This window comes from Streptomyces sp. NPDC058662 (assembly GCF_042716255.1).
Classification (GTDB): Bacteria; Actinomycetota; Actinomycetes; order Streptomycetales; family Streptomycetaceae; genus Streptomyces.
The window spans coordinates 1-47,498 of sequence record NZ_JBHXRU010000047.1; the positions used below are offsets into that span (position 1 = coordinate 1).

The 47,498-nt window shown below is 73.1% G+C and carries 45 protein-coding genes; 15 read left to right on the top strand and 30 right to left on the bottom strand.

All coding sequences use genetic code 11. The features are described 5' to 3' along the window. On the top strand, positions 1-448 hold a 448-nt coding region (locus ACFWUQ_RS18140), incomplete at its 5' end, for a hypothetical protein (RefSeq protein ID WP_384538860.1). 17 nt (positions 449-465) lie between these two features. On the opposite strand, the gene ACFWUQ_RS18145 is transcribed toward ACFWUQ_RS18140, so the two are convergent. Further along, complete coding sequence (locus tag ACFWUQ_RS18145) at positions 466-1,014, bottom strand: hypothetical protein (protein ID WP_384538862.1); 549 nt, start codon at positions 1,012-1,014, stop codon at positions 466-468. 502 nt (positions 1,015-1,516) lie between these two features. Between ACFWUQ_RS18145 and ACFWUQ_RS18150 the strand changes: the two genes are divergently transcribed. The 3 genes from ACFWUQ_RS18150 (at position 1,517) to ACFWUQ_RS18160 (ending at position 5,196) form a co-directional block, all read left to right on the top strand. Then, positions 1,517-2,902 (top strand): MFS transporter, encoded by a 1,386-nt coding sequence (locus tag ACFWUQ_RS18150; protein ID WP_384538938.1) that lies wholly within the window; start codon positions 1,517-1,519, stop codon positions 2,900-2,902. Between the two features lie 150 nt (positions 2,903-3,052). After that, the gene (locus tag ACFWUQ_RS18155; RefSeq protein WP_384538863.1) at positions 3,053-3,796 is read left to right on the top strand and encodes a response regulator transcription factor; all 744 of its coding nucleotides are present in this window, start codon (positions 3,053-3,055) and stop codon (positions 3,794-3,796) included. Next, positions 3,793-5,196: an ATP-binding protein gene (locus ACFWUQ_RS18160; RefSeq protein ID WP_384538865.1), complete on the top strand. Its 1,404-nt coding sequence runs from the start codon at positions 3,793-3,795 to the stop codon at positions 5,194-5,196. Before ACFWUQ_RS18155 ends, ACFWUQ_RS18160 begins: the two co-directional genes overlap by 4 nt. 80 nt (positions 5,197-5,276) lie before the next feature. Here ACFWUQ_RS18160 and ACFWUQ_RS18165 read toward each other — a convergent pair whose 3' ends face one another. Both ACFWUQ_RS18165 and ACFWUQ_RS18170 read right to left on the bottom strand, forming a co-directional pair. Further along, complete coding sequence (locus tag ACFWUQ_RS18165; protein ID WP_384538867.1) at positions 5,277-6,245, bottom strand: TAXI family TRAP transporter solute-binding subunit; 969 nt, start codon at positions 6,243-6,245, stop codon at positions 5,277-5,279. Positions 6,246-6,548: 303 nt separating this feature from the next. Beyond that, complete coding sequence (locus ACFWUQ_RS18170; protein ID WP_384538869.1) at positions 6,549-7,646, bottom strand: alpha/beta hydrolase; 1,098 nt, start codon at positions 7,644-7,646, stop codon at positions 6,549-6,551. A 212-nt stretch (positions 7,647-7,858) separates the two neighbouring features. On the opposite strand from ACFWUQ_RS18170, the gene ACFWUQ_RS18175 reads away from it, so the two are divergent. From ACFWUQ_RS18175 to ACFWUQ_RS18205, 7 genes are all read left to right on the top strand, one after another. Then, positions 7,859-8,479, top strand: coding sequence for a hypothetical protein (locus ACFWUQ_RS18175; RefSeq protein WP_384538871.1), 621 nt, complete (start codon positions 7,859-7,861; stop codon positions 8,477-8,479). A 178-nt stretch (positions 8,480-8,657) separates the two neighbouring features. After that, on the top strand, positions 8,658-9,791 hold the full coding sequence (locus tag ACFWUQ_RS18180; RefSeq protein ID WP_384538873.1) for a glycoside hydrolase family 5 protein: 1,134 nt from the start codon (positions 8,658-8,660) through the stop codon (positions 9,789-9,791). A gap of 217 nt (positions 9,792-10,008) precedes the next feature. Beyond that, a complete protein-coding gene (locus ACFWUQ_RS18185) occupies positions 10,009-11,493 on the top strand; it encodes an aldehyde dehydrogenase family protein (RefSeq protein WP_384538875.1) in 1,485 nt (494 codons plus the stop codon). Positions 11,494-11,508: 15 nt separating this feature from the next. Further along, positions 11,509-13,092: a GMC family oxidoreductase gene (locus ACFWUQ_RS18190; RefSeq protein ID WP_384538877.1), complete on the top strand. Its 1,584-nt coding sequence runs from the start codon at positions 11,509-11,511 to the stop codon at positions 13,090-13,092. Further along, positions 13,089-14,165: a glycine betaine/L-proline ABC transporter ATP-binding protein gene (locus ACFWUQ_RS18195; protein ID WP_384538879.1), complete on the top strand. Its 1,077-nt coding sequence runs from the start codon at positions 13,089-13,091 to the stop codon at positions 14,163-14,165. Before ACFWUQ_RS18190 ends, ACFWUQ_RS18195 begins: the two co-directional genes overlap by 4 nt. Positions 14,166-14,400: 235 nt before the next feature. Beyond that, a complete protein-coding gene (locus ACFWUQ_RS18200; RefSeq protein WP_384538940.1) occupies positions 14,401-16,335 on the top strand; it encodes an ABC transporter permease subunit in 1,935 nt (644 codons plus the stop codon). Position 16,336: 1 nt separating this feature from the next. Next, positions 16,337-17,320 (top strand): ABC transporter substrate-binding protein, encoded by a 984-nt coding sequence (locus ACFWUQ_RS18205; RefSeq protein WP_384538881.1) that lies wholly within the window; start codon positions 16,337-16,339, stop codon positions 17,318-17,320. Positions 17,321-17,400: 80 nt separating this feature from the next. On the opposite strand, the gene ACFWUQ_RS18210 is transcribed toward ACFWUQ_RS18205, so the two are convergent. From ACFWUQ_RS18210 to ACFWUQ_RS18305, 20 genes are all read right to left on the bottom strand, one after another. Further along, the gene (locus tag ACFWUQ_RS18210; protein ID WP_384538883.1) at positions 17,401-18,615 is read right to left on the bottom strand and encodes a S8 family peptidase; all 1,215 of its coding nucleotides are present in this window, start codon (positions 18,613-18,615) and stop codon (positions 17,401-17,403) included. A 353-nt stretch (positions 18,616-18,968) separates the two neighbouring features. Further along, entirely contained in the window at positions 18,969-20,030 is a 1,062-nt protein-coding gene (hypE, locus tag ACFWUQ_RS18215; protein WP_384538885.1) for a hydrogenase expression/formation protein HypE, read from the bottom strand. Continuing rightward, complete coding sequence (gene hypD / locus ACFWUQ_RS18220) at positions 20,023-21,195, bottom strand: hydrogenase formation protein HypD (RefSeq protein ID WP_384538887.1); 1,173 nt, start codon at positions 21,193-21,195, stop codon at positions 20,023-20,025. Before hypD ends, hypE begins: the two co-directional genes overlap by 8 nt. Next, on the bottom strand, positions 21,192-21,530 hold the full coding sequence (locus ACFWUQ_RS18225) for a HypC/HybG/HupF family hydrogenase formation chaperone (RefSeq protein ID WP_384538889.1): 339 nt from the start codon (positions 21,528-21,530) through the stop codon (positions 21,192-21,194). The genes hypD and ACFWUQ_RS18225 overlap by 4 nt, the downstream gene beginning before the upstream one ends. Beyond that, positions 21,499-23,886 carry a carbamoyltransferase HypF gene (hypF, locus tag ACFWUQ_RS18230; protein ID WP_384538890.1) on the bottom strand — a complete coding sequence of 796 codons (2,388 nt, stop codon included), beginning with the start codon at positions 23,884-23,886 and terminating at the stop codon, positions 21,499-21,501. The genes ACFWUQ_RS18225 and hypF overlap by 32 nt, the downstream gene beginning before the upstream one ends. 8 nt (positions 23,887-23,894) lie before the next feature. After that, positions 23,895-24,776, bottom strand: a complete 882-nt coding sequence (gene hypB / locus ACFWUQ_RS18235; protein ID WP_384538892.1) for a hydrogenase nickel incorporation protein HypB — start codon at positions 24,774-24,776, stop codon at positions 23,895-23,897. A 5-nt stretch (positions 24,777-24,781) separates the two neighbouring features. After that, positions 24,782-25,177: a hydrogenase maturation nickel metallochaperone HypA gene (locus tag ACFWUQ_RS18240; protein WP_384538894.1), complete on the bottom strand. Its 396-nt coding sequence runs from the start codon at positions 25,175-25,177 to the stop codon at positions 24,782-24,784. A gap of 116 nt (positions 25,178-25,293) precedes the next feature. Then, positions 25,294-25,398: a DUF6893 family small protein gene (locus tag ACFWUQ_RS18245; protein ID WP_384538896.1), complete on the bottom strand. Its 105-nt coding sequence runs from the start codon at positions 25,396-25,398 to the stop codon at positions 25,294-25,296. Next, positions 25,395-25,907, bottom strand: coding sequence for a hydrogenase maturation protease (locus ACFWUQ_RS18250; RefSeq protein ID WP_384538897.1), 513 nt, complete (start codon positions 25,905-25,907; stop codon positions 25,395-25,397). The genes ACFWUQ_RS18245 and ACFWUQ_RS18250 overlap by 4 nt, the downstream gene beginning before the upstream one ends. After that, positions 25,904-27,367 (bottom strand): hypothetical protein, encoded by a 1,464-nt coding sequence (locus ACFWUQ_RS18255; RefSeq protein ID WP_384538899.1) that lies wholly within the window; start codon positions 27,365-27,367, stop codon positions 25,904-25,906. The genes ACFWUQ_RS18250 and ACFWUQ_RS18255 overlap by 4 nt, the downstream gene beginning before the upstream one ends. Beyond that, positions 27,364-28,071 (bottom strand): DUF6084 family protein, encoded by a 708-nt coding sequence (locus ACFWUQ_RS18260; protein ID WP_384538901.1) that lies wholly within the window; start codon positions 28,069-28,071, stop codon positions 27,364-27,366. Before ACFWUQ_RS18260 ends, ACFWUQ_RS18255 begins: the two co-directional genes overlap by 4 nt. Then, entirely contained in the window at positions 28,068-28,757 is a 690-nt protein-coding gene (locus ACFWUQ_RS18265) for a DUF5947 family protein (protein ID WP_384538942.1), read from the bottom strand. The genes ACFWUQ_RS18260 and ACFWUQ_RS18265 overlap by 4 nt, the downstream gene beginning before the upstream one ends. 8 nt (positions 28,758-28,765) lie before the next feature. Beyond that, positions 28,766-29,302, bottom strand: coding sequence for a hypothetical protein (locus ACFWUQ_RS18270; RefSeq protein WP_384538903.1), 537 nt, complete (start codon positions 29,300-29,302; stop codon positions 28,766-28,768). After that, positions 29,299-31,083, bottom strand: coding sequence for a nickel-dependent hydrogenase large subunit (locus ACFWUQ_RS18275; protein ID WP_384538904.1), 1,785 nt, complete (start codon positions 31,081-31,083; stop codon positions 29,299-29,301). The genes ACFWUQ_RS18270 and ACFWUQ_RS18275 overlap by 4 nt, the downstream gene beginning before the upstream one ends. Positions 31,084-31,146: 63 nt before the next feature. Continuing rightward, a complete protein-coding gene (locus ACFWUQ_RS18280; protein WP_384538906.1) occupies positions 31,147-32,202 on the bottom strand; it encodes a hydrogenase expression protein HypE in 1,056 nt (351 codons plus the stop codon). Between the two features lie 86 nt (positions 32,203-32,288). Then, positions 32,289-34,073, bottom strand: coding sequence for a hydrogenase maturation protein (locus ACFWUQ_RS18285; protein WP_384538907.1), 1,785 nt, complete (start codon positions 34,071-34,073; stop codon positions 32,289-32,291). A 246-nt stretch (positions 34,074-34,319) separates the two neighbouring features. After that, positions 34,320-35,144 carry an amino acid ABC transporter ATP-binding protein gene (locus tag ACFWUQ_RS18290; protein ID WP_384538909.1) on the bottom strand — a complete coding sequence of 275 codons (825 nt, stop codon included), beginning with the start codon at positions 35,142-35,144 and terminating at the stop codon, positions 34,320-34,322. Positions 35,145-35,151: 7 nt separating this feature from the next. Next, positions 35,152-35,982, bottom strand: a complete 831-nt coding sequence (locus ACFWUQ_RS18295; RefSeq protein WP_384538911.1) for an amino acid ABC transporter permease — start codon at positions 35,980-35,982, stop codon at positions 35,152-35,154. Next, positions 35,949-36,788 carry an ABC transporter substrate-binding protein gene (locus ACFWUQ_RS18300; protein ID WP_384538913.1) on the bottom strand — a complete coding sequence of 280 codons (840 nt, stop codon included), beginning with the start codon at positions 36,786-36,788 and terminating at the stop codon, positions 35,949-35,951. The genes ACFWUQ_RS18295 and ACFWUQ_RS18300 overlap by 34 nt, the downstream gene beginning before the upstream one ends. Positions 36,789-37,148: 360 nt before the next feature. Beyond that, complete coding sequence (locus ACFWUQ_RS18305; RefSeq protein WP_384538915.1) at positions 37,149-38,459, bottom strand: phytase; 1,311 nt, start codon at positions 38,457-38,459, stop codon at positions 37,149-37,151. Positions 38,460-38,676: 217 nt separating this feature from the next. Here ACFWUQ_RS18305 and ACFWUQ_RS18310 point away from each other — a divergent pair, with 217 nt between their 5' ends. Continuing rightward, positions 38,677-39,939 carry a hypothetical protein gene (locus ACFWUQ_RS18310; RefSeq protein ID WP_384538916.1) on the top strand — a complete coding sequence of 421 codons (1,263 nt, stop codon included), beginning with the start codon at positions 38,677-38,679 and terminating at the stop codon, positions 39,937-39,939. A gap of 64 nt (positions 39,940-40,003) precedes the next feature. After that, positions 40,004-40,507, top strand: a complete 504-nt coding sequence (locus tag ACFWUQ_RS18315) for a hypothetical protein (RefSeq protein WP_384538918.1) — start codon at positions 40,004-40,006, stop codon at positions 40,505-40,507. Between the two features lie 132 nt (positions 40,508-40,639). Here ACFWUQ_RS18315 and ACFWUQ_RS18320 read toward each other — a convergent pair whose 3' ends face one another. The 5 genes from ACFWUQ_RS18320 to ACFWUQ_RS18340 form a co-directional block, all read right to left on the bottom strand. Next, the gene (locus ACFWUQ_RS18320; RefSeq protein WP_384538920.1) at positions 40,640-41,740 is read right to left on the bottom strand and encodes a M20/M25/M40 family metallo-hydrolase; all 1,101 of its coding nucleotides are present in this window, start codon (positions 41,738-41,740) and stop codon (positions 40,640-40,642) included. 127 nt (positions 41,741-41,867) lie between these two features. Further along, on the bottom strand, positions 41,868-42,689 hold the full coding sequence (locus ACFWUQ_RS18325; protein WP_384538922.1) for a hypothetical protein: 822 nt from the start codon (positions 42,687-42,689) through the stop codon (positions 41,868-41,870). Positions 42,690-42,868: 179 nt separating this feature from the next. Beyond that, positions 42,869-43,357: a hypothetical protein gene (locus tag ACFWUQ_RS18330; protein WP_384538924.1), complete on the bottom strand. Its 489-nt coding sequence runs from the start codon at positions 43,355-43,357 to the stop codon at positions 42,869-42,871. Between the two features lie 174 nt (positions 43,358-43,531). Next, complete coding sequence (locus ACFWUQ_RS18335) at positions 43,532-43,963, bottom strand: VOC family protein (RefSeq protein ID WP_384538926.1); 432 nt, start codon at positions 43,961-43,963, stop codon at positions 43,532-43,534. Between the two features lie 140 nt (positions 43,964-44,103). After that, positions 44,104-45,081 carry a DUF5937 family protein gene (locus tag ACFWUQ_RS18340; protein WP_384538928.1) on the bottom strand — a complete coding sequence of 326 codons (978 nt, stop codon included), beginning with the start codon at positions 45,079-45,081 and terminating at the stop codon, positions 44,104-44,106. Positions 45,082-45,191: 110 nt separating this feature from the next. Between ACFWUQ_RS18340 and ACFWUQ_RS18345 the strand changes: the two genes are divergently transcribed. Then, on the top strand, positions 45,192-45,605 hold the full coding sequence (locus tag ACFWUQ_RS18345; protein WP_384538930.1) for a hypothetical protein: 414 nt from the start codon (positions 45,192-45,194) through the stop codon (positions 45,603-45,605). Between the two features lie 168 nt (positions 45,606-45,773). Here the strand turns inward: ACFWUQ_RS18345 and ACFWUQ_RS18350 are convergent, their stop codons facing one another. After that, positions 45,774-45,977: a cold-shock protein gene (locus ACFWUQ_RS18350; RefSeq protein ID WP_384538932.1), complete on the bottom strand. Its 204-nt coding sequence runs from the start codon at positions 45,975-45,977 to the stop codon at positions 45,774-45,776. Between the two features lie 242 nt (positions 45,978-46,219). Here ACFWUQ_RS18350 and ACFWUQ_RS18355 point away from each other — a divergent pair, with 242 nt between their 5' ends. Beyond that, positions 46,220-46,762 carry an FABP family protein gene (locus tag ACFWUQ_RS18355; RefSeq protein ID WP_384538934.1) on the top strand — a complete coding sequence of 181 codons (543 nt, stop codon included), beginning with the start codon at positions 46,220-46,222 and terminating at the stop codon, positions 46,760-46,762. Between the two features lie 41 nt (positions 46,763-46,803). Here ACFWUQ_RS18355 and ACFWUQ_RS18360 read toward each other — a convergent pair. After that, the coding region (locus ACFWUQ_RS18360) for an intradiol ring-cleavage dioxygenase (RefSeq protein ID WP_384538936.1) at positions 46,804-47,498 on the bottom strand (695 nt) is incomplete at its 5' end.

Sequence of the window (47,498 nt, forward strand, 5' to 3'; positions counted from 1 at the left end):
GGGTGCGCGGGGCGGGACGGCGGTGGCGCGCCGGCCCGCGAAGACGGCGGCGCGCAAGACCGCGGCGCACGCGGCGGGGCGCACGCGTCCCGCGGCCGCGAGCACGCCGGCGGAGCCCGTGGCGGAGAAGGCCGCCGGGGCCGCACCGGCCCGGGCGGGGGAACCGCCGCTGCGCGAGCTCGTACTCGCCCTGCTGGTCGGCGCCGCCGAGCCCCGCATGGTCAGCGAGGTCGCCGCCGAGCTGACGGCCGCGCGCGCCGGACGCGCGACGTCCGCCCCGGTGGTGCGCAACACCCTGGAGGGCCTCGCCAAGAAGGGCGTCATCGAGAAGGAGCACCGGCAGGGGTCGGTGATGTACACGGCTCCGCGACCCCCCGCGCAGGAGGGGCCGGCGGTCGCGGCGCCGACGGCCGATGCCGAGGGCGTGAAGTCCGAGGTGCGGGTCTGATCCGTCGCCGCGCCCGCTCAGCGGGTACGCCGGGGACCGCCGCGGTGGGGGCGGCGGCGGGCCACGGCCTCCGGCGCCGCCTCGGGTGAGGAGAAGCCCCCCGCCACGGCCACCCGGGCGACCGGTTCCGGTCCACCGGAGACGGCGGGCCCGGGTGCGGCCGCGGCGGCGGTCCCCGGGCGCTCGGCGCGGCCGAGCACCGTTATGTGGGGGATCAGCCGCGCGCACTCCTGGCAGACCTCGGCGAGCGTCCACACCTGTCCCACGGCCGGGTTGTGGACGAGGACGAGCATCGGGGTACCCGAGCAGCCCGACCGGGCGCTGTCGTGGAAGGCGCACTCGGCGGCCCGGCAGGCGCACGCGGCGTTCGGGCGGACGGTGGCGAGCCGGGCGTGCGCGCGGGCGTGCTCGGCGGCGAAGCGCCGCATGCCCGCCGTGTCCTTGGACCGCGCCGGCATGCGGCACGCCTCGACGCTGCAGGTGACGGAGACGGTGTGGTCGCCGTGGCCGGTGAGGCGGACCGTCCAGGTCCGTCCGGCTGCACGGGATCCGGGAATCAGAGTCAAGGGAGAGCCGTCCGTTCACGTATGCGGTGGTGTACCAACTGTTCGACAGTCTCGCGTGCGGGGACAGGAGGTCTCACGCGGCCCCCGGGCCGGCGCCCGTTTCACCGCCCTGGGCGGCGGGGTCGCGAGGTGGACGTCGCATCGAGGAGAGGACACACGGCCGAACGCGGCCTCCTTGTCTTTTTCGCACGTGAGCGGGCGGCTGTCAACGACTCGCGTCCCCCCGTCGCGGGCGGGTGGACGGCCCGCGCGGTTCGGCGGGGACAGCACACCGGGCCGTCCCGACCACGCGGGCCGCGTCCGATCCGGCGGGCATCCTTAGCCGCGGCCGATCGGGGCGGGCATCCTTAGCGGGACGTTAGATCTGCGCGGCGGACCTTGTCCGGGCGTCGCGGCCGGCCCCATGCTCTGGATTCCTCCCCACCGCCGGGCGCGCTGGGGGCACCCTCCCGTCCCCGATCAGGGACTTCCCTCTGGAGCCGCCATGTCCTCGTCCGCCGTCATGCCCGCGTCGCCGCCGCAGGACGAGCGCAGGAAGCGCCGTCTCGCCCTGATCGGCGGATCGCTCGGCAATCTCGTCGAATGGTACGACTGGTTCGTCTACGCCAGCTTCGCGATCTACTTCGCCGACTCCTTCTTCCCCAACGACAATCCGACCACTCAGCTGATGAACACGGCCGGTATCTTCGCGGTCGGCTTCCTGATGCGCCCCGTCGGCGGCTGGGTGCTGGGACGCGCCGCCGACCGGCACGGCCGCAAGAGCGCGCTCACGCTCACCGTCACCATGATGTCGGTGGCCGCCCTGCTGATCGCCGTCGCCCCGACGTACGGCCAGGCCGGTTACTTCGGCGCCCTGGTACTGCTCCTCGCCCGGCTGCTCCAGGGGATGAGCATCGGCGGCGAGTACGCGGCGAGCGCCACCTACCTCACCGAGGCCTCGGCCCGGAACCGGCGCGGCCTGGGCTCCTCGTTCCAGTACGTGTCGATGACCTGCGGCCAGCTGCTCGGCCTGGGCATCCTCATCACGATGCAGCACACGCTCACCACGGCCCAGTTGGAGAGCTGGGGCTGGCGCATTCCCTTCGCCCTCGGCGCCCTGTTCGCGGTCGTCGTGTTCTGGCTGCGGCGGCGGCTCCAGGAGACGGACGCCTTCAAGGAGGAGTCGGAGGGCGCGGACGCGCACGACGACAGCGCGCGCGGCACCCTGAAGGTCCTGTGGGAGCACCGGCGGCAGGCGGGCCTGGTCATGGCGCTCACCCTGGGCGGCACGGTGGCCTACTACACGTACACCACCTACCTCACCAAGTACCTCGTCGGCAGCGCGGGGATGGCGAAGACGACCGCCACCCTGGTCAGTTTCACCGCGCTGACGATCTTCGCCGTGCTGCAGCCCTTCGCGGGCATGCTCTCCGACCGGATCGGCCGGCGTCCCCTGCTGATCACCTTCGCGGTGGGCTGCACCGTCGGCACGTACCCGATCATGACCGCCCTGGGGTCGGCGACCTCGTACTGGTCCGCGCTCGGGCTGTCCCTCCTCGCGCTGGTCGTCGTCACCGGCTACACCTCGATCAACGCGGCTGTGAAGGCGGAGCTCTTCCCCACCCGGGTGCGGGCCCTGGGCGTGGCCCTGCCGTACGCCATCGCCAACGCGCTCTTCGGCGGCACGGCCGAGTACGTCGCGCTGTGGTTCAAGAGCAGCGGCCGCGAGACGATGTTCTTCTGGTACGTCTCCGCGTGCGCACTCGTCTCCCTGGTGACGTACGTCCTGATGCCCGACACCCGCGATGTCGCGCTCAGCCGCGCGGAGGCCGACGCCGACGCCGCGCGGGCCCGGGAGGAGGACGGCGGGAAGCGGGTCGCCGCGGCCTCCGCCGAGTCCGCCCGCTGATCGGGGCCGGTGACCCCGGGCGTCCGCTCCCGTAAGCTGCTGCCCGGTTCGGCGGACCGGGCACGGGGCAGGACCACGGGGTCACGGAGCAGGGTCACGGGGTCACGGGTCAGGGCACAGGTCGGGGTCAGGGGTCACGGGGAACTGTCGATGCATGCGCTTCTCGTCGAGGACGACGACCGGATGGCCCAGGCCCTCGGTACCGCACTGGCCCAGCGCGGTCACACCGTCCGCCGGGTGGGTCGGGCCCTGGACGCCCTGCGCCACGTCCACGAGGCCGATTTCGTGCTGCTCGACATGGGCCTGCCCGACCTGGACGGCCTCGAACTGCTGCGGCGGCTGCGGACCGTCTGCGACGCCCCGCTGATCGTGGTCACCGCGCGCTGCGAGGAGCGGGACATCGTGCAGGGGCTGCGGGCGGGCGCCGACGACTACGTCGTCAAGCCGTTCCGGATGGCCGAGCTGATGGCACGCATCGACACCGTGCGCCGCCGTACCGGCACGCCCTCCGGCCGCCCGGGCTCCGACGCGGCGCCGGCCCGGCTGGGCGGGCCCGTGCGCGCCGGGGACGTGGAGGTGCACCTGGCGGGCCGCACGGTCACCGTGGCCGGGACCGAGGTCCGGCTGACCCGCCGCGAGTTCGACGTGCTGGCCTTCCTGGCCGCGCGGCCGGAGGAGGTGCACTCCCGCGAGGCGATCCTGGACCGCATCTGGGGGGACGCCTTCCTCGCCGCGTCCAGGTCCCTGGACGTCCATGTGGCGGGTATCCGCTCGAAGACCGGCCGTTCGGGCCTGGTGCGCACCGTGCGCGGATTCGGCTACCAGCTCGGCCCGCCGACCGCCCGCTGTGAGCGGGGCGGGCCGCGGGACACCGGGCGGGGACCGCAGTCGTGAGGCGCAGGCTCCTCGCCGTACTGATGGTGCTCATGGGAGTCGCGGCGCTCCTGCTCTGCGTCCCGCTGGCCGATGCCTACGCACGGGGCCGGACCGAGCACCTGCTCCTGCAACGCCGTTCGGAGGCCGTGCGGTTCGCCGACCTCGCCGATCGGGTGCGCACCGTACCCGACCGACAGGAGCTGTCCGCCGAGATCGGCCGGTACGCCCAGCTGTACGGCGCCGGGGTGGTCGTCGTCGACACCGCGGGCGCCACGGTCGCGCGGGCCGGTACGGGCCGTGCCGCCGCGGTCGCCGCCGATGCCGCCGGAGCGGCGACGGACGCCGGGGCGGACACCCGTCGCGCCCTCACCGGCCGCTCCACGGACCGGCTGCCCACCCTGCGCCCCTGGGGCCCGCGGATCGTGCTGCTCGCCGAACCCGTCGGCCGGGACGAGCGGGTCAGCGGAGCGGTCCTGATGGCCGTACCGACAGGGGCCGCCCGCCGGGATGTGGCGGTCCGCTGGGCGCTGATCTGCACGGGCGCGGTCGCCGCCTTCGCCGCGGCGGCGCTGGTCGCGGCGGGGATCGCGCGCTGGCTGATGCGCCCCGTCCTCGATCTGGACCGGGCGGTGGAGCGGCTGGCGGCGGGCAGCCTCCAGGCGCGTGCCGCGTCGGACACCGGTCCGCCGGAACTGAGGCGGCTGCGACGGCACTTCAACGCCATGGCCGAGGCCGTGGCCCACTCCATCGGCCGTCAGCGCGACTTCGTCGCCGACGCCTCGCACCAGCTGCGCAATCCGCTGGCGACCCTCGTGCTGCGGCTGGAGAACGTGGAACCGCACCTGGCCCCGGGCCCCGGTCGGGCCGAGCACGCCGGGGCGCTGGACGAGGCGGAGCGGCTGGAGGAACTGCTCGACGGCCTGCTGGCGCTGGCCCGCGTGGAGTCCGGGACGGCCGGGTTGGAGGACCAGGACGCGTCGCGGGCGGTACGGGAACGGGTCGCGGCCTGGAGGCCGGTCTTCGCGCACGCCGGGCTGGAACTGAGCGCCGCCGTCCCGCCGCAGGAACTGCGGGTCCGGGCCCTTCCCGACGCGGCGGGCCGGATCCTGGACGCGCTCCTCGACAACGCCGTGAAGTTCGTACCGCGCGGCGGCCGCGTGGAGGTGTACGCGGCATGCGGGGCGGACGGGAGCGCCGTGGTCCGGGTGGCCGATGACGGGCCGGGCGTTCCCGAGGACCAACGGGAGCTGCTGCTGCGCCGTTTCGCGCGCTCCCCCGACCACCAGAACGTGCCCGGCAGCGGGCTGGGGCTGGCCATCGCCGACGAGATCGCCCGGGTCAGCGGCGGCCGGCTCGATGTCGGCGGCCGTACGCCCCGGGGGCTGGTGGTCGAGCTCCGGCTTCCGGCCGCGCCGTGACCGTGACCGTGACGGTGACGGTGCCCGCACAGCCGCGGCCGGACGCGCGGGCGCCGGTCCGGCTGTAGGGGCAGCCCCGGTCAGCCGTAGACGGACCGGTAGTGGGTGACGGCGCCCGGGTGCAGCGGTACGTCTCCGGTCGAGATCGCGAAGCGGGGCTCCAGCCGCGCGCCCGCGGTCACTTCGCGGAGCAGGTCGCGCCACCGGTCGAAAAGCACCTGGAGCACGTCGCGCACGGCGTCGTGCGGTACGCCGGCACGGGCCAGGAGGTAGTTGCCGACGCCGATGGTCCCCACCGGTCCGGCCAGGCCGTAGACCCCTTCGGGGAGCGTGACGGCCGTGTACACGGGGCCGTGGCGCTCCCGCAGCGCGCCCACGTGGCCGTCCAGTGCGAGGAACCGCAGGGGCAGGTCCCCCGCCAGGGCCGCCAGGGCCGGGGTGGGCACGCCACCGGACCAGAACAGCGCGTCGACCTCTCCGTCTCGGAGCGCCCGGACGGACGGGGCGAGGCCCAGCTGCCGTTCGCGGGCGGCCGTCGGGCCGTCGCTGAGGCCCGCCGCCCGCAGTACCCGGCCGGCCACCACCTGCACCCCCGAGCCCGCCGCGCCCGCCGCTACGGTGCGGCCGGCGAGATCGCGTACCGCCTGTACCGGCCCGTCCGCCGGGACGACCAGGTGCGTGTAGTTGACGTAGATCCGCCCGAGGGCCGTCACGGCCGCCGGCCGGGAGAACGGTTCGCGGCCCAGCACCGCGTCCGCGGCCACGTCGGCCATGGACAGCGCGAGCTCCACCGAACCGGCGTCGAGCTCGCGGAGGTTGTCCACGCTCGCCGCGGTGCTCACCGGGACGATCTCCAGCCGCCGGCCGCTCGCGGCGATGGCCCGGGCCAGGGCCTTGCCGAACGCGTTGTACGGACCGCCCTCCGGTCCCGTCGCGAGCCGCAGCCGCGGCGCCGGACCGGAGTCGCCCGAGCAGCCGGTCAGCGCCGCGCCGGCCGCCGCCACTCCCGCACCGATCACCCGTCGTCGGCTCCACCGCGCGCTGTCCACCCCGGCAGCCTACGGGCCCGCCGGAGTGCCGGGACCGGGACCGGTCCCGGACGGCGTCGGTGTCCGGGCGCGGTTCCACGCCGGCGCGACTCCATGCCGGCGCGACTCCACGCCGGCGCGGTTCCATGCGGTCGGGGCCAGGTGGGGCGTGACGGCGGCGGGCGCCGGTCGTTGAACCGGGCGGTCGAGCGAAGTGGGCACACCGGCCCCGGGACGTCGTGGTCCCGGGGTCCCGCCCGCGCCCGGCCCGGGCCCCTGGCCGCCCACTCCCCCGCCACGCCGAACTCCGGGCCCGTACGCGTGCTACTCGGCGGAGAGCCGTCCGCTCATCCACTCCAGTGCCGGCGGTATCTCGCGGTTCCACGTCTTGAAGTTGTGGCCTCCGTGGTCCAGCGTGATCGAGGAGACGCGCCCCGGGTCCTTCACCTTGCTGATGAACTGCTGGGTCGGGCCGTAGTTCTCCTCACCCTGCAACGAGGAGGTCACCAGGTACGAGACCTTCCCCTGCGGCTGGTTGTCCAGATGCCACAGCAGGTCGGATCGTTTCTCCTCGTCCTTGTCGCCGTGGAAGAGGTCGCCCGAGTCCGCGTCGATCTCCGGCTTGTACTCAGCCGACAGGCCCACCCCGGCGGAGTACGTCTCCGGATGCTGCACCGTCATCTTCAAGGCGCAGTAGCCGCCGGTCGAGTTGCCGATGATCCCCCAGTTGCGCGCCTCGCCGCCGACCCGGTACACGGCCGAGACGGCCCTGGGCACGTCCGTACCGAAGAACGTCTCACTCTGCGGGCCGCCCCGGGGGACGTTGACGCACTGGGTGTTGTTCGGTGCGATGGTGGGCCGCATCATCACCAGGATCATGGGCTGCGCCTTCTTCTGCTTGACCTGGGTCCAGGCCGTCTTCGGGTAGCGCAGCCCGGCGAGCAGGTTCTCCGCCGTGCCGGGGAAGCCGGTCAGGACGACGGAGGCGGGGAACTTCCGCTGCTCGGCGCCCTTCTGGAAGTACTCGGGCGGCAGGTACACATAGGCCTCAGCGGCGATCCCGGAGCTCTCACCGTGCACCATCACCTTCTCGATCACTCCGCTCACCTGCGGGTTTCCGCCGCCCGGTACGTTCGGTGCCTGCCTCCCCAGGACCTCCACGGCCGCGCCGCCGGGCGCCGCGGCGCGCTGTTCCTGTCCGGCCAGGTCGGCCCAGGAGCCGTAGATGAGGTGGCTCCGGTTGGCGGCGAGCGCCACGGAGGCGAAGACGAACAGCTGCACCGCGACGAGCAGCCCCGTCCGGCCGAGCACACGTCTCCAGCTCCCGGGCGCGAGCCGCGGCCACCACCACACGGTGCCGGCGAACAGGAGCACCGTGCCCAGCACGACGCACACCAGGAGCGCGCTACTTGTCAGACCCATGGATCAGTGGAACCTCTGCGACGTCGTCGTCCGGACCTGCCGGCCGGAGTGCCACCGGACGGTGCACATGTGGCTAGAGCGACGCGTGCCCTTATCCGTTCCGTTCGTACGGGAGTTGGCCGGAACGTCCCCGTCACGTAGGGGGCGGGCTCGGGGTCGCCTCCTGGTGATCACCCATGGCGGGGCCCCCGGGCGGCCGACAGGCTGGGTGCATGACAAGACGAGCAGCACTCACCCGGTTCTCCTTCATCGCGGCCCCCGTCCTCCTGATCGCCTACGGGTGCATACGGCTGTTCGCGGTGGGGTCCAGGGCTCCCGGATGGGCGTGGACCACCGGCCACGCGGCCTTCCTGCTGGGCGTGGTGCTCTTCGGGGTCGCGTGCACGGGACTGCACCGCATCGCGGCCGCCGACGGCGGCCCGGCCAGGCGCCGGTTCGCCCGGGGCGGGCTGGTGGCCGGGCTGGTGGGGACCGGCGCCGCCTTCACCCAGGCCGCTGTCGACCTGTACGTCGGCCTGCGCGCCGCCGACAAGCCGGAGATGCGCGAGCTCTTCGCCCAAGTGCAGGACATACCGGGTGTGATGCCGCTGGTGTACACGGTCGGGCCCCTCTTCCTGTACGTGGGGCTGATCACCCTGCTCGCCTCCCTCACCGGCCGGGACGCCCTCCGTTCGCTGCTCCTCGTCGTGGTGGGCACGGTCGCGATCGGGTCCGACCTGGACTTCCTCCCGGTCGGCGGGCTGTGCTACTTGCTGGCGTTCGCTCCCCTGACCCGCCGGGTCACAGCCGTTCTGGATCCCGGCCCCGCGTCGACGCGTCCCCAGGCCGCCTGACGCCGCCCGGAGTCCTCACCCCGCGCGGCACCGGGCCCAACTCGGCGCCGGGCGGGCCGCGATGACGGCCTGGGGTCTTGTGGCGGGTGCCCGGAAGCTGCTATTCCCTTGTCGTTAGGAAAGTTTCCTTACGGTCCTCGCACCCCAACGAGACGGAGACACCTTGCGACCCCCACACATGCGGCCCCGTACCCTCGCCGCAGCCGCGAGCCTCATCGGCGCACTGCTCGTCAGCCTCACCACGGCGCCCTCGTCCGCGACGGGCGCGCCCGTCACCCACGAAGCGCGGACGGCGTCCGTATCGCGGGCCGCGGGCGGGCCCAACGACCCCCTCACCGCCGACACCGCCGCCGTCCCGCCCCAGCTCGGCGCCACCCCGGTCGGCGTCAACGGCCAGCTCGCCGTCTGCGGCACCAAGCTCTGCAACCGGTACGGCAAGCCCGTCCAGCTGCGCGGCATGAGCACCCACGGAACCCAGTGGTACGCGCAGCGCCTGACCGGCGGTTCGCTCGACGCCCTCGCCACGGACTGGAAGGCGGACGTCCTGCGCGTGTCCACGTACGTCCAGGAGGGCGGCTACGAGACCGATCCGCGGAGGTTCACCGACCTCGCGCACTCGCTCATCGAGCAGGCGACGGCCCGCGGCATGTACGTGATCGTCGACTGGCACATGCTCGACCCGGGCGACCCCCACGTCAACCTCGCGAAGGCGAAGACGTTCTTCTCCGCCATAGCCAACCGCCACCAGGGCAAGAACAACGTCCTCTACGAGGTGGCCAACGAGCCGAGCGGGGTGAGCTGGGGCCGGATCAAGAGCTACGCGGAGCAGATCATCCCGGTCATCCGCGGCATCGACCCCGACGCACCGGTCCTCGTCGGCACGCGCGCCTGGTCCTCCTTCGGCGTCTCCGAGGGCGGGAACGAGAACGAGGTCGTCGCGAACCAGGTGAGGGCCTCCAACATCATGTACACCTTCCACTTCTACGCGGACTCGCACCGCGAGGAGTACCTGGAGACGCTGTCCCGCGCCGCGGACCGGATCCCGGTGTTCGTCACCGAGTTCGGCACGCAGAACTACGCGGGCGAGGGCGGAAACGACTTCGCGATGTCGCAGAAGTACCTAGACCTGATGGCGGCCAAGAAGATCAGCTGGGTCAACTGGAACTTCTCCGACGACGGCCGTACGGGCGCGGTCTTCACCCCCGGCACCTGCGCCGCCAACGGGCCGTGGGCCGGGACGAGCCGGCTCAAGCCGGCCGGCGTCTGGATCCGCGAGCGCGTCCGCGGCGCGGACGACTTCCCGACCGGCTGAGGGACGGGGACCGGACACGTTCTGCCCGCTCGCACCGGCCGCGAGCGGGCAGATCCCGTCCCCTTGTGACCCATGTGACCTGCGGGACTCGCGAGTGTCGAGTGACTCCCGTCACTCTTGCGCCTATGGGGACATGGCCTCCGGGACAGCGGGCATGCGCGGGGATTCCAGACGCCGCGGGTCCGCCGCGGTGTCGGAACCGGAGGTACAGCGCGTCGTGTCGGAGCAGAAGACCATATACGCAGGCGGGACGTGGCGGGCCGCCGCGTCGGGAGCCACCAGGGAGGTCCTGGACCCGGCGGACGCCACCGTCCTCGCGGTCGTGGCCGAGGGGGGCGCCGCCGACGCCGACGCCGCCGTGGCCGCGGCGCGGGCGGCTTTCGACGACGGAGCGTGGCCGCGCACCCCGGTCGCGGAGCGCGCCGCCCTGCTGCGGCGGACCGCCGACCTGCTCCAGCGCGACCGCGAGCGCATCGGCCTCCTGGAGAGCCGGGACGCGGGCAAGACCCTGGAGGAGGGCCGCGTGGACGTGGACTGCGTCAGCGACGCCTTCCGCTACTTCGCCGACCTCGTCGCGGGTGAGGGTGCGGGCCGCGTCGTCGACACGGGGTCCCCCGAGATCCACAGCGTCGTCGTGCACGAGCCGGTCGGGGTGTGCGCCCTGATCACCCCGTGGAACTACCCGCTGCTCCAGGCCAGCTGGAAGATCGCCCCGGCCCTCGCGGCGGGCAACACCTTCGTCGTCAAGCCGAGCGAGCTGACCCCGCTGACCACGGTGGTCCTGCTGGAACTGCTGGCGGAGGCCGGCCTGCCGGCCGGAGTCGCCAACCTGGTCACCGGGGCGGGCGACCCGGTCGGCGCCCGGCTCGCCACCCATCCCGACGTCGACCTGGTCTCCTTCACCGGCGGATTCACGAGCGGTACGAAGGTGATGCGCGCGGCCGCCGACACGGTCAAGAAGGTCGCCCTCGAACTCGGCGGGAAGAACCCCAACGTCGTCTTCGCCGACGCCTGCGCCACCGAGGAGGGCTTCGACACCGCGGTGGACCAGGCGCTCAACGCGGCCTTCATCCACAGCGGCCAGGTGTGCTCGGCCGGCTCGCGCCTGATCGTCGAGGAGTCCGTCCGGTCCCGCTTCGTCGCGGAACTCGCCCGTCGCGCCGAGAAGATCCGTATCGGCCGCGGCACCGACGCGGGCGTCGAGTGCGGCCCGCTCGTCTCCGCCGCGCAGCGGGAGCGCACCGAGTCGTACGTGGCCGCTGCGCTCGCCGACGGGGCCGTTCTGCGCGCCGGGGGTGAACGGCCGCCGGGCCCGGGGTACTTCTACCGGCCGACGGTCCTGGACCGCTGCCACCGCCGGATGCGCGTCGTGCGCGAGGAAGTCTTCGGTCCGGTCCTGACCGTCGAGGGCTTCCGTACCGAGGCCGAGGCCGTCGCGCTCGCCAACGACACCGAGTACGGGCTGGCCGGCGCGGTCTGGAGCGCCGACGCGGACCGGGCCCGCCGGGTGGCGGGCCTGCTCCGGCACGGCACCGTCTGGATCAACGACTTCCACCCCTACCTGCCGCAGGCCGAGTGGGGCGGCTTCGGGAAATCCGGCATCGGGCGCGAGCTCGGCCCGTCCGGGCTCGCCGAGTACCGGGAGACCAAGCACGTGTACACGAACCTCGCGCCGCGCCCCGTGCGCTGGTTCGCGGGCTGACGGGGCAGGAACGACATGACCACGCACACCGCACGCACACCGCAGACCGCACACACCTCGCAGGCAGCGCAGACCGCGCCGCAGGAGTACGACTACGTCGTCGTCGGAGGCGGCACCGCCGGGTCGGTGATCGCCTCCCGGCTGACGGAGGACCCCGACGTCACGGTCGCCGTCATCGAGGGCGGGCCCAGCGATGTCGACCGCCCCGACGTGCTCACGCTGCGCCGCTGGATGGGCCTGCTCGGCGGCGACCTCGACTACGACTACCCCACCGTCGAGCAGCCGCGCGGCAACTCGTTCATCCGGCACAGCCGGGCCCGCGTCCTCGGCGGGTGTTCCTCGCACAACACCCTGATCGCGTTCAAGCCGCTGCCGTCCGACTGGGACGAGTGGTCGGACGCGGGCGCCGAGGGCTGGCACGCGGCGGCGATGGACCCGTACTTCGACCGGCTGCTGAACAACATCGTGCCGGTGGCGGAGGCGGACCGGAACGCCATCGCACGCGACTTCGTCGACGCGGCGCGCACCGCGCTCGGGGTGCCCGTCGTCGAGGGCTTCAACCAGAAACCCTTCCACGAGGGCGCCGGGTTCTTCGACCTCGCCTACCACCCCGAGGACAACAAGCGTTCGTCGGCCTCGGTCGCGTACCTCCACCCGGTCATGGACGACCGCCCCAACCTGCGCATCCTGCTGGAGACCTGGGCCTACCGCCTGGAGCTGGACGGCACCCGGGCCCGCGGCGTCCACGTCCGCGCGGCGGACGGCACCACGACGCTGGTCACCGCTCGGCGCGAGGTCCTGGTCTGCGCCGGCGCGGTCGACACGCCGCGGCTGCTGCTGCACTCGGGCATAGGCCCCCGCGGGCAGCTGGAAGCGCTCGGCATCCCGGTGGTGCACGACCTGCCCGGCGTCGGGGAGAACCTCCTCGACCACCCGGAGTCCGTCATCGTGTGGGAGACGGACGGGCCCATCCCCGAGAACTCGGCGATGGACAGTGACGCGGGCCTCTTCGTGCGGCGCGATCCGGACTCGCCCGGGCCCGACCTGATGTTCCACTTCTACCAGGTGCCGTTCACCGACAACCCGGAGCGGCTCGGTTACGAACGCCCCGCGCACGGCGTCTCGTTGACCCCCAACATCCCCAAGCCGCGCAGTCGCGGCCGGCTCTACCTCACCAGCCCGGACCCCGAGGTCAAGCCCGCCCTCGACTTCCGCTACTTCACGGACGAGGAGGACTACGACGCCCGTACGCTCGTGGACGGCATCAAGCTGGCCCGTGAGATCGCCGCGTCGGAGCCGCTCGCCGGATGGCTGCGGCGCGAGGTCTGCCCGGGCCCCGAGATCACCGACGACCGGGCGCTGAGCGCATACGCCCGCTCGGTGGCGCACACCGTGTACCACCCGGCGGGCACCTGCCGGATGGGCGCCGCCGACGACGAGATGGCCGTCGTACGACCGGACCTGCGGATCCGAGGCCTCGACGGCATCCGCATCGCGGACGCCTCCGTCTTCCCGACGATGCCCGCGGTCAATCCGATGATCGGAGTGCTCATGGTCGGTGAGAAAGCCGCCGAGCTGCTGGGTGGTGAGGGCCGGTGACCGCGGTGCACAGCGACTCCACCGGCACGCCCGTCTTCTCCGTCCGGGGCCTGTGGAAGGTCTTCGGGCCGCCGCGGGCGGCGGCCCGGGTGCCGGGATCCGAGGACGCGGCGCTGCCCGCCGCCGAACTGCGCGAGCGCACCGGCTGCACGGCCGCCGTCCGCGACGTCGGCTTCGACGTCCGCAAGGGCGAGGTCTTCGTGGTGATGGGCCTGTCCGGCTCGGGCAAGTCCACCCTCGTGCGGTGCCTGACCCGGCTGATCGAGCCCACCGCGGGATCCCTCGCCATCGACGGCGAGGACGTCCTGGCCATGAACCCGGCCCGGCTGCGCGAACTGCGCCGTCACCGCGCCGCCATGGTCTTCCAGCACTTCGGTCTGCTGCCGCACCGCAGCGTCCTCGACAACGTTGCCTACGGTCTGGAGATCCAGGGCGCCAGTCGTACCGACCGCCGCGCCAAGGCGGCCGAGATGGTGGCCAAGGTCGGCCTCGACGGTCTGGAGGGGCGACGGCCCGGGCAGCTGTCCGGTGGCCAGCAGCAGCGCGTCGGACTCGCCCGCGCACTCGCCGCCGACCCGGAAGTCCTCCTGTTCGACGAGCCGTTCAGCGCCCTCGACCCGCTGATCCGGCGCGAGATGCAGGAGGAGGTGGCGCGGCTCCACCACGACGAGCACCGCACGATGGTCTTCATCACCCACGACCTGTCGGAGGCATTGCGCCTGGGCGACCGGATCGCGCTGATGCGCGACGGCCGCGTCGTGCAGCTGGGCACTCCCGAGGAGATCGTGGGCTCCCCCGCCGACGACTACGTACGGGACTTCGTCCGCGACGTACCGCGCGAGCAGGTGCTCACCGTGCGCAGCGCGATGCGCCCGGCAGCTCCCGGCGAGGCCGACCGCGGGCCCGCGCTGGCTCCCGCCGCCACGGTGGTGGAAGCCATCGAGGCGGTCGCCCGCAGCGGTGGCCCCGCGCGGGTCGTCGACCAGGGGCGCTGCCTCGGTGTCGTCGACGACGCCGGCCTGCTCGCCGTGGTGGCCGGCCTGCCCGCCGCCGGCCGGGAGGTTGCCGCATGAAGCACCGTACGCACAGCACGCACCGTGCGGGTGGGGTTCGGACCCCGGCGCCCGCCCCCGGCACCGGAAGGTGGCTCGGATGACCACGACGACGAGACGGGCGACCCCGCCCGCGCCGACCGCCCCCGTACGCGAGTCCGCGAAGCGCGGGCTCCCGGCGCAGCCCGACCGGCCGGTCCGGGGCGCACGGCCCGCGCGGCCCCCGGCCGCTGCCGGATCCCCGCGCCTCGGCCGCATGCGGGCCCTGGCGCTCCCCCACCGCGCCGGCCGCAGGGTCCTGCCCCTGGCCGTCGCCGCGGTGGTGCTGCTCCCGCTCGCGCTGCTGTTCCCCGGTGCGGGCAGCTGGCCCGGCGCGCTCGCCGTCGACCTCTCGGGCCCGCTCGGCCGGGCCGGTGACTGGATCGTCGACCACAGGGACGGCCACCCGCTCTTCCTCTACTTCTTCGGCCACGTCAGCAATGTCGTGGTGGTGTCCGTCCGCGCGGTGTACACCGTCCTGCTCGCCGCGGGCTGGGTCGGTGTCACCGCGCTGGCCGGGCTGGTCGCGCTGCGCCTGGCCGGGATCCGGCTCGCCGCGACCTGCGTCGCCGCCTTCGCCGCCTGCGGGCTGCTCGGCATGTGGGTGCCGACGATGCAGACCCTCGCCCTGATGGCCGTGGCCGTCGTGGCCGCCGTCCTGGTCGGCGCCCTCCTCGGCCTCGCCGCCGGACTGTCCCCGCGCACCGGTCGCGCCCTGCGCCCGGTCCTCGACACGATGCAGGTACTGCCCGCCTTCGCGTACCTGCTGCCGATGGTGCTGGTCTTCGGCATCGGCGTGCCCGCCGCCGTCCTCGCCACCGTGGTGTACGCGGCCCCGCCGATGGCCCGCCTGACCGCGCTCGGCCTGCGCGAGGCCGACGCCGGCGTCCTGGAGGCCTCGGCCTCGCTCGGTGCGACCGGGCGGCAGCGGTTGCTCACGGCGCGGCTGCCGCTGGCGCGCCGACAGCTGCTGCTCGGCGTCAACCAGGCCATCATGATGGCGCTGTCCATGGCCGTCATCGCCTCCGTGATCGGGGCGGGCGGGCTGGGCGACCGGGTGTACCAGGCCCTCGCCGCGGTCGACGTCGGCGCCGCGCTCGCCGCCGGCGTCCCCATCGTGCTGCTCGCGGTGGTCCTCGACCGCACCGCCGACGCGGCGGGTGCCCGGCTGGGCTCCGACCCGATGCCGGAAGCGCGGCAGTGCCTGCTCCGCCGGGTCTTCGCGGGCTGGTACGGCCGTCTGCTCACCGTCCTCGCCGCCGTCGCCGCCGCCGCGGCGGGGCGTATGGCCGGCACCTCGCTGTGGCCCGCGTCCTGGACGGTGCCCGTCGCGGAGCCCGTCAACCGGGCGGTCGCGTGGATGACCGACCACCTCTACTCCGGAGTGCCCGTGGTGGGCGGCACGGCCGACTGGGCGGCCGGCTTCACCGGCTGGGTCCTGGACCCGATGCGCGCAGGCCTGCAGGCCGCGCCCTGGTGGCTGCTCCTGCTGCTGGTCGCCGCGCTCGGCCTGCTCGTCGGCACCTGGCGCACCGCGCTGACGGCCGTCCTCGCCCTGGCCGGCGTCGGGGTCCTCGGCGTGTGGGAGTCCTCCCTCGACACCCTGTCGCAGGTCCTGGCCGCGGTCGCGGTCACCCTGGTGCTCGGTTTCGCGATCGCCGTCGCCGCGGCCCGCAGCCCCCGGGCGCACCGTCTGCTGCGGCCGGTGCTGGACGTGTGCCAGACCATGCCGCAGTTCGTGTACCTGATCCCGGTGGTCGCCCTGTTCGGCGTCGGCCGCGCGCCGGCCGCGGCCGCCGCCGTCGTCTACGCCCTGCCCGCCGTCGTCCGCATCACCGCGGACGGGCTGAGCGGGGTGAGCCCGGCAGCCGTGGAATCGGCCCGTTCGCTGGGCGCCACCCGGTCCCAGCTGCTGCGCCAGGTACAGCTGCCGCTGGCCCGTCCGGCGCTGCTGCTGGCCGTGAACCAGGCGGTCGTGCTGGTGCTCGCGGTCGTCGTCATCGGCGGTCTGGTCGGCGGTGGCGCGCTCGGCTACGACGTCGTACTCGGCCTCGCGCAGGGCGACCTGGCCACCGGGCTGGTGGCCGGAGCCGCGATCGTCTGCCTCGGCCTGCTGCTCGACCGCGTCACCCAGCCCGTGAAGGAGGCCTGACATGCCGATCCGCCACCACGCACCGGGCCGCGGCCGACGGCTTGTCGCCGCGCTGACCGCGACGGCGGCGCTCGCCGCGCTGAGCGGCTGCGGCGCGGCCGACATGACCCGCCAGTCCTCCCCGTACGCCGCCGCGCGCGGCGCGAAGACCGTCACCCTCTCTGTGCAGTCCTGGGTCGGCGCCCAGGCGAACACCGCCGTCGCCGCCTACCTGCTGGAGCACGAACTGGGCTACCGCGTCGACACCGTCCAGGTGGACGAGGTTCCGGCGTGGGACGCGCTCAGCCAGGGCCGCGTCGACGCGATCCTGGAGGACTGGGGGCACCCGGAGCAGGAGAAGCGGTACGTCGAGGACAAGAAGACGGTCGTCCCGGGCGGCGAGCTGGGGGTGACCGGCCACATCGGCTGGTTCGTGCCGACGTACTTCGCCGAGGCGCATCCGGACGTCACCGACTGGAGGAACCTCGACAAGTACGCCGGGGAGCTGCGCACGGCGGAGAGCCGCGGCAAGGGCCAGTTGCTGGACGGCTCCCCCTCCTACGTCACGAACGACAAGGCGCTGGTGAAGAACCTGGACCTCGACTTCGAGGTCGTCTTCGCGGGGTCCGAGGCGGCGCAGATCACGCAGATCAAGCAGTTCACCAAGGAGCGCAAGCCCTTCCTCACCTACTGGTACCAGCCGCAGTGGCTGTTCGAGCGGGTCCCTCTGACGGAGGTGAAGCTGCCCGCGTACGAGGAGGGGTGCGACGCGGAGCCGAGCGAGGTGGCCTGCGGCTACCCGCACACGCCGCTCAGGAAGTTCCTCAACACGCGCTTCGCGCGGGAGGGCGGGGAGGCCGCCGCCTTCCTGAAGGAGTTCCGCTGGACGGTCGAGGAGCAGAACGAGGTGGCTCTGATGATCGCCGAGGAGAAGCTGCCCCCGCAGGAGGCCGCGAAGGCCTGGGTGGAGCGCAACGAGCAGGTGTGGAAGCCGTGGGTCGCCTGATCGGTGCCCGGTCCTGACGGTGCCGAGGCCGCCGCATCCCCCCTCGGGTGCGGCGGCCTCGGCGTCTGTGGGGGTGTCGCCTACTGCCCGGACACCTTCAGCAGCTTGTTCGGGGTGGCCCCGGTCGGGTTGGTGATCTTCCCTGCCGTCGCGGCGGCGGTCAGGGCCTGGGCGACCTGTGCGGGCGTGGCGCTCGTGTTGCCCGCCAGGTAGAGGGCGGCGGCGCCGGCCACGTGCGGAGCGGCCATCGAGGTGCCGGAGATGGTCTTCGTGCCCGTGTCCGCGTCGTTCCAGGCCGAGGTGATCTCCGAGCCGGGGGCGTAGAGGTCCACGACGGCGCCGAAGTTGGAGAAGGAGGACTGGGCGTCGGCGGCCGTGCTGGAGGCGACGGTGAGCGCCTCGCCCACGCGGGAGGGCGATCCCTGTCCCGCGTCGCTGGACTCGTTGCCCGCCGCGACCGAGAAGGTGACACCGGCGGCTATCGCCCGGCGCACGGCCTCGTCGAGCGCCTCGTCGGCCCCGCCGCCGAGGCTCATGTTCGCGACCGAGGGCCCGGAGTGGTGCTGCGTCACCCAGTCGATGCCGGCCACGACCTGCTCGGTGCTGCCCGATCCGTTGTCGTCGAGGACGCGGACGGCGACGACCTTCGCCTTCTTCGCGACGCCGTGCGCCGTACCGGCGATCGTGCCGGCGACGTGCGTACCGTGGCCGTTCCCGTCGTCGGCGCTGTCGTCGTTGTCCACCGCGTCGAAGCCGTGCTCGGCGCGGCCCCCGAAGTCCTTGTGGGTGACGCGCACACCGGTGTCGATGACGTACGCCGTGACGCCCTCGCCGCCCGCGTCGGGGTAGGTGTACTTGTCGTCCGCGGCCGTCTCCTTCTGGTCGATGCGGTCGAGGCCCCACGACGGGGGGTTGTCCTGGGTGGTGTTGATGGAGAACTTCTTGTTCTGGACCACCTTGCCGACGGCCGGGTGGGCGGCGAGGCGCTTGGCGTCGGACTCCGACATCCCGGCCGCGGAGAAGCCGTTGATCGCGGAGGTGTAGCTGCGCTTGAGTTCCCCGCCGTACTTCTTGGCGAGGGCCTGCTTGTCGGCGTCCTCGTCGAGGATGACGATGTAGCTGCCGCTGAGCGCTCCGGGGGCGCCGAGGCCGTACACCGTTCCCTCGGCCGGAGGGGTGGCGCCCGCGAGGGGGGACAGCAGCACGCAGAGACCGGTTGCGGTGGTGACTCCCGTCGCGACTGCAAGGAGTCGGAAGCCGCGTGAACGGGTGCGCGCATGCTTGTGCGTTGACATGAAGGACGTTCTCCTCGTGTTGACGTGTGGGGCGTCAAAGCGTTGTCGTGCGACCCCTGTTGGAACCGAAAGATCTCCAGAGGCCGCTTCGAAACCCTGACCGATTCACGGGGGTGATTCAAGGCCGCCCCGGCCGTCAGCGTTGTTCAACAAGGTTTCTCAATAAGATCCCCTCGGCAGCACCGCAGGATGATCACACTCTTCGAACCACCCACACATTCACTGCACTTCCGCGGTGCATTCGCGAAGGCGCACACGCGGAAGCCGCGGCGACCGTCAGGTGTCGCCGCGGCTGTCGGTCCGCAGGGGACCGGTCCGAGGGGTCGGATCGCGGGAGGCCGGCTCCCGGGTTCTCAGCAGATACGGGGCAGTTGCTCCCCGATCGGCAGGTCGACCACCCGCGTGCCGCCGAGGCCGGTGCGGGCCACGACCAGGCCGGGGTGGGCTTCCACCGCCTCGCCGATGACCGCCGCGCTGCGGCCCAGCGGGTGGGCGCGCATGGCGTCGAGGACGGCGTCCGCGTGCTCGCGCGGCACGAAGGCGACCAGCTTGCCCTCGTTGGCCACGTACAGGGGGTCGAGGCCGAGGATCGCGCAGGCGTTGCCCACGGCCGCGGGGACCGGCACCTTCCCCTCGTGCAGGACGACTCCGGTGCCGGAGGCGGCCGCGATCTCGTTGAGCGAGGCGGCCACCCCGCCGCGCGTGGGGTCGCGCAGTACGTGGATGTCCGGGGTGACGGCGAGCATGGCCTGGACGAGGCCGCCGAGGGCGGCGCAGTCGCTCACCACGTCGACGCCGAATTCGAGCCCCTCGCGCACGCTCATGATCGCCACACCGTGCAGGCCGATCTCCCCGCTGACGATCACGACGTCGCCGGGCACCACGCGCTGCGGACGCAGGTCCACCCCGTCGGGGATGAGCCCGATGCCCGCCGTGTTGAGGTAGATGCCGTCGCCGTGGCCCGCTTCGACGACCTTCGTGTCGCCGGTCGCCACCTCGACGCCCGCCGCGCGCGCGGCCGCTCCGAGAGCCTCCGCCACGCGCGCCACGACGGAGATCTCGACGCCCTCTTCGAGGATGAACCCGCAGGACAGGTAGGCCGCCCGGGCCCCGCTCATGGCCAGGTCGTTGACCGTGCCGTTGACCGCCAGGTCGCCGATGCTCCCGCCGGGGAAGAAGAGCGGGCGCACGACGTAGGAGTCGGTGGAGAAGGCCAGGCGCACCCCGCCCAGGCTGAGCGCGGCGGAGTCCCCGAGCTGGGCGAGTACCTCGCCGCCGAAGGCGGGGGCGAAGAGGTGCTCGACGAGTTCGGCGGAGAGCGCTCCGCCGCCGCCGTGGCCCATCACCACGCGGGGGCGGTCCCGCAGCGGCACCGGGCAGGTCCATCCGGTGATGTCGAGCGTGGTGTCAGGCAACGGGGCTCGCCTCCAGTGGTGCGGCGTTCTCGCCGGTCGCGGGCTTCGCGCCCGCCGGGGCCTTCGCGGCCGGTGTGAGCTCCAGCCGCCGGTAGAGGTAGTAGGCGGCGCACGCGCCCTCGCTGGAGACCATGGTGGCTCCGAGCGGACTGCGCGGGGTGCACAGACCGCCGAAGGCCTCGCACTCGTGCGGTTTCAGCAGCCCCTGGAGCACTTCGCCGCTGCGGCACTCGGCCGGCTCGCGGGTCTGGATCCCGGTCACCGAGAAGCGGTGCTCGGCGTCGAATTCCCGGTAGCGCTCGGAGAGCCGCCAGCCGCTGTCGGGGATGACGCCGATGCCGCGCCAGGCCCGGTCGGTGACCTCGAAGACGTCCCGCAGCATGGCGAGGGCGGCCGGGTTTCCCTCCGGGCGGACCGCGCGGGCGTAGGCGTTGTCGACGGTGTGCTCACCGCGCTCCAGCTGCCGCACGGCGCGGCGCACGCCTTCGAGGATGTCCAGCGGCTCGAAGCCCGTCACCACGATGGGGACCTTGTGGCGCGCGGCCAGATCGGGGTACTCCCCCGTGCCCATGACGCTGCACACGTGCCCGGCGGCCAGGAACCCCTGGACCCGGCAGCTCGGCGAGCGCATGATCGCCTCGATGGCCGGGGGGACCCGGACGTGGCTGACCAGCAGGCTGAAGTTGGCGATGCCCAGCCGTTTCGCCTGGTACACCGTCATCGCGTTGGGCGGGGCGGTCGTCTCGAAGCCGATACCGAAGAACACCACCTGGCGCTCCGGGTGCTGCTGCGCGATCCGCAGGGCGTCGAGAGGTGAGTAGACGACCCGTACGTCGCCGCCCTCGCTGCGGACCTGGAACAGGTCGCGTCCGGTACCGGGGACGCGGAGCATGTCGCCGAAGGAGCAGAAGATCACGTCGGGCCGGGAGGCGATCTCCAGCGCCTTGTCGATGACCTCCAGCGGGGTGACACACACCGGGCACCCCGGACCGTGAATCAACTCCACTTGCTCGGGCAGTAGTTGGTCGATGCCATGGCGGATGATGGTGTGCGTCTGACCGCCGCAGACCTCCATCAGCGCCCAGGGGCGGGTGACGGTGGCGTGGATGTCGTCGAGGAGCCGGCGGGCGAGGTCCGGGTCCTGGAACTCGTCGATGTACTTCACTGCCGGGGCTCCTTCTGCCGTGCGCCTTCGGTGGGCTCGTCGTCCGAGAACGGCCAGGGAGTACCGCCGGCCTCCGCCGCCGTCTGCCACGGGTCGCCGAACTCCTCCTGGAGCATGCCGAGTTCCGCGAAGAGCGCCAGGGTCTGCTTGGCGGACTCCTCGTCGAGCCGCTGCAGCGCGAATCCGACGTGGACGATGGCGTACTCGCCTACCTGGAGGTCCGGGAGGTATTCGAGGCAGACCTCCTTCTGCACGCCGCCGAAATCGACGGTAGCCATGCGGGTGCCGTCCCTCTCCCCGATGTCAAGCACTCTGCCGGGTACCGCCAGGCACATGGGCTTCTCCTTGCTGTGGATGGGTTCGCGCGACGGGGGCGTGGGCCGCCGCCACCATGAGTTGTCCGAGGGACAGCCCGCCGTCGTTCGGCGGGACGAGGTGGTGGCGCAGGACCGTGAAGCGGCGCCCGCGCAGCATGCGGGCGCAGGCGCCGGAGAGCAGGGTGTTGGCGAAGACCCCGCCGGTCAGGGCGACCGTGTCGAGGCCGTGCCGCTCACGCGCGCTCTCGCAGAGCGCGGTGACGAGGTCGGCCACGCCGGCGTGGAAGCGGGCCGCGATCACGGCGGGCCGCACGCCCGCGCGTACGTCGGCCACCACCGCGGCGAGCACCGGGGACGGGTCGGCGGTGACCGGGAGCCCGGCGTCCACGGGAGGGAAGCGGAGCCCGAAGGCGTAGTTCCCGCCGGGGCCGGGAGCGGTTCCCGCCTCGGACAGGGCGGCGTTCTCCAGCTCGACGGCGGCCTGGGCCTCGTACCCGGCGGTGTGGCAGATCCCCGCGAGCGAGGACACGGCGTCGAAGAGGCGCCCCATGCTGGAAGTGGGCACACAGGTGAGGTTCCGCTCCAGCAGGGTCGCCAGCAGCGGCAGTTCGTCCGGCGGGCAGGCCGCGACGCAGGGCAGCTCCGGCAGCCAGTCGATCCCCGCGGCCCGCAGGTGGGACAGGGCCATGCGGTACGGGAACCGCACCGCCGCGTCGCCGCCCGGCAGCGGCACGTACCCGAGGTGGGCGAACCGGGTGAAACCGGCATAGTCGGCGAGCAGCACCTCGCCGCCCCAGACCGCGCCGTCCTCGCCGTAGCCGGTACCGTCGAAGGCGACGCCGATCACACGCCGTCCGCCGTCCAGCCCGTGTTCGGCCATCGCCGAGGCGATGTGCGCGTGGTGGTGCTGCACCCCGACCACGGGGCGGGCGCCGGCGGCGCGCCGGGCCCACCGGCCGGACCGGTAGGCGGGGTGGCGGTCCGCCGCGAGCAGGGCGGGGGTGACGCCGGTGAGCGACTCCAGTTGCAGCTCGGCGCGTTCGAAGGCGTACTGCGTGGCGAGGTCGTCCATGTCGCCGATGTGGGCGGACAGCCAGGCCCTGCGCCCCTCGCCGAGGCAGAAGGTGTTCTTGAGATCCCCGCCGGTGGCGAGGATCGCGGGGACCGCGACGGGCAGCGCGAGCGGCAGCGGGGCGTAGCCGCGGGAGCGCCGTAGGGTGAGCTGCTCGCCGTCGCAGACACGCACCACGGAGTCGTCGCAGGGCACATGGATCGGCCGGTCGTGCGTGAGCCAGGCGTCGGCGAGGCGCCCCAGCCGCTCCAGTGCCTCGTCGTCGTCGGTGACGATGGGCTCCCCGGCGAGGTTGCCGCTGGTCATGACGAGCAGGCGGGGGCCCGGGGGGTCGCCGGGCAGGCCGAGCAGCAGGTGGTGCAGCGGGGTGTACGGGAGCATCACCCCGAGGTCCGGGCAGCGCGGGGCGACGGCCTCGGCGGTTCCCCCGGCGGCGCCGGCGCGGCGGCGCAGCAGCACGATGGGCCGTACCCCGCCGGTGAGCAGGCCGCGCTCCTCGGTGCCGAGGTGCACGAGGTGCTCCACGTCGGCGGGGTCGCGGGCCATCAGGGCGAACGGCTTGTCCCCCCGGCCCTTGCGGCGGCGCAGTTCGGCCACCGCTTCGGGCCGGGCGGCGTCGCAGGCGAGGTGGTAGCCGCCGAGCCCCTTGACGGCGAGGATCGCCCCGGCGGCCAGCAGCCGGCGGGCGCCGGCGACCGGGTCGGCGTCGGGCGCCTCGCGGACCGGCCGCCCCGTGAGCAGCCTGAGCCGGGGGCCGCAGGCCGGGCAGGCGACCGGCTGGGCGTGGAAGCGCCGGTCGGCGGGGTCGGTGTACTCCCGGGCGCAGTCGGGGCACATGGGGAAGCCGGCCATGGTGGTGTGGGCGCGGTCGTAGGGCAGGCCGGTGACGATGGTGAAGCGCGGGCCGCAGTGAGTGCAGGTGATGAAGGGGTGCCGGTGGCGGCGGTCGGCCGGGTCGGCCAGCTCGGCGAGGCAGTCGGCGCAGGTGGCCATGTCCGGGGAGACCAGCGTACGGGCGGGGCCGCCGGTGCGGGAGGCCACGATGGTGAAGCCGGCGCCGCCCGCGACGGGTACTTCGCAGTGGTCGACGGCGTCCACCACGGCGAGCGGGGGCGCGTCCGCGGCCAGCCGTTCGCAGAACCGCAGCACGGCGGCCGACGCGCCCTCGACCTCGGCGACGACGCCCTCCGGGGTGTTGGTGACATGCCCGGCGAGGCCGAGGCCCACGGCGCGCGTGTACACGTAGGGGCGGAAGCCGACGCCCTGCACCACGCCGCGGACGGTGACGCGCCGCCGCTGCACGGACTCCCTCAACGGGTGCGGGCCACGGGGTGCGGACCCTCGTGGTGGTGGTCGCCGTGGTGGTCGTCGTGGTCGCCGTCGCCGTGGTGGTGGTCGCCGTGGTGGTCGTCGTGGTCGCCGTCGCCGTGGTGGTGGTCGCCGTGGTCGTGCTCGCCGTGCCGGTGGTCGGGACCGTGGTGGTGGCCGTGTCCCGGGCCGTCCTGCCGGCGCGCCATGACGGGTACGTGCACGGCGCTCCCCGCACCGGCGGCCAGCGCCCGGTCGAGCAGCACCCCGAGCCCCTCGCCCGCGCGGGCGGAGGTCAGCGCCACCTCGACCCCGGGATTGACCCGCTGGACGTTCGCCCGGAAGGCGGCCTCGTCGAACTGCACGGCCTCGGCGATGTCCGTCTTGGTGACCACCACCAGCTGGGCCAGGCCGAAGGCCGTCGGGTACTTGAGCGGCTTGTCCTCCCCCTCGGTGACCGACGCGAGCACCACGCGCAGGGACTCGCCCAGGTCGTACGAGGCCGGGCAGACGAGGTTGCCGACGTTCTCGACGAACAGGAGCCGGGTGTCCTCGGGCAGCCACCCGTCGAGGTGCCGGCTCAGCATGGCGGCCTCCAGGTGGCAGAGCCCGTCGGTGAGCACCTGCTTGACGGGGGCGCCGGAGCGGGCGAGGCGTACCGCGTCGTTCTCGGTCGCCAGGTCGGCCGTGAGCGCGGCGACGGCGACTCCCCGCTCGCGGGCGAGGAGCAGTTCACGCTCCAGCAGCGCCGTCTTGCCGCTGCCCGGGCTGGAGAGGAGATTGACGGTCACGGTGCCCCGCGCGGTGAGTTCGGAGCGCAGCGCGTGCGCCGCCTCCTCGTTCCTGGCGAGTACCGCCTGCCGCAGATCAACCACTCGGCACATGGTTTTCAGGCCTCCTCGGAGATCGGTTCACGGCTGTCCGCTCGGGCGGGGCCGTCCTCCCAGTCCACGCTGACGATCTGCAGCTCGCGGCCCGAGAGCAGCTCGACGTCCGTGGCCCGCCCGCAGCCGGGGCAGCACAGTTCGGGGGGCATGCCCACCAGCCATGCGCCGGTGCAGGAGCCGCAGCGGGCGCGGGCCGCCACCGGTTCCGCGGTGAGTACCGCGCCCTGGAGCACCGTGTCGGCGCAGGCCAGTTCGAAGCAGAAGGCCAGCGCGTCGGGGACCACGCCCGCCAGCTCCCCGACCTGGAGCCGGACAGCGGTGACGCGGCTCGCGCCTCCGGCCCGGGCCGCTTCCTCCACCTGGCCCACGACGGCCAGGGCGATCGACATCTCGTGCATCGGGACTCCGTCCTGCCGGGGCTCATTACATCGGCGGGCCGGGCACGGCGCGGGCGGCCACGCCGTCGCACCGTGCCTCCCGTAAGCCATTCGGGCGCCCCGGCCGGGGCTCGGTGTCACATCCGGCGCAGGCGCAGGTAGCGCCTGAGGTCGGGCAGGACCTGGGTCAGTACGGCGAGGACGGCGGCGGCCGCCACGGCGCCGATGAGGGACTTCTTCACGGTGTTCTCCTCAGTTCTCGGCGGGACGCTTCGCTCCGGAGCAGGTCCAGGAGCATGTGTACGGCGTGGGGTACGGCGGCTGCCACCCGCTCGCTCAGCCCGATGCCCTCCTCGGTCGAGGAGGGTTCGCAACCCAGGACGAGCGTCCTGCGGGGCGGGGTGGAGCCGGTGCCGGCGCACAGGGTGTCCAGCAGCGCGAGGACGGCGTCGGGGGACATGTGGTGGCCGTCGAGGACGGCGCCGCCCCCGGTGGCCGCGCCGGGCTCGTCCGCCTCGATGAGGTAGAGCGTGCCGGGGTCGCCGCCCCGGGCGGTGGCGTCGAGAAGGACGAGCGTGTCGTAGCCGTCCAGGAGCTGGTAGGCGAGGTGGACTCCGCGCACTCCGAAGTCCACCACCTCGACGTCCGGGGGCAGTTCGGTGCGGGACAGGGCGCGCACGACTTCGACGCCGAAGCCGTCGTCGCCGAGGAAGACGTTGCCGATGCCCGCGACCAGGGTGGCGCCGCTCACGGTTCCTCCAGGGGTGTGACCTCGTCGGGCTGGAAGTAGAGGAACCGGCCCTGCTCCCGCCGGATGTCCGCGCCCGGGTCCCCCTCGACGACGACGGCGAGGTGCACTCCCCCGTCGACGTCGTGCAGGACGGCCTCGACCCCGGCGGTCCGCCCGTGGAGGAAGAGGTCCTGGGCGTCGGTACGCCGCGCCCCGGGGCGCAGCAGTACGCGGCTGCCCGCGCCCACCGGGACCCCGTCGACCAGGACCCGGTCGCGGGCCGGGTCCGCGGTGTCCACGTGCGCCGGGTCCCACCAGGGGGTCTCGGGCCGGAACACGTCGCGGTCGGGCGGGAGTTCCGTCAGTACCCCCGGCATGCCCGGGATGCCCGGCGGTCCGACGGGGTCCGGCGGGGGCGCGGACCCGTCCGGGCCGGTGATCTCGCGCAGGGCGCGGACCGCGCCGTGGAGCCGCTCCAGGACCTCGGGCGGCATGGACTCGGCCAGGTCGATGACGGCCGCGGCGCGGGGGTCCGTACCGCGCGCCTCGCGCTTCTCCCGGTCGGTGAGGGCGGCCGTGCGCAGGGCGAGGATCTCGTCGATCTCGGTGGCGTCGTACATGGCTCCGGCGCTCTCGGGTGCGATGGCCGGGTGGTCCTCCAGGATGATCGGCGAGGACAGCACCACGTCCGCGCGGCCGGGCTCGCCGGCCAGGACGGGCCAGGTGTGCTCATTGACGCAGGCGGCGACGGCGCTTTTGGCCCACTCGGGCGGGTCCGTCATCGACAGGAAGGAGCCCGTGTCCAGGCCCAGCAGGAGGTGGGCGGCGACCAGGGAGTGCGGCAGCGCGGCCTCGCGGTCGGCCGTGTCGCCCGGAGGGGTCCACGGGCTGGTGTTTTCCACCACCGCGGTGAGGCGGACCACCCGGTAGGGGCCGTCGAGTTCCGTCGCGGTCAGCCGCACGACCCCGCTGATCGCCTGCGTGCGGCGGACGAGGCGGCCGACGGTCCGGCCGTCCGCGTCCCGCACGGCCTCGGCCTCCTCCCCGGCCGGGCGGGAGAAGGGCAGGCTGACGCCGTCGCCCGCCAGGTCGGCCACGCCGACGGACAGTTCGACGCGTTCCTCGGTCCCCTCGTCCCAGGGGACCAGAACGCGGTCGGCCAGGTGCAGTTCACCGACGTCGGTGAACGCGCCGTCGTTCAGGGCCCGCTGCACCGTGCGGCGCTGGGCGCGCAGGAAACGCAGCTCAACGGCGAGTGAGGCGGCGCCCTTCGGTTCCATCAGGATCTCGGTCCGCGAGCGGGCGTGCTCGCCGTGGAGGGGGGCCCAGGCGGGCGGCACGAGCACGCCGAACTGCCAGCGCAGCCGGTTCTTGGCCGCTGAGGCCCGGTACGGGTACAGCACGTAGCCCTCGAAGAGGACGGTGTCGGCCACCTGCCGGGCGGTGGCGAAGCGGGACTCCTGGGCGGTGGTCGCGGTCACGGCGCCGCCCTCTCGCCGGCGCGCGGCAGTACGGCTCCGGCCCACACGGGGTCGGGCGGTTCCGGTTCGGTACCGGCCGCCGTGTCGAGGAGGGCCCGTACGGTCGTCTCCCAGGAGGCGAGCGCGTGCCGTGACCGGTAGGCGAGCAGCTCGTCCATGAGGTCGCGGGGCAGCCGGAGCCATCCGCAGCCCGGGAAGTGCTGCTCGACCATCTCGCGCCACGCGGTGACCGGCATCCGGTACGAGGCCTCGCGGTCCCAGGGCACGGGCTCGACGCGGAAGCCGCCGTCGCCGGTGAAAGCGGTCCCGGAGAAGAGCATGAGCAGCGGCACCTCACCGTCCTGCACTGCGTTGAGGTAGCGGGTCGCGGCGATGTCCATGTCGTAGGTGCAGGGGACGACCAGGTCGGTCTCGATCTCGCCGGTGAAGCTGGGCACCATGACCGAGACCTGGGCGAACTGCACCGGCTGGAGGGAGCTCCCCCAGCGGGCCCGGTCGCCGAACAGGTCGGCGAGGCCCTCGGCCTCGGCGTCCGTGTAGCCGCGCCGGGCCGGTTCGATGCGCAGTTGGCAGCGGAGCGCCAGGGCGTGCACCCGGGTGCCGGCGTCCGCGGTGATGCGCAGGCGGAAGACGAGGGTGGGGCCGGCGGCGTAGGCGTCGGCCCGCACACCGGTGCAGGTGAAGGTGAATCCGGTGGCGGTCATGTCCGGGGCGCCTCCGTCCGCCGGGCGGCGGCCGTGCCGGCTGTGGGAGCGGTGTCCGGCACCGCCTTGGCCCGCCGCTCGACCTGTTCGAAGAACTCCCGCAGCGCGGCGCGCGCCTCGGATCCCCCGTCGAAGCCCTGCCACAGCATCCGCATCCGCCCCACCAGCTCGTAGCAGATGTCGATCGGCACCAGGTAGCACTCGGTGCGCCCTTCCGTGCGGCGCAGGAGCAGGGCTTCGACGTCGGGCTCCAGCAGGGCCGACAGGCGGCCGCCGCCGAGCACCGTCTGCCAGGTCTCCGGGTCCAGTTCGCTCTCGGTGGCTCCGGCCGGGCTCGGGTACAGGGCGACCAGGCGGTCGAGTGCGGCGTTGCGGAAGAAGAACGCGACGCCGACGGGAATCTGGAGGTGTTCCCAGGCGCCGTCGTCCAGCGGATGGGCCGGGTCGGCCAGGTACCGGGCGGGGACAGTGCGGAACCGGCCCGTCGCGGTGCCCGGCCGGTCGAACAGCATGGCGCAGGCGGTGCAGGCGCAGACCAGGGCCCGCCGCTCGGTCTCGACCAGGTGGCGGTGGCCCTCGTCGGCCACCACCACCCCGCACAGTTCGCAGGTCTCGGGGCGGGGTGGGCGCGGACCCGTGAACCGCCGCAGCCCGCCGCGGGCGCCCGTACGCGGCGGCGCCGCCAGGTGCCCGTTCACGGGACCTGCGCGGGGGCGGGCGGGCGGGCGGTGATCTGGAGCAGCGGCTGGGGCGGCGCCGGCGCCGCCTCCGTCTCCACCCGGGTCACCTCGGGCGCGAAGCAGGCCAGGGCGTCCTCGACGGTCCGGCGCGAGGCCGCCTCGGACTCGGAGGAGCAGCCGCAGCCGCCCCCCGCCGCCGCGGGGCGCAGGCGCAGGACGCCGCTGTCCTCGTCGAAGCCGAGCAGTTCCACCGGTTCGCCCGCCCGCTCCAGAGCGTGGGCGATCCGGGTCCGCACGTCCTGCGGGTGGAGGTCGTGCAGGGAGAGCAGGCTCGCGACGAGCTCGTCGTCGAGCAGCGGGCCGAGCGGTCCGCCGGGCGCGGCACCGAGCCTTTCCACGATTCGGGCCAGGCCGGCCCCGTAGAAGTCCATGAGGACACGCACCAGTTCCTCGGCGGCCGCACACGCCTGCCGGTCCCCGGTCTCGGCGAGCCGGTCGAGAACCTCCTCCACCCGCCGCCCCGCCTGCCGGGCGTCCGTCGCGGCGCTCATCCGCCCAGTCCGCTCAGGCCGGTGGGCACGTGCATCGTCTTGACCGTCTTGCCGCCGCCCACGTACATGTGGACCCCGCACGGCAGGCAGGGGTCGAAGCTGCGCACGGCGCGCATGATGTCGATGCCCTTGAAGTTCTCCGGGGAGTTCTCCTCGAAGATCGGGGTGTTCTGCACGGCGTCCTCGTACGGTCCGGGTGTGCCGAAGGTGTCGCGGGTGCTGGCGTTCCACGGCGTGGGCGGGTAGGGGTGGTAGTTGGCGATCTTGCCGTCGCGGATCACCATGTGGTGCGACAGGACGCCACGAACGGCCTCGGTGAAGCCGACGCCGATGGACTGGTCCGGCACTTCGAACTTCTCCCAGGTCTGGGTGCGCCCGGCCCGGACCTCGGCCAGCCCCTTCTCGGCGCAGTGCAGCGCGATGGCGGCGGCGTAGGCCTGGAAGTACGTGCGGGCGCGGTTGCGCTCCAGCGCGTTGCTCCACTTCGGGATCCGCCACTCGAAGCGCGTCTCGGGCTTGGTCATCGTCCGCGGCAGGGTGATGACCACGCTGTTGCCCGTCGCCTGGACGTAGTCGGTGTGGACGAGGCCGGACAGCGCGGTGGACCACAGGCGGGCGAGGGGGCCGCCACCGGTGTCGAGGGCCAGGTGGTCCTTGCCGTCGAACCAGCGGGGGGACATCACCCAGCTGTACTTGTCGTCGAAGTCCCGCTTCTGCGGTGCGGGGATGGTGTGCTGGTTCCACGGGTGGCGGGGATCGACCGGATTGCCGAGCGGGTCGTGCGTGACGAACTGCTCCTGCCCCTGCCAGTCGTCGTAGTACGAGCTGCCCAGCAGGATGCGGATGCCGAGGTTGATCTCGGTGAGGTCGTTGGTGACGAGCTTGCCGTCCACGACGATGCCCGGGGTGACGAACATCTTCCGTCCCCAGTCGGTCATGTTGGCGTAGGTGAAGTCGCAGTACTCGGGGTCGTTGAGCGCCCCCCAGCACCCGAGCAGCACCCGGCGCCGACCCACCTCCTCGTACCCGGGCAGGGCCTCGTAGAAGAAGTCGAACAGGTCGTCGTGGAGCGGCACGACGCGCTTCATGAACTCGCAGTACCGCATGAGGCGGCTCATGTAGTCCGTGAAGAGCTGCACGGACGCGATCGTGCCGACGCCGCCCGGGTAGAGCGTGGAGGGGTGCACGTGGCGGCCCTCCATCAGGCAGAACATCTCCCGGGTGTAGCGGCTGACCTGGAGCGCCTCGCGGTAGAACTCGCCCTCGATGGGGTTGAGGGAGCGCATGATGTCGGCGATCGTCTTGAAGCCGTGCTCGCCCGCGTGCGGGGCCGGGGTGCGCTCGGCCAGGTCCAGGACGCCCGGGTTGGTCTCGCGGACCATCTTCTCGCAGTAGTCGACCCCGACCAGGTTCTCCTGGAAGATGTTGTGGTCGAACATGTACTCCGCCGACTCGCCGAGATTGATGATCCACTCGGCGAGGTGGGGCGGCTTCACCCCGTAGGCCATGTTCTGCGCGTAGACGGAGCAGGTGGCGTGGTTGTCACCGCAGATCCCGCAGATCCGGCTGGTGATGAAGTGCGCGTCACGCGGGTCCTTGCCCCGCATGAAGACGCTGTAGCCCCGGAAGACCGACGAGGTGCTGTAGCACTCCGCGACCCGCTTCTGCTTGAAGTCGATCTTCGTGTGGATGCCGAGGCTGCCCACGATCCGGGTGATCGGGTCCCATGCCATCTCCACCAGGCCGCTGCCGTCACCGGCCGCCTTCGTGTTCGGTGCCATCGTCTGTGCCGTGACCCTTCTTCTGAACGGGAGTTGATCTACTGCGGACCGATACGGGACCGCCTACCAGGGCGGGCGGTAGCCCGTCGTCAGCCTGTCGCCGCCGTGGCGCCACTTCGGCTCCTCGTCCACCGTGTGCGCGGTGACCGACCGGAGTCTGCGGACCAGCGCGCCGTAGGCGGCGCTGGCCTTGCTGGACACCTTGGCGCCGGGGGGTTCGTCCATGAACGGCATGAACTTGTCGGGGAAGCCCGGCATGGTGCAGGCGATGCAGATGCCGCCCACGTTGGGGCAGCCGCCGATGCCGTTCATCCAGCCGCGCTTGGGGACGTTGCACTTGACGACGGGGCCCCAGCAGCCGAGCTTGACCAGGCACTGGGGCGAGTCGTAGGTGTGGGCGAACTGGCCCTGCTCGTAGTAGCCGGCCCGGTCGCAGCCCTCGTGCACGGTGGCGCCGAAGAGCCAGGTCGGCCGCAGCTTGTCGTCCAGGGGGATCATCGGGGCCGAACCCGCCGCCTGGTAGAGCAGGTAGGTCAGGGTCTCCGAGAAGTTGTCCGGCTGGATCGGGCAGCCGGGCACGCAGACGATCGGGATCCCGGCCTTCGAGGTCCAGTCCCAGCCGAGGTAGTCCGGCACGCCCATGGCGCCCGTCGGGTTGCCCTCCATCGCGTGGATGCCGCCGTAGGTGGCACAGGTGCCGATGGCGACGACGGCCAGGGCCTTGGGGGCGAGCCGGTCGATCCACTCGCTGGTGGTGATGGGCTGGCCGGTCTCCGGGTTGTCGCCGAAACCGGACCAGTACCCCTCGGGCTTGATGTTCTCGTTGGGGATCGAGCCCTCGACCACCAGGACGAAGGGGTCGATCTCACCGCGCTCGCCCTTGAAGAACCACTCGATGAACGTGTCCGCGCCCCCGACGGGGCCGCATTCGAAGTCGATCAGGGGCCAGTGCACGGCGATCTTGGGCAGGCCGGGCAGCACGCCCATCACGATCTCCTCGATGCTCGGCTGCATCGCGGCCGTCAGGGAGACCGAGTCGCCGTCACAGCTCAGCCCGGCGTTGATCCAGAGGATGTGGATCGGGGGGTCCTCTACCGGGTCCTGCGTCGCTGCGTCCATGGGATACCTCCTCGGGGAGGGATTGCTGGGTGGGTGCGGAAGGAACGGCGTCGCGGCGACCGGTCGTCGCGACCCCACCTTTCTTGCTAACAGCCGGCCGCGCCGGATGCCGCGTCCTGTACGGCCGATCCAGTGACGGCGCGCGGCCTCGGGGGCTGCGCCGGGACGGGCCGGGCCTGCGCCGCGCGGACGAGGTGCGGCGGGGTGCCGGCCGGGGCCTCCTTGCGTACGAAGGCCCTGCGCAGGGCGTGGTACGGGGCCTCGGGGTCGAAGAAGGTGCGGTGCATCAGGGCGAGCTCGGCCTCGCGGTAGGACGCGAGCGGCCGGACCGCCTCGTCGAGGTCGCGCCGGGCCTTCTTGGCCGCGATCCTGGTCCGCGTGGCGGGCCGGGCCGCCAGCTCCGCCGCCAGCCGGGCGGTCTCGGCCGCGAAGTCCCCGGGCGGGCAGGCGAGCGTACGGTCGGCCAGCCCCAGCCGGAGGGCCGCTTCGGCGCTCACCGGCAGCGCCTCGCCGGTGAGGCGCTCGGCGGCCTCGGCGCCAACGCGGCGCGGCAGGGTGTACGTCCAGTACTCGGAGCCGTGCAGGCCCATCAGGCGGTAGTGCGGGTTCAGCACGGCGCCCGCCCGGCACCAGACCTCGTCGGCGGCGAGGGCGAGCATGGCCCCGCCGGCGGCGGCGTTGCCCCCGAGAGCGGCCACCACCAGCCGGTCCGTGGTGGTGAGGACGGCCTCGACCAGGTCGTTCATGGCGTTGATGTTGGCCCAGGACTCCTCAGCCGGATCGGCGGCCGCCTCGATGACGCCGAGGTGGATGCCGTTGGAGAAGAAGTCGCGGGCGCCGCCGAGGACGAGCACCGAGGTGGGGCGGGTGCACGCGGTCCGGTAGGCGTCCAGCAGGCGTCGGCACCGCTCGGTGCTCATCGCTCCCCCGGTGAAGGAGAAGGTCAGGAAGCCGGTCCGCCCCTCCTCGCGGTAGCCGATGTCGGACCAGGTACGGCCCGCGGCGGCGACCTCCGGGTCGGCCGGGAGCTCCGGCAGCGGGGGCAGCCGGTCCCCGAGGGCCAGGGTGGCGGGCAGCTTGAGGGGGGCGGGGCCGCCCGGCACGCGGCGGGCGCGCAGTTCCGGGATCCACACGGCGCCGTCGACGGTGGCCCGGCACACCGCTCCCGCACGCGTGGCCAGGAGCGCGCCGGGCCGGCCGCGCAGACCGTCGTCCGGGTGGACGGGGCGGCCGCCGTGCAGGTACCAGTCGCCGCCCAGCAGTTCGTCCCGTACGCCCGGCTGCGCGTCCGCGGCCCGCAGCAGCCGCAGGACGCGCTCGGTGGGATCGGCCGCCCAGTCGATGCGGCGCTCCTCCTGGCGCAGGTACGGCCGGGTGCGGGCGGCGCCCCCGTCCTGGGGCGTCGGGGTGTGGGTGCCGGAGGCGAAGCGGCGGACGGCCAACAGGACCGCCTCCAGGGCCGCGTCGGCGATCTCGCCCCGGTAGAGGTCGCTCTTGCCGACCTCGGGGACGGGGCACTCGACGCAGGCCCACACGTCGCCGGCGTCCATCTCCGCGTCGGCCTGCAGGACCGTGACGCCCCACCGGGTCTCCCCGTCCTGGACGGCCCGGTCGACCGAGGACGGGCCCCGGTCCCCGACCGGCCCAGGGTGGACGATCAGGCAGGTGCGGGCGGCCCAGACCTCCCGGGGGACGGCCGTCTTCAGCATCGGGGCGAGGACGAGGTCGGGCTCGTGGCGGCGGACGGCGGCGGCCAGGTCGGTTCCGGGGAGGGCCAGCTCTACCGCGACGCGGTGGCCGTGGTCGCGCAGTTCCGCGTGGACCCGCTGCGTGAGGCTGTTGAACGCGCTGGCGACGAGCAGGACGTACACGTGGTCTCCAAGCGGCGGCCGGGGGTCGCGACGGAGTGGCACCCGGCCTGGTCGGCAGTTCGTGACCGGCACCCGACCGGCGCCTGAGATGGTCGGCCACGCGGACGGGCCCAGCTCGGCAGCCGTGCGGTGGTGTCACTCGGACGCGCCGCCGCGCGGGACCACTCGGCCGCAGGGCGCGGGGCCGTACGCGCCGCCGGGCCCCTTCCGCACAGGGGCGGCGCCGGGGCCCCTGGTACGCCCGGGCTACTCCCCCGGCCGCGCCTCGTCGGCGGGGCTCGGGGCGTCGGCCGCCGCCGGGTCCAGGATCCGGTTGAGGAAGTTCCTGGTCCGCTCGTGCCCCGGGCTGCCGATCACCCGCGCGGCCGGTCCCTCCTCGACGATCACGCCGGCGTCCATGAACACGACCCGGTCGGCCACCTCGCGCGCGAAGCTCATCTCGTGGGTGACGACCATCATCGTCATCCCCTCGTCCGCCAGGATCCGCATCACCGACAGCACTTCGCCGACGAGTTCGGGGTCGAGGGCCGAGGTCGGCTCGTCGAAGAGCATCACCTCCGGGCCCATCGACAGGGCGCGGGCGATCGCCACCCGCTGCTGCTGGCCCCCGGACAGCTGCGCCGGGAAGGCGGCCGCCTTGTCCGAGAGTCCGACGCGCGCGAGGTTGTCCCGGGCCACCGCGGCGGCCTGCGCCTTGTCCCGGCCGAGTACCCGGCGCTGCGGCAGGGTGAGGTTGGCGGTGACGTCGACGTGCGGGAAGAGGTTGAACTGCTGGAAGACCATGCCGATGCGGCGGCGCACGGCGTCGATGTCGACGTCCAGGTCGGTGACCTCCGTACCGCCGACGAACACCTTCCCCTCGCTGGGCTCCTCCAGCAGGTTCACACAGCGCAGCAGGGTCGATTTGCCGGAGCCGGACGGGCCGATGACGCACACCACCTCCCCGCGCGCGACCTCCAGATCGATGCCGCGCAGGACGTGGTTGTCCCCGAAGGACTTGTGCAGCCCACGGATCTCGATCTCCGGGCGGTCCGCCGCTCCCGTGTCCGCCGGCTGCGTCTTCTGTCGCATCTCGTCCTCACGTGGCCTTGTCCGCGCGGGCTTCGAGGCGGCGCACCACAAAGCTCAGGGGGATGGTCACGAGGAGGTAGCACAGTCCCGCGACCAGGATGGGGGTGGAGTTGGCGGTCTCGCTCGCGAGGTCCCGGCCGAATTTCGTCAGTTCTCGCTCCTCCAGGGTGACGCCCAGGAACAGCACGAGCGAGGAGTCCTTGAACAGCAGGACCAGTTCGTTGGTGAGCGGGGGGATGACGATGCGGAACGCCTGCGGGATGATCACCGTGACCATGGCGCGGGCGTGCGAGAAGCCGAGCGAGCGGGCCGCTTCCATCTGGCCCTTGGGGACCGCCTGGATGCCGGCCCGGATGGTCTCCGCCATGTAGGCGGCGGCGACCAGGCCCAGGCCGAGCGCGACCTTGCCGTACGTGCCGCCGGGGATCTCCGTACCGGGGAACGCCAGGGGGACGGCCACGCCCACGAAGATGAAGATCAGCAGCGCGGGCAGGCCGCGGAACAGTTCGATGTAGACACTGGCGAGCCACCGGTAGGGCGCGACCGACGAGAGCCGCATCATCGCGATGACCAGGCCGAGCACCAGGCCGAAGACGAAGCCCGACAGCGTGTATACGACCGTGTTGCGCAGTGCGAGGGTGATGATCTCGGGGAACAGCCGGGCCGCCAGGTCCGTCTGCGCGAACTGGTTGCGCAGCCGGCCCCAGTCGGCGAGGACGCCGACCAGGACCAGCGCGGCCACGAAGACCGCGTACTGGACGGCCTGCCAGACGCGGCGCCGTTGGCGCCGCGTCAGCCGGGAGGTCACGGAGTGGCCTGGGGCAGCGGGCCGATCCACTGCTCGTAGAGCTTCTTGTAGGTGCCGTCGGCCTTGGCGGTCGTGATCGCCCTGTCGATCGCGGCGAGGAGGGCGGTGTTGCCCTTCTTCACCGAGAAGCCGTACTGCTCGCCGGTCTCGATGTTCTGGCCCAGGACGAACTCGTCGGCGTTCTTCTTGTCCTTGAGCCAGCCCTGGATGACGGGGTAGTCGATGATGACGGCGTCGACCTGTCCGGTGCGCAGGCCGTTGAGCACGGCGTCGGAGCTCTCGAAGGCGACCGGGTTGAGCCCTTGCGACCTGGCGTAGCTCTCGCCGGTCGTCTCGGCCTGGGCCCCGAGCTTCTTGGTCTTGAGGTCGGCGAGGGAGGTCACGCCGCTCTTCTTGGTCGCGAGGAGCGCCTGGGTGGCGTCGAAGTAGGGGACGCTGAAGTCGACGTTCTTCTTGCGCTCGTCGGTGATCGTCATTCCGGCGGCGGCGAGATCGCACTCTCCGGAGTTCAGGAACGCGCCTGTCTTGAAGTTCTCGAACGGGGTGTCGAGGATCTTCTGCTCGACCTTGAGCTCGGTGGCCACCAGGTCGACGAGGGCGACGTCGAATCCGACGACCTTGCCGTTCTGCTCGAACTGGAACGGCGGGTAGGGCAGGTGCGTGCAGGTGGTCAGCTTGCCCTTCTCGACGACGGGCACGCCGCCGGCCGCCTCCCCCGGTTCCTCGCCGGAGGAGCAGCCCGCGACGAGGAGCACGGCCGCCGCGGCGGCGCCGGACGCGGCGCGGAAGCGGGACCGGCTGCGGTGACTGCGCTGTCCTTCGGCCGTCCAGGACACGATGACCTCCACGGGGTACGGGGCGGGGGACGGTCACGACGAGACCGCCGGTCGAGATCGTAAGCCCCGCGCGGCGCCCGGCAAGGGACCCCTCGCCCCGGTGGCGTCCCGGGTGGCGCGTTCCCGTCGCCGCCGACCGTCGCACTTCGGCCACGGACGACCGGCCGGCCTCTCCCCGTACGGCCCCGGCGACGGTGGTTTCACCGCGCCGACCACCGGCGGCCGCGGATCGCGGGCCGCGCGGTGCGACGGGATCGCGCCTTCCTCGGCCTCGGCACCAGAGGCCGAAATGTACACGTCATTTCGGCCCCGGAGCCGGTGCCTCCGGGGTCACATACCGGTGCCCCCGGGGTCCCGGGGTCACATACCGGCGGCGTCCACCACGTCGCCCAGGTCCACGAACTTGAAGCCGGTCGACTCGCGCGGTGCGCCCTCGCCGTCGACGGCCTCGGGGGTGTCGTGCCCGTCCTGGACGACCAGCAGCCCGCGCGGATAGCGGTCGCCCAGAGGCGCGTTGAGCACGGCGGCCCCGTCGCACTCCTGCACGCCGTCGAGCACCGGGGTGGCCGCCCCGATACGGAATCCGCCCTCGTACTCGTTGTGCTCGTCGACCTCGCGGTCGTAGAGGACGAAGGAGTCGTCGCCCTGGCCGGAGGCCATCAGGTAGCCGTCGCCGTCGCGCTCCTGGAACAGGGTCAGGCCCTCGACGTCCGCCGCGAGCCGCTTGCCCCCGTAGCCGGGGTCCGCGCCCGCGACGCACTCCTCGCTCTCCTCGTCGTAGACCCCCGCGACCCCGTACTCCTTCACCTTGTCGACGAGGACCGGAGTTCCGGTGAGGTCGGCGCGTACCCGCCAGATCCCGACGTCCTCCTGACCCGCGTAGAGCGTGCCGTCGGCCGGGTCGACCACCATGCCCTCGACCTGCGGCAGTTCACCGGGCTCGGCGCAGGGGGTCCATGTGGTGCGGTCGGGAAGGCGGAAGGTGGCGGGCAGGTCGAGGGTGCGGACCGTCCGGTACCCCACGGTCCCGGTGCCGGTCGGCCGCAGTTCGAGCAGGGCGACGCGGGTCCGGTTGCGCTGGCTGACCAGGGCGTAGGAACGGCCGGTCGCCCGGTCCTTCCAGGTCGCCAGCCCGTACGCGGTCTTCTGCTCGTTGACCTCGCCCTGGTCGGCGGAGAACACGGCAGGGGACGCCGCGTCGGTCACGTCCGTCAGCGGGGCGCCGGGACGCGAGGGGTCGATGCGGTAGAACCGCAGGCGGTCGTGGCCGCGGTCGCTCACCACCGCCACGTCGGCCGGTCCGGACGCCAGCCGCAGGCCGGGGATGATGTCGACGTTGTTGAACCGCCCGGGCGCGTCGCCGGCCGCGGCGGGGGGCGGTGCGGGCACCGACTGCACGAGCCGCGCGTCCAGGTCGTAGACCCGCAGGCCGCCCTCCTTGGCGGTCGCGACGACCAGGCTGCGGTCGGGGTCGTCCGCGTTCCGCCAGATGGCCGGGTCGTCCGCGTTGGCGTGGCCGCCCGCCTCGTCGTCGTGGAGGGCGGCGGTCTCCGCCACCGGCCGCACGGTGGGCGGCGCGGTCGGGCCCGCCTGCGCGGGTGAGGCCAGGAGGGCGATCACCGCCGTGCCGGCGGTGGCCGCGGTCAGGAGCGTGGAGCGGGGGTTTCTCACGGGCGCGTCCTTCGGTGCAGGAGGGTGTGGGTGGTCCGTGAGGGAGCATGGGGCGAGCAGGCGGCACGCTGCCGTCCATGAGGTGATGCGGCCGTGTGGGAACCGTGAATTCACCCCGGGGACGAAGCACCTCCCGCGGCCGGGCCACGTGGTTTCAGCGGCGCCCGGCTCGCATACGATCTTGGCGGGATCCGTTCAGGATCCACGGGGGGACACCATGGGATTCATAGATAGCAACGGTATCGACCTGTCAGGAGCCACGGGGAAGCTCCTCCAGACAATGCCCCTGACGAAGAACCCGGCGCCGCAGGCCTTCGCCACGGACACGGTGAACGGGCACGTCTTCGTCCTGCAGCTCGACGGCGGCACGGAGGCTCCCCCTGCCGGGAACATGCGCCTCAACCGCCTCGACCGCACCACGGGTGAAGTGACCGGCAGCATGTACCTCAAGGGTTTCGGCCACGGGATCTCGATGGGGGCGGAGCCGGTCGGAGCGGACACGTACCTGTGGACCGAGGTCGGTCCCGTGTACCCCAACGACGGTGTCAGCACCGGCTTCGGCGCGGCGGTCACCCGCTTCCGCTTCGCCGCCGGCACGACGCTGGACCAAGCGGCCGTGCCCGCGGCGCAGAAGTTCAGCCCGGCGGGCGCGGTGAAGACCGGCCCGTCCGTGGACCTCGCCCACAACACTCTGACGATCTGCTACTTCAAGGACGGTGTGCGGCTGTTCACGCGCTACGACCTCGCGCGGGCGGCGCAGGGCCAGTGGGCGCAGGTGGGCGAGACGTTCACGATGCCCGAGGGCGCGGAAACGGGTCTGACCTTCCAGGGCTACACCGTTCTGAACGGGGTGCTGTACGTCTACCAGTGGAAGAAGGCCCCCGTCACGGTCTACCCGGGCACCGCCTACATCACCTCGTACGCGCTGGAGACGCGGCAGAAGCTGGACTCGCGGGTCGTCACCGGCGCCGACGGCCTGGAGCGGCGCGAGCCGGAAGGGCTCGCCGTCGAGGCCGACCCCGCGACCGGCCGGAACCGGCTGCTCTTCGGCTTCAGCGACACCGTGCCCGGGACCACGGGGCGGCGCAACATCACCGTCGGCTGGTACCCGACCGTGCCGCCGGTCGACGGCGTGCAGGCGCTGACCGACTGGGAGGACCTCGCGCTCGCCGCCGGCGTCGGCGTCGCGGGCGGCGAGGTGCCGCGCGGCCGACTGGTCGCCATCGCCGGGACCACGTACCTCCAGCTGCGCGGCAGGATCACGTGCGGCCTGACGGGCGACAGCGTCGTCGCGACGCTCCCGCAGTCGCTCCGGCCCACCCGCACCGCCCGGCAGAACGTGCCGCGCAACATGAACCTGGGGCGCGGGGTGTGCCAGCTGGAGGCGAACCGGCTCGGTGAGCTGTGGGCGTACGGCGCCGCCGCGGACAACGCGATCACCTGGATCGACCTCGACTGCGTCTCCGTCAGCTGGCGATGACGCGGCCCGGCCCGGCGCCGGCCACCCCGAACCACACCACTCTTCGCGATCCGGAGGATCGACCATGACCACGCGCACTGCCACGACCACGGGCATCGCCATGACCACGCGCACCACAAGCCGCCGTTCCCTGCTCGCCGCCGCCGTGGCCGCCCCGGCGGGCGCCGTCGGCGCCTCCCTGCTCACGAGCACGCCCGCCGCCGCGGTGACCCCGAGCGGCGCCCACGCCGTGGTGGACTGGACGGACATCGCCCTCGCCGCGGGAGTCACCGCCTACGCCGGGGAGGCCCCGCAGGCCCGCGTGGTGAGCATCGCGGGCACCGAGTACCTCCAGCTGCGCGGCAGGATCAGCTGCGACTTCGCGGTCGACTCCCCGCTCGGCACCCTGCCGGCGACGATCCGTCCGCCGAAGACGACGCGCGGCGTCTGCCCGCGCAACAACGACACCGGCGTCAACTCCACCCGTGTCGAGGCCGAAACCTCGGGCCGGATCATGGTCTACGATCCGCAGGCCGCGAACAAGGCCACCTGGATCCAGCTGGACAGCTTCTCGTCCGTACTGCGCTGACGGCACCCGGGGGCGGGCAGGGCAGCGAGCCGGGCGAGGGTCGCCGGGATCACGTCGTCCTCGGTGACCACGGGGGTGGCTACGGGCCCGGCCGCCGGTACCGCCCGGACCGCCGCCCCCGCCGGACCGCGATCAACCGAAACGGATGGCGTTCACCAGTCCGGCGACCAACTCGGCCCGCTCCGCCATGGCGTCGACCACCAGGTACTCGTGGTCGGCATGGGCTCCGCCGCCGACCGCTCCGAGTCCGTCCAGCGTCGGCACCCCCAGCGCGGCGGTGAAGTTGCCGTCGCTCCCGCCGCCGACCGCCCGGCCTTCGAGGCCGGGGAGCAGCCTCCGCGCCACGGCGAAGAGCTCGGCCGACGCCGACTCGGGCATGGGGGGCCGGCCGATGCCGCCCCGTACGGCGATCTCCGCCTCGTCCAGGTGCGGGGTGAGGGCCGCGAAGGCGGCTTCGACGCGCTCCTCCTCGGCGACCGACTCGACGCGGACGTCGACGACGACGACCGCCTCCGCCGGAACGACGTTGTCCAGCGTTCCGGCGGAGGCGACGGTCGGAGTGACCGTCGTACCGGTGCCGGGCCGGCCGATCCCGGCGATGTCCAGGACCTGGTAGGACGCCTCGACCAGCGCGTTGACCCCGGCCGCCGGCTCCAGGCCCGCATGGGAAGCCCGGCCCTTCACGGAGACCTGGTACGTGCCGCAGCCCTTGCGGCCGGTCTTCAGGGCGCCGCCGTCGGCGGCGCCCTCCAGCACCAGTACGGCCCCGCAGGCCAGGGCCCGTTCCTCGATGAGCGCCCGGGAGGTACGGGAGCCGACCTCTTCGTCGGCGGTCACCAGGATCTCGACGCCCGACCGGTCGTCGAGCGCCGCCAGGCCGTGGACGGCCTGCACCAGGCCGCCGAGCATGTCGAACACCCCGGGGCCGGTCGCGTGCCCGTCCTCGACCTTGAACGGGCGCCGGGCGAGCGTGCCGAGCGGGAACACCGTGTCGTGGTGGCCGAGGATCAGCACCTTCGGGTCGCCGCCGGCCGACCAGTGGACGTGCGGCCCCGCCTCGCTCTCCACGAGGACCGCGTGCCCGCCGAGACGGTTCTCGATGACGGCGGCCACGACTTTGGCCGAGGCCGCCAGCGCGTCGCGGTCGCGCGACGGGGACTCCACCTCGACGAGGGCCCTGAGATCCTCGATCATCGCGTCGGAACTCACCTGAACGGTCCGCTGCTTCGTCATGCCGAAAGGGTAAACGGCGCCCCCGCGCCTGGGCACCATGCGGCCGCGCCCCCGGTCCGGCCGGACCCGCTGCTCCTCGTCGAGCACCGGGCCGGCGGCGGATTCCGGCAGAACCCCTGACCTGGGGTCAGGCGGCTCCCGCGTTCGCTTCCTTGTACGCCTCGGTCATGTCGGCCGTCTCGGCCGCCGGCGGTACGGCGATCTCCTTGGCCGCCCCGAAGGACAGGAAGTCCATGGAGACGTTGGTGGGGCCGAAGGCCTGGGTCAGGCGGGCCGGCATCCCCTTGTCGTCCACCCACACGTCCGTGACCAGCTCACCGCTGCCGCCCAGTGACTGGAACGTGGCAGCGGCGTCCTTGCCCAGCTTGTCCGCCGGGATGGTGGCCTTGTAGTGGACGGTCGGCTTGCCGTTCACGTCCTCCTTGCCGACCTTGTCGACCCCCTTCGCCCACTTCAGCATCTTGAGGCCGGCGGTGGGGTCGTTGTTGGGCCCGCTGAGCCCGGCCGCGCCCTTGTCCCCGAGGACCGCCGAGGCGTCGAGCTTGAGCCAGCTCTTGCCCTTGAACTCACCGGACTCGGCCGGGTCTACCTGGTAGTAGTACGCGCCCCGGACGAGCCGGTAGGTGACCGTGCCGTCCTTGACCAGGTCCTGCATGTCGAGGTCGGCGGCGGGCATCTCGGCCTCCATCGCGAGGCCGTTGCCCCACGAGTAGGTGCCGGTCATGACCGTGGGGGCGCCGTTCGTGTCGGGCGAGGTCACCGTCATCCTGACCTCGGCGGAACCCGCCTGCGAGGCCGCGTCGGACGCCGCCCCGAGGGACGCGATCATCGCCTCCGCGGTATCGGCGGCCGTATTGGCGGCTTGTGTACCCGCGAGCGAACAGCCCGCGGCGCCCATGGCCATGACCACGACCGCCGCCGTGCCCGCCAGTGTCTTGGCTGTCTTCATTTGTTCCCACCCCTGAAAGATCCGTATCCGGATCAATCTACCCGCGCCCCCCGCGCACCAGCCATCCGTTTCCCCGCCCGACGTGCCGCCGGGGCCCCCGGGCCGGCTGCGGCCCTGAAGCACGCCCCGGTGTACCGAACCGGACGAGCGGGGCCCTTTCCTGCTCACGACAGATCGGGCTACTCGGTGTTCTCGGCGTCCACGAAGGCGTCGTCCACGACGACCCGAGGTGGCGGGTCCGCAGGGGCGGGTCGCTTCGTGATCCCGTCGAGCACGCCGGCGATCTCGTCGTACATCCGCACGGACTCGGCACTGCGGTGCCTGCCGAAGTTCGCCGTGTCGGCGCCCCCGTGAGCCATGTAGTCCAGGACGCGGAGGTAGTTGGCGAGGCCGACGCCGCTGAGTTCGATCTGGACCAGGCCGTTGTCGAGGTCCTTGGGTTGGCTCTTGATCTCCAGGTCCAGGCCGTCCCGACTCCGCTGGTCCGTGGTCTTCTCCCAGAGATCCTTGGTTGTCTCGATCTCGAAGACCTTCAAGCCTGCGGCTTTCTGCAAGCGCAGGGGGTGCTGCGGTGGGGAGTCGGTGGAGCAGCCGGTGACGAGGGCCGCGGTGAGCAGGGCGAGGACGGCGAGGGCCCGGGCCGGGCGCGGGGAGAAAGTGGTGGACACAGAGCGCAGTCTCCGCGAAGAGGTCGCGCTCGGGACCCATTCGATCTCCACTCAGCCTATCGAGTGATCGACAGGGTGCTGAGGTCGTCTGATCGGCGCGGTCACCCATATGACGCCCGACGGCGAGCAGCGGTCGCCCGGCCGGGGGCCCTCGCCCGGGGCGGGTGGAGGATCTCAGCGTTCCGTGAGGTCTGAGGGGGCCTCCTGGATGGTCCAGCCGTTGCCGTCCGGGTCCTCGAAGGTCATGAACGAGTTCCAGGTGCCGCCCTTGCCCTCCGTCCAGCCCGCCTCGCCGACGTGTCGGACGGGCGAGACGTCGACGCCCCGGCCCACCAGCTCCTCGCGGGCGGCCTCGATGTCCGTCACGCACAGTTGGAGGCCCTGCAGGCTGCCCGGGGACATCTGCTTCGTGCCGGGAGCGGGGGGCATTCCCTGGAGCATGGCGATGGAGCACCGCGAGCCGGACGGGGTCAGTTGGATGATGCGGACACCGGGCGCGACCTCGTCGTCCAGGTCCAGGTTGAAGCCGACCTTGTCGGCGTAGAACTCCTTCGCGCGGTCCATGTCGGTGACGGGGACCGGGACGACTTCGAGTGTCCAGTTCATGGCGGAGGCTCCTCGGCGGCGATTGCGGACAACGACGGTTGTGGCGGCTCCCACCGTCGCTCACGGCGCGGCCGTCGCGCACGCCGAAACGCCCGGGCCGCGCGGATTTCCGGCCGGCCGGTCATCGGGACCGCGGCCGGTCACTCCCCGCCCGGGAGGAGGAGCTCCGTCGCCAGGGCCGTCCGCTGGTGCAGCATCCACCGGCCCGAGCGCTGCGAGGTGACGAGGTGGCAGCGGCGCAGGACGGCCAGGTGCTGGCTGACGGCCGCGCTGCTCACTCCGAGGTACGCGGCGAGTTGCGTGGTGGACACGGGCAGGTCGAGGTGCACCAGCAGGGCCGCCCTGCTGCGGCCCATCAGTTCGGCCAGCGGCTGCGGCCCGGTGTCCCCGGGGGGCGACCACAACTGGCCGATGCCGCGCGGCGAGTAGGTCAGCGTCGGCTGCCGCGGGGGGTTGTGGAGTACGAGGAGCCTGGGCCACGCGAAGACGCAGGGCACCAGGAGCAGTCCCGCTCCGGAGGCGGACCGCACGGCGTCGTGGCGGGGCTTGTCGACGCTCAGCTGCCCGGCGGCGTAGGCGACCTCGGGGTGGAGGTCCTCGAAGACCCGGTCCAGGCCGCCCGCGGTGAGCCGGCGGGCCCGGTGGGCCACATCCGCGTCGCTGAGGGAGCGCAGCCGCGGCCACACCGGCTCGACCGCCGCGCGCCAGTACGCGGCCATGGTGTCGACCAGACGCGGCAGTTCGCGTTCCGGGTGGTCGTACAGCGGCCGCAGGGCCTCCGGCAGGCCCTGGCCGGTTCTCAGCTCTTCGAGGGAGTCCACCACCGCTTCGGCGGGAGTGGCGGCCACGGCGTCGAGCTCGTCGGCGAAGCGCCCGCTCATCGCCTCCGGCGGCGGCGCGAGGAAGTCCGCCACGAACCGCGGTCCGCAGGTGAGCGCCGCGAGCACCCTGAGATCGAGCCCGGCGACCGCGGGCAGCGCCCGGGCCCGCCAGGGCCGGTGCACCATGGGCCGCCCGCTTCCCGTCAGCACCGGAACGCTGTGCACGAGCTCTTCCAGCGGGGACAGGGCGAACCGTATGCGGGCCAGGTCGTCCGGCCCCAGCAGAAGCTCGATCACGCCCGCGAGCGTAGCGCCGCCGTGGATTAAGCAGGGGCGAAATCGTGGTGCGGTGCCGGGCCCGCGGGCCAGGCTCGTGCTCACCAACCCGTCGCTATCAGGGGGAGAACATGTCGAAGTCGCGCAACAGGGTCCTGCAGGGCCTGCTCACCACCGCCCTGGCGGTGGGCACGCTCTTCGCCGCACCGGCCACGGCGTCCGCGTCCACCTGCGGGATCAACGCGGGCGGGCACCAGGGGTACTACATCTGCGAGTACCCGCCGACCCTCGTGCAGTGGCCCGACGGTCACTACCAGTGGTTCGTCGTCGGGACCGACAACCATGTCTACGACTCGACGCAGCTGGGCGCGGGCAGCCCGAACTGGGGGGCCTGGTACGACCTGGGAGGTGTCGCGAAGAGTTCGGTGGAGGTCACCTACCTGACGTCGTCCAGGATCGACCTCAGGGTCTGGGGCACGTACAGCGGCTACTGGTGCAAGCGCTGGACCGGCTCGGGCGGCTGGACCAACTGGTGGGACTGCTGAGCCCGTTCTCCGCCGCGGTCGCCGCGGCGGGCGGGTCCTGGGCCGCCGGATCCGTGACAGCCGCGGGGTAGCCGCGGTACGGCCGCGCGAGCGACCGGGCATGCCGGCGGCGCCCGACCCTCGGGGTACGGGCGCCGCCGGAAGAACGCAGAGAGAGCAGAGGCGCGCTCAGCCTCGGACGATGTTCTCCGCCTGCGGGCCCTTCTGGCCCTGCGTGACGTCGAAGGTCACCGCTTCGCCCTCCGTCAGTTCGCGGTATCCGTTGCCGGAGATGTTGGAGTAGTGGGCGAAGACGTCCGGTCCGCCTCCGTCCTGGGCGATGAAGCCGAAGCCCTTTTCGGAGTTGAACCACTTCACTATGCCGCTGGCCATGCCTGTCCTTCTGCTCAATCCAGCAAGCGGCCCGGGATCGGACCGCCCCGACACCCTGTCGGAGGTGCCGTTCGCAGTCCTCCCCCGCCCGAGGCGTCCCTACACCCCCAACCGCCGGGATCTTGTCGGGTGTCCGTTCCGGACGGCCGTCGGGACGGGCCCGCCCCGACGGATCGCGCGCTCCGCGGCCACTAGGCTGCGCGCCACCAGGACGTATGCGAAAGCGGACAGGACAGGTGAACATGTTCGAACCGGTGCAGGAGAACCCGTACCCCGACACGTACACGCTCGGCGAGGGCCCCGACCCGCATCCCCTGCTGGCGCCGGTCCTCCCGCTCATCGGGCGCTGGCACGGCCGCGGCAGGGGCGAGTACCCCACCCTGGAGGAGGACTTCCGGTACGAGCAGGAGCTCACCTTCAGCCACGACGGCCGCCCGTTCCTGCGGTACGAGGCACGGGCATGGCTGATCGACGGGTCCGGGAGCCCGGTCCGGCCGGCGGGGCGGGAGGCCGGCTGGTGGCGGGTGACGCCCGACGCGGGCCTGGAGGTGGTCCTGGCCCACCCGACCGGCATCGCGGAGACGTACGTCGGGCGGGTCTCGGACACGGAGATCGAGATCGAGACCAAGGACGTGTCGCTGACCCCCCGGGCCAAGGAGGTCACCGGAACCCGCCGCCACTACGCCCTCGGGGGCGAGGAGATGACGGTCACCCACGACATGGCGGCGGTGGGTCAGCCTTTGCAGCACCACCTCACGGCCCATCTGCGCCGACGCCCGTCCTAGGGCCGCGGCCGGCGGGTGGCGCCCCCGGGGCGGGGCCCGCGTCAGGCGATGCCCACCGTGTACGCGGCGCGGTACCCGCCGCTCCCGTCGGGTACGGGGGCCAGGGTCGTCGTGCCGCCGGAGGCGCGGTAGCGGTCGTCGCGGGTGTTGGGGTGCGCCGGGGCGGGCCGGCGGTCGTAGGGCGGGAGCGCGTACACCTTCCGCAGGAGCGCCTCGGGGAAGAAGAGCTGCGAGGTCGTCTCGGCCCGGTGGTCGGGCCGCACCTTGAAGTGGATGTGCGGGGCCAGCCCCGCGTACCAGCCGGGCACGATCGTCCGGAACACGCACCGGCCGCCCGCGTCCGTGACCTGCGTGCCGCGCAGGAAGGCGGCGGCGCCGGTGGAGTAGGCGCCCGACGGGTCGGCGTGCCACACGTCGACGGCGGCGCCCGCGAGGGGGCGGCAGCCGCCGGCCACCCGGACCACCGTCAGGTCCAGCCGGAACGGCACCCCGTCACGGCCCTCGGTGATGTCCGACCGGACCCGGTCGAGGTCGAGGTAGTACGGGCCCGCGCCGGCCTCGGTGGTGAGGACGCAGGCCGGGGTCGCGGAGGTGGGCGCCGACGCCGTGGCCGGGGGTGGCACCGGCGACGCGGGGGCCGAGGGCTGTCCCGCCGCTCCCGGGGTCGCCGGCGGGCGGGAGCACGCCGCCGTCAGGGCGGCGACGCCCGCCGATCCGGCGGCGAGCAGGAGGGCGC

What these genes read in the sequence shown, in the direction of transcription:
- ACFWUQ_RS18240 (WP_384538894.1), bottom strand. Translation starts at nt 25,177, where the DNA reads ATGCACGAGATGTCGATCGCCCTGGCCGTCGTGGGCCAGGTGGAGGAA.
- ACFWUQ_RS18190 (WP_384538877.1), top strand. Translation starts at nt 11,509, where the DNA reads ATGACCACGCACACCGCACGCACACCGCAGACCGCACACACCTCGCAG.
- ACFWUQ_RS18345 (WP_384538930.1), top strand. Translation starts at nt 45,192, where the DNA reads ATGTCGAAGTCGCGCAACAGGGTCCTGCAGGGCCTGCTCACCACCGCC.
- ACFWUQ_RS18280 (WP_384538906.1), bottom strand. Translation starts at nt 32,202, where the DNA reads ATGGACGCAGCGACGCAGGACCCGGTAGAGGACCCCCCGATCCACATC.
- ACFWUQ_RS18335 (WP_384538926.1), bottom strand. Translation starts at nt 43,963, where the DNA reads ATGAACTGGACACTCGAAGTCGTCCCGGTCCCCGTCACCGACATGGAC.
- ACFWUQ_RS18350 (WP_384538932.1), bottom strand. Translation starts at nt 45,977, where the DNA reads ATGGCCAGCGGCATAGTGAAGTGGTTCAACTCCGAAAAGGGCTTCGGC.
- ACFWUQ_RS18225 (WP_384538889.1), bottom strand. Translation starts at nt 21,530, where the DNA reads ATGTGCCTGGCGGTACCCGGCAGAGTGCTTGACATCGGGGAGAGGGAC.
- ACFWUQ_RS18315 (WP_384538918.1), top strand. Translation starts at nt 40,004, where the DNA reads ATGACCACGCGCACTGCCACGACCACGGGCATCGCCATGACCACGCGC.
- ACFWUQ_RS18320 (WP_384538920.1), bottom strand. Translation starts at nt 41,740, where the DNA reads ATGACGAAGCAGCGGACCGTTCAGGTGAGTTCCGACGCGATGATCGAG.
- ACFWUQ_RS18150 (WP_384538938.1), top strand. Translation starts at nt 1,517, where the DNA reads ATGCCCGCGTCGCCGCCGCAGGACGAGCGCAGGAAGCGCCGTCTCGCC.
- ACFWUQ_RS18275 (WP_384538904.1), bottom strand. Translation starts at nt 31,083, where the DNA reads ATGGCACCGAACACGAAGGCGGCCGGTGACGGCAGCGGCCTGGTGGAG.
- ACFWUQ_RS18260 (WP_384538901.1), bottom strand. Translation starts at nt 28,071, where the DNA reads ATGACCGCCACCGGATTCACCTTCACCTGCACCGGTGTGCGGGCCGAC.
- ACFWUQ_RS18175 (WP_384538871.1), top strand. Translation starts at nt 7,859, where the DNA reads ATGACAAGACGAGCAGCACTCACCCGGTTCTCCTTCATCGCGGCCCCC.
- ACFWUQ_RS18155 (WP_384538863.1), top strand. Translation starts at nt 3,053, where the DNA reads ATGCATGCGCTTCTCGTCGAGGACGACGACCGGATGGCCCAGGCCCTC.
- ACFWUQ_RS18170 (WP_384538869.1), bottom strand. Translation starts at nt 7,646, where the DNA reads ATGGGTCTGACAAGTAGCGCGCTCCTGGTGTGCGTCGTGCTGGGCACG.
- ACFWUQ_RS18325 (WP_384538922.1), bottom strand. Translation starts at nt 42,689, where the DNA reads ATGAAGACAGCCAAGACACTGGCGGGCACGGCGGCGGTCGTGGTCATG.
- ACFWUQ_RS18210 (WP_384538883.1), bottom strand. Translation starts at nt 18,615, where the DNA reads ATGTCAACGCACAAGCATGCGCGCACCCGTTCACGCGGCTTCCGACTC.
- ACFWUQ_RS18180 (WP_384538873.1), top strand. Translation starts at nt 8,658, where the DNA reads ATGCGGCCCCGTACCCTCGCCGCAGCCGCGAGCCTCATCGGCGCACTG.
- ACFWUQ_RS18290 (WP_384538909.1), bottom strand. Translation starts at nt 35,144, where the DNA reads ATGCGACAGAAGACGCAGCCGGCGGACACGGGAGCGGCGGACCGCCCG.
- ACFWUQ_RS18200 (WP_384538940.1), top strand. Translation starts at nt 14,401, where the DNA reads ATGCGGGCCCTGGCGCTCCCCCACCGCGCCGGCCGCAGGGTCCTGCCC.
- ACFWUQ_RS18205 (WP_384538881.1), top strand. Translation starts at nt 16,337, where the DNA reads ATGCCGATCCGCCACCACGCACCGGGCCGCGGCCGACGGCTTGTCGCC.
- ACFWUQ_RS18355 (WP_384538934.1), top strand. Translation starts at nt 46,220, where the DNA reads ATGTTCGAACCGGTGCAGGAGAACCCGTACCCCGACACGTACACGCTC.
- ACFWUQ_RS18270 (WP_384538903.1), bottom strand. Translation starts at nt 29,302, where the DNA reads ATGAGCGCCGCGACGGACGCCCGGCAGGCGGGGCGGCGGGTGGAGGAG.
- ACFWUQ_RS18310 (WP_384538916.1), top strand. Translation starts at nt 38,677, where the DNA reads ATGGGATTCATAGATAGCAACGGTATCGACCTGTCAGGAGCCACGGGG.
- hypB (WP_384538892.1), bottom strand. Translation starts at nt 24,776, where the DNA reads ATGTGCCGAGTGGTTGATCTGCGGCAGGCGGTACTCGCCAGGAACGAG.